Below are 57671 nucleotides of genomic sequence, written 5' to 3'. Positions count from 1 at the left end.
GCTCGAAATCTGATTTGATAAGAACACCTTTGTCTGTGGCTTCAAAAGTCACGCTAACAGTTCTGCCGTCATCCAGTGTATATTCGATTAATTCATTGGTGTTTACAGTATCATACACTCCTCCAAACTCGAAACTAAAGCTTCCGTCTTTGGCTGCCATGGTGGAAGAAAACTTTCCTCCAACCTGAAGATCATTGGTGGCAGATGGACAATGCCAGTCTGGTGATGCCTGATTCCATTTGGTAATATGTTCTGGGGTTGTCCATATTTCCCAGGCTTTTTCTACTGGTACGGCTATTTCTGCTTCGATGTGGAGTGTCGTTTTGTTGCTCATTGTCGTTTGATTAATTATCTATAACAAAGCTAAAAACTCTTAACTGAAACTCTCAAGTGTAAAAACGACATGATTGTAGGTGGTTTGCGACATAGTTTGATTTGGTTGAAATGAGTCGCACATTTATTGAAAGCTGTTAGCCCTTAATTACTCTAAATGGAAGAGTTATTATCCCCCAGACGATCTGAAAAACGGCTTTTAAAGTAAAGCCGACTATTCTAAATGGGAGTAGGATCAACCAGAAAATTGCCAGTATAAAAAATAGACCGATAGCTATAGGTGCCGACAGAGTAAATAATATGCACCAAAGTAGTATGACAATAAGAGTACGCATGTTTTAGTGCGTGCAAATAACTGACCATTTTTTGTAATTAATTGTTATTCAGTGTCTTAAGTGAATGTTGGGCTGCATGATTGATCGCAAGCGTACACATAGTGTTCATTTTTTTATAGTGCCACTTGAAAGCCGAGGGCGATGATGATCCCTCCAGGTCGAATAAATTCCAGAAAACCTTCCTCTTCAGCGGTTAAGGAATTATTGTTGTTTACTCTGTAGATGTTCGAATTTGAGCTTTTTATGGCGTATCCAGTTTCCAGGTAAAATACATTTTGATCACTCAGAACCCAGTGATAATTTGCTGACAAATTCAGCGAGCCACATGGTAGTAAGGCTAGATCGACGAATCTAGTATCTCCGGAATCATCGGTCAAGGTTAGGTTTAGTTCATCTATGCCTGGACAATAAGAATATCCCAATCCAAAGCCCCAGCCATTTCTACTTAAATCAGATAGTCTCAAGCCAGCATTGTATTTTAGACCCCATGCACCAATTCCTATACCAGCTCTTATTCCCAGTAAATCATATATTGGCACGGAAAAGCCAATCCCCAAAAGACCGGCATGATTGTCAAATCCTCCACTAAAATTTAAATATATCGGTACAGGTTCATTATTGGCCTGATCTATTGGTTTCTTGCTATAGTTGGCGTCAAATTGTGAAAATGCTAATTCTGAGAGGCATAAAAAGCCAAAAAGGAAGATTAGTAGAGATTTCATTATGGTCTAGATTGATTAATTCAACTACTAAAATGCATCAATTTCATCATTCGTAGAAATTCCGAAGGTAGATCTGCTTCTATTTTTATTTCTTCTTTAGAGACTGGGTGGGTGAATTCCAGTGACTTGGCATGAAGCATCATTTGCGTCATATTCCATTTCTCCATGAACAAACGATTTTGTTTGTTACAGCCATGTGGTCTATCAGCAATGATCGGATGAAAAATATGTGCCATATGTTTACGAATCTGATGCATTCGCCCTGTTTCCGGAGTTACCTCAACGAGTGAGTATCTGGAAGTGGCATGTTTCCCAAAAGGTACTGGGAGTTCACAGCGTTGCACGCATTGATAATGACTTACTGCATCCTGTAGTTTGCCATCATCCCGATGAAGTGGGTAATCTATCGTTCCCTGATCATCTATATAGCCTCTTACGATCGCCAGGTATTTTTTAGTGATTACTTTTTCAGCAAATAATGGTTGGGTGATTTTATGAGTTTGTTCGTCCAGGCTAAACAGCAGTACGCCAGAAGTTTTTCTGTCCAATCGATGAGCAGGAAATACGTGTTGATCTATTTGATTTCGAAGCTCTTGCACCGCAAATTGCTCAGCGTCCATGGCAATTGGTGAGCGATGAACCAGAAGCCCGGCGGGTTTGTTAATAGCAATAAGATATTCGTCTCGATAGACTATCTCCAACATAACGTAATCGCAATATTTTAATATGACATTAATCAAAACTCGTCGATTAATGCCGCAAAGATGGCTCAAATATTCAAGGTCTGCTTAAATTTGAATTTCAATAACACAGGTGACTCAAGCAAAAACGATAGCATTATACCAACCCATGCTGCAGGCTATAGCCTACAAGATGGTGGGTTGCATGCATGACGCAGAAGATATGGTTCAGGATGCTTTCTTGAAGTATCTTACTGTAGATCAGGAGAAAATAGTCAATGCTAAGGCTTATCTGATCAAGTCAGTAACCAATAATTGCCTCAATCATCTAAACAGTCTTAAAGAAAAGAAGAAGGACTATTTAGATAGTGTGAAGCTTCCCGACCTATTTGAGAAAATAGATTTCAGTCATTTGGACTTGAAACAAGAGCTTAATTCTGCATTGAATGTACTTCATAAGAAATTAGGGCCACTAGAGCGAGGGTTATTCGTTCTAAGGGAGGGCTTTGATTTTGACTATGACGAATTGCAGCAGATTTTCAATAAAAAGAAAGATCACTGTCGTCAACTCGTATGCAGAGCGAAAGAAAAGCTTTCAAAAGAGAGCGAAAAATTTACCTATTCCTTCGATTCAGACAAATATTTTGCGGCTATCAAAAAAGCCTGTTCTAGTGGAGAATTCGATGATTTATTAGATCAAATTCTCGATTCGGACGAGAAGTAAGAAAAAAAGTTTCAACTTTTTTCAGATTCTTGTCACAAACCATCTCACAACTTGTCTTAGTGTGTAAAGGGGCTATTCCCTTAACTAAAAGTTGAAATAATCATTTTAAATAATTGTAGATGGAAGTAATCATCCCATTCTTTATAGCGCACTGGTACTTGTCGCTATTTTTTCAGACTTTTTTCCTTCATAGATATGCTGCACACAAAGCATTTACTATGAGCAAATTTTGGGAGAAGGTCTTTTTTGTTTTAACCTGGTTTTTCCAAGGTTCAAACTACCTTAGTGCATATGGCTATGGTGTAATGCACAGAATGCACCATGCTTTTGCTGATACCCCTAATGATCCACACTCTCCTAAATACGATGAGAGTTTGTTTAAGATGATGTGGAAAACGAAAACGATCTACTCGGATATTACCAATAAGAAAGTAGAAGTAGACAAACGATTTACAGATGGAGTTCCTGAATGGCAGGCGTTTGACAAGTTTGCAAGATCTTGGGTCTCTAGATTGCTATGGGGTGCAGCTTATTTCTCCGTTTACTGGTTCTATGCTGACACATGGTGGTTATGGTTGTTATTGCCAGTTCAGTTTATTCTTTCTCCTGTTCATGGAGCGATTATCAACTGGTTTGCACACTTGTATGGTTATAGAAACTTCGAGGTAGGAGATACTTCTAAAAACTTCTTACCATTCGATTTCTTGATGATGGGCGAGAGCTATCACAACAATCACCACAAGCATGGCTCAAGAGCTAACTTCGGTGGAGTGAGATGGCATGAAATTGATCCTACCTATCAGGTGATCAAAGTCTTGAACCTGGTCGGAATTATTAAAATGGCCAAGCAGAAAGAAGTGAAAATGGAGCGAATGAATAAGAAAAAGGTCGCTGCTTAAGATATTTAGTTTAAATTCATGAAGCCACTTCAATTAACTTTGGAGTGGCTTTTTTCGTAAATAGGTTCTATGATTTTGAATGCTTTTTTACTCTTCGTCAGTTTAGTGTCACCAAATACTCTGCAGATTACGGTAGAAGGAATCGAGAAAGAACAAGGATTCATTCGTGTTGCATTTTATAATTCTGAAGAGATTCATTTGGATGAAAAAACAGTCAGCTATTATCATGAGGAACCTGTTAATAGTGTAGGTAGTATGTCGTTTGATGTGCCTATTCCTGAAGGTGATTATTCTGTGGCTATTTATCATGATGTTAACTCTGACAAAGAGCTCAATAAAAGCATGATTGGTATTCCCAAAGAGCCTTATGGTTTCTCTAACAATGTAATGGGCATGTTTGGTCCTCCATCATTTGATGAAGCGAAGATCTCCTTCCCAGAAGTGAAAAAGATTACCATCAGTTTGCGCTAATTAAACAAAGTTGACCAAGTATTAGAAGAAAGTGCTCAAACGCGCTGTAACGGATATCTATGACCATTTACATGTCATTAGCTGCCCTTGGTCAAATAAAAACACACCTCCATACTTTCTGTCGTTGGTATAGGATAACAATCTAAACCAACTAAACGCATGTTACTCAACTACTTAAAAATTGCGTATCGCAATTTTGTCAAGCAGAAGGTATATTCTATCGTTAATATCGGTGGCTTGGCAATTGGTCTCACTTGTTTCATTCTCATCTTTTTATACATACAAGATGAGTTGAGTTATGATCGTTTTCATTCCAAATCGGATCGGACGTATCGATTGGTGGAACATTTTGAAAGTGAGGGAGTAGGTGAGCATAGTGCTTCGCAACCATTCCCAACAGGACCAACAATGGCTGCCGATTTTGGAGATCAGATTGTGGCTATGACACGCATGTTCAATTTTCAATCACCGTCATTAGCTCTGGCCAATCGCGAACGAGAAAAAGCATTCAATGAATCTCGCATCTTCTTCGTGGATTCAACATTCTTTGAGGTTTTTGATTTCGAATTAAAAGTGGGAGATAAGGAATCTGCACTGGATGAACCCAACAGCATCTTACTGACAGAAACGATGGCGACCAAGTATTTCGGTGATGAAAATCCTATGGGTAAACTACTGGAGTTTCAAGGGAATCAGAATCTAAAGGTAACGGGAATACTTGCTGATGCTCCATTGAACGCTCACTTTCAATATGACTTTCTCTCATCTTTTTCTAGTTTGAAACAATCCTTTGGAGGAGGTTATCCGAGAACATGGTATTGGAATCCATGCTGGACGTATGTAGTGCTAGAAGACGGTGTAAACCCTGAATTAGTAGAAGCCCAATTTCCAGATTTTGTCTCGAAGTATTTCCCTCCTTTTATAGTGGAGGATGTTACATTGGAACTACAACCCTTAGAGGCTATCCATTTGACCTCTAGATTAGACTATGAGATTCGAGCGAACAGTAGCAAGGCTAATCTTCAAATTTTTGGGATTGTGGCGATATTCGTTTTGCTTATCGCTACCATCAATTTTATCAATCTATCTACTGCCAGAGCCAATAAGAGGGCTAAGGAAGTTGGTGTGCGTAAGTCATTAGGTAGTGAGAAAAGTCAATTGATTACCCAGTTTGTTGTAGAGTCTATCGTTTTAACATGTTGTGCAGTAGTTCTTTCATTAGTTCTGGTGTTATTGTCATTGCCTTCTTTCAATACTTTGACTGAAAAGGCGATTAGTTTTAGTTCCTTGATGGTTCCAGAAATGCTGGTCGGACTAAGCTTATTGACTTTAATTGTTGGTTTGTTGTCAGGTTTTTACCCCGCTTTCGTGATGTCTTCTTTCAAAACAGTCGAGGTAATCAAAAGTGCAAGTGTCAAGGTAAGTGGATTCAATTTCAGAAGGGTATTGGTGACTTTTCAATTCACGATTTCTATTGTGCTTATCATCGGGACGATAGTGGCAGTACGTCAGTTAAATCTGCTACAAAACGATGAAGTTGGTTTTGATAAAGAAGCTGTGGTGATGGTGCCCGTAATTAGAAGCCCCATGGGACAGCATTATGAAAACTTTAAAAACATTGCTTTAGCTAGTCCAAGGGTATTGAGTGTTACTGGTGTTGAGGAGATTGTTGGAAGTAAACACCAGGTCAATAACTATCAGTTTGAAGGAATGGAACAATCTAAGCCATTTCCACACTTCAATGTGCGACATGATTTTGCACAGACTATGGGGCTGGAAGTGGTAGCAGGGCGAGATTATTCCTATGAGTTTCAAACAGACGACTCCCTGGCACTGGTAGTGAATGAGACTTTTGTAAAAAGTATGAATTGGGAATCTCCTGAGGCGGCTATCAATAAGCGTTTTTATTATCGTGGTGAGTTGAAGGGAAAAGTAGTAGGAGTGGTAAAGGATTACAACTTTGTTTCTAAACATCATGAGATAGCGCCGTTCGTAATTACTTTGAATACCCATCCGTTTGCTTTCAATTTGTTCATCAAATATGTAGCAGTAAAAGTGGATGCTGCACAAGTGCAGGAAGCCGTAGCTGATATAGAATCCGCCTGGATGCAGGTGATGCCACAGCGACCATTCGATTACTTTTATTTGGATCAAAGGCTGAGCGATTCTTACAAAGCAGAAAAGAAACTCAGTACGGTGACAATCATATTTTCAGGTCTTGCCATTTTTGTAGCGTGTCTAGGTTTATTTGGATTGACCACTTATGCTATGGAGCAACGAAAAAAAGAAATTGGCATCAGAAAAGTACTTGGAATCACTACATCTCAAATAGTAATGTTACTTTCCAGTGAGTTTATGTCTCTCATCGCGATCGCATTTTTGATTGCTATTCCGTTGGCATATTTCGCTCTGGATGAGTGGCTTAGTAGTTTTGCTTTTAGGGTAGATATGGTGGTTTGGCCATTCATTATGGCAGGTGTCATTACCACTATGATTGCCGTTTTGACCATGGCGTTTCATAGCTTAAAGGCATCACTTATAAATCCTGCGGAAACCTTAAAATATGAGTAAGTGAAAAACTATCTCGCAGAATATTTGGCTAGGCAAACGAAATATCTCAATTTAGAGTATGTTGATCCATAGGGTCTACCACCTCCATAGTTGATTTTAGGTTTTAAGGATATTAAGTGCTGGTTTATCCGGTATGTTTTTGTGTTCGTCTAACAATACTCTTTTTAGTAGTGAAGGTGATTCAAAAACGGTATTTTGTCTTTAAGTAATCCCTAAATAATTGAAGTATGATCACTGTTCTAAGAAGACTCGTTTACTTTGGAGCCCTTTTTATTGCCTTGATGGGTGTGTTCTTTATGCTCGTTAAAAACGACATGGGATATGTTCCTCAATCAATGAAGGTATTTCTTTTAAGTTTTGTCTTTTTTATCGGTGGGCTGCTGGCAATTGTCATTGCAAAAAGAGGTTTAGGTGGTTAAAAGGTTGCTAAATGTCAGATGTTGTAAAGATCTTGTACGTCGATGACGAACGAGGTAATATCGATTACTTCCGATCGGTTTTCAGACGTGAATATGAGATTGTAACGGCCAACTCGGGAGAGGAAGGCTTAGAAATATTACTTAAAAATCAAGATATACCTGTGATTCTCACAGACCAGCGCATGCCTCGTATGACTGGTGTGGAGTTTCTTAGGAAGTCAATAGATATCGCTAGAGATAGTATCCGTATTTTGGTGACGGGGTATGCGGATATGGAGACGGTAATCAATGCCGTTAACCTGGGGCATATCTATTACTATATCTCTAAGCCATGGACGTATGATGAAATGCAAATCATCATCAAGCGAGCTATTGAAACATATCGTTTGCGTTCTATCAATAAAGAGCTGTTGATTAGGTCGGAAAGGATGGAGAAGGAGCGTGTGGTGGCGCAGTTGGAAAATTTGAGAAATCAAGTGAATCCTCACTTTTTGTTCAACTGTCTCAATACGTTGCACGCTTTGGTTCATGACAATGATACAGCTCGTCAGTTTGTGAAGAATTTGGCCAGTACCTATCGTTACTTGCTGGAACATAGCGAAAACCTTGTTCCGTTGGTTTCTGAGATCTCTTTTGTTGAGAACTATATTCACTTGCAGCGAGTACGGTTTAAAGATGCCTTTGATTTCGAAATGAATATTGATGATCTTGATAAGGATTTTATGATTCCTAGTGCTTCTTTGCAGTTGTTAGTGGAGAATACGCTGAAGCATAATAAAATCACCAAAGAGAATCCTTTAACTGTTTCTGTATTTGTGGAAGACGGTTGGTTGATTGTAAAAAATAAGTATCAGCCAAAAGAGTCTAAAAGAGATTCAACAGGTATTGGACAGAAAAATTTATTGGCAAGGATGTCATATTTGTCATTGCCAGCTCCGGAATTTTACCTGGAAGGTGAATTTTACATTTCGAAAATTCCATTATTAAAAGATAAATCCTAACTTAAAAATAAAGGTTGCTCAAGATATGTTAAAGGTTGCTATAATCGAAGATGAACCACTTGCTGCGGAAGACCTGGAAAAGACCCTTGGTCAGGTAGATCCGGATGCTCAGGTAGTAGTAAAGCTGGCAAGTGTAAAGTCTGCAATAGAATGGTTGGAACAAAACGAAGTGGATCTCATACTCTCAGATATTGAGCTGGGAGATGGGTTAAGTTTCGATATTTTCAATGAAGTAGAAAATACTGCTCCAATTATCATTACCACAGCATATGATCAATATGCTATTCGTGCGTTCAAAGAAAATAGTGTGGACTATTTGCTTAAACCTATCGATAAAGGTGAACTGGAACGTGCTATTGGAAAATATAAAAATTGGGGGCAGAATGGTCAGGAATTTGATATGGGTAACCTTTTGGAGGTGCTTAAGCCCTATTCTGATCAGAAATTTCAAGAGAGATTTTTAGTAACACTAGGAGAAAAAATTCATTCCATTCCAGAAGAGGAAGTGGCTTACTTCTTTAGTGAAGATCGATATACATTTCTGGTGACAAAAAAGGGAACCCAACATATCATCAATACAAATCTTGGCGATCTGGAAGGAAGTCTTAACCCTAAGAAATTTTACCGCATCAACAGGAAGTTTATTATTTCCTATGCCAGTATTCAAAATATGGTGTCTTACTCTAAGAGTAGAGTAAAGATCGATTTGGTTCCACCACCACCTAATGCGATGGAAGTGGTGGTGAGTGTGGAGCGCTCAGGACCATTCAAGAGATGGCTCAACGACTAACGGTAATCGGAACTATTACCACCTTGATCACTGTTTAATTAATAAGCAGTAAGGTTTAAGTTTTTGAGTTTTTGATTATTAAGAAAGCTCTGGTCAATTTGATCAGAGCTTTTTTTATTAACTTCTTTTCTAAACCAGAACGTGCTTTTGGAGTTGAAGAATATAGAGCTCTCATTAATGCAACACTCACAAACTACATCACCCAATCTTACTGAAGAATTCATCTCTAGATTCAGAACAGTCAGAGATAGATTTGAAAAACTTGTTGACCCTTTAGAAATAGAAGATTTTGTCGTTCAGCCGGTACAAGATGTCAGTCCACCAAAATGGCATCTAGCTCACACTACATGGTTTTTTGAAGTCTTTGTGCTGGTTCCAAATGTGCCTGATTACAAGTTGTTTCATCCAGATTATTCCATGCTTTTCAATAGCTACTATGTTTCAGCGGGAGATCGCTGGACAAGAGCAGAGCGCGGTTTCTTGACGCGACCAACGGTAAAAGAAATTATGGCATATCGTGCTCATGTGGAAGAGCATATGTTGGCTTTTCTGGAGTCTACTGAAATCACTGTAGAACTGGCATATGTGTTGGAGATCGGTTTGCAGCACGAACAGCAGCATCAAGAGTTGTTCTTATATGATATCAAATACATATTGGGTCATAATCCATTATTCCCAGAATATGCAAAGTCCGTCCAGCGACATAATGAATTTAAAGAATTGGGATGGTTGAAGGTAGAAAAGAATAATTACCATATTGGTCACGTGGGAGAAGACTTTTGCTTTGACAATGAATTAGGAAATCATGAGGTCCATCTGGAAGCATTTGAGATCGCAGACCGGCTAATTACCAATGCAGAATATTTAGAGTTTATGAACGATGGTGGATACCAAAATCATGAGTTCTGGCTGTCTGAAGGTCTTGATTGGGCCAATAAGCAAGTAATTAAGGCGCCGATGTATTGGATCAAGGAAAATAACCAATGGATGCAGTATACTTTGGAAGGCCTGAGACCAATTGATCCAAATGAGCCTGTGAGTCACTTGTCCTATTACGAAGCGGACGCTTATGCAAGATGGTCGGGTTATCGGCTTCCAACAGAATTTGAGTGGGAAGTAGCTTGCACAATGTATGAAAACTCCATTCCGTCTGAGGCATTGCTCCTGGATAACGAGGAATATCATCCAAAAACAATGAATGGATATGGTTTTTATGGAAACCTTTGGGAATGGACATCCAGTGCTTATTTGCCATATCCCTTTTATAAAGTGCCGGATGGCGCCTTGGGTGAATACAATGGTAAATTCATGGTCAATCAAAAAGTACTTCGTGGAGGGTCTTTCGCGACACCAAAAGAACAGATTCGATCTACGTATAGAAACTTCTTTCACCCACATTTACAATGGCTTTTTAGCGGAATCAGATTAGCCAAACATATCTAATACGAACCCTATAATTAACTCAATTTTGTCGTTAACACAATTCGCAAGAGACATAGAAGAAGGTCTCTCATCTAACCCAAAGCGATTATCATCTAAGTACTTTTATGATGCTGTTGGGGATAAACTCTTTCAGCAAATTATGAATCTGGAGGAGTATTACCTTACCAGAGCTGAACTGAACATATTTCAAACACAAAAAGAAAGATTTCTGGAGCTGTTTGATTCAGGAGGGGCATTTAGAATCGTAGAGCTTGGAGCAGGAGATGGAATGAAAACAAAAGTGCTGTTGAAGTACTTTCAAGGGGAAGGCGCAGACTTTTCTTATTGTCCAGTGGATATTTCAGCTAATGTGCTCAATGATTTAGAGCGAAACGTAAAGGCCGAAATTCCAGAATTGAAAATAGAGCCTCTTGCAGGGGATTACTTCAAGGTGCTGGCGGATTTAAAATTCAAAAATCATAAGCGGAATATCGCTTTTTTCCTGGGGTCTAATATTGGCAATTTCCGACATGACCTGGCTGTTGACTTTCTTTCTAGTATTCAGTCCAACTTACACAAAGGGGATTATTTGTTGATAGGGTTTGATTTGAAAAAGGATCCTAAGAGAATTTTGGCTGCCTACAATGATTCGCAAGGAGTGACCAAAGCTTTCAATATGAATCTGCTTACCCGAATCAATAATGAACTGGATGGTGATTTTAAGCTAGAGAATTTTGATCATAACCCAATTTATGATCCGCTCACGGGAGAATGCCGGAGTTATTTGATTGCTAAAAAAGAGCAGGATGTGTGTTTGAATGCTATCCAAAAGAAAATTCACTTCCGACAGTGGGAACCAATATTCATGGAAGTGTCCAAAAAATATGATTTGTCAGAGATAGAAGCATTAGCCAATTCTACTGGATTCAAGGTGGTAGAAAATTTGTTTGACGATGAAAAACTCTTCGCAGATTCTATCTGGGAAGTAGTTTGATATTTTCACTGACAGTTCCTTTTCATTCTCAATTATCAAACTAAATTTGCCGACGCATATGCGCACGTGGCGGAATTGGTAGACGCGCTAGGTTGAGGGCCTAGTGGCCGTTTTAGGCCGTGGAAGTTCGAGTCTTCTCGTGCGCACCAAATAAAAAAGGGTCTGGTCAAATCATTGGTCAGACTTTTTTGTTTTACAGGTACGAAAAATCATTAATTTGACATCATGAAGGTAGACGTTCAATTATTAAAAGACATATGTGAAGCTCCAGGTGCTCCTGGATTTGAGAACCCAGTACGAAAACTGATCATTGAGCAAATCAAAGATCATGTAGATGAGTACAGTATTGATAATATGGGCAACTTGATCGCCATCAAGAAAGGAACTAAGAATCCTGACGGTAAGAAAGTAATGGTTGCTGCTCACATGGATGAAATTGGCTTCCTAGTTTCTCATATTGATGACAAAGGGTTTATTCGCTTCCAAACTTTAGGAGGCTTTGATCCTAAGACGTTGACGGCTCAGCGTGTGATCATTCACGGTAAAGAAGATGTGATCGGCGTAATGGGGAGTAAGCCTATTCACGTAATGAAGCCTGAAGAGCGCAACAAGCCATCTAAAATTGATGAGTATTTCATCGATTGTGGAATGAGCAAAGAAGAGCTTGAGAAGAAAATTGAAATAGGTGATCCAATCACACGCGAGCGTGAGCTGATCGAAATGGGTGAGTGTGTCAACTGTAAATCAATCGACAACAGAGTATCTGTTTATATCCTCATCGAAGCCTTGAAAAATATAAAGAGCCCTGCATTTGATTTTTATGGGGTGTTTACGGTGCAGGAGGAAGTAGGTATTCGTGGAGCGAATGTTTCTGCGCATAGTATCAATCCTGATTTTGGTATTGCATTGGATACAACAATCGCTTATGATTTGCCAGGTGCTCAAGCACACGAGCAGGTAACGGCTCTTGGTGCCGGGACAGCAGTGAAAATCATGGATGCGATGACAATCTGTGATAGCAGAATGGTGAAGTTCTTGAAAAAGACCGCAGATTCACACCAAATCAAATGGCAACCAGAAATCCTGGCTGCTGGTGGTACTGATACTTCAGGTGTGCAAAGAATGGGTAAAAATGGGTCAATTGCTGGTGCTATTTCCATCCCAACCCGTCATCTGCATCAGGTAATAGAGATGGCGCATAAAGACGATATCGTTGGCTCTATTGAATTACTCATTGCTGCGTTGGAAGAAATCGATACGGCTAGCTGGGAATATTGATTCGAATAAGTCTGCTATTTTTATGGCATCTTGTATGTGATAATCAACTAGCATGACAGTAAAACAAAGATTTCTATCCCTGGATGTCTTCCGGGGAGCAACAGTTTTTTTAATGATCGTAGTGAACAACCCCTGTCAATGGGGTGTTCAGTACGGTCCTTTACAGCATGCCGCCTGGCATGGGTTTACACTTACCGACTTAGTTTTTCCTTCTTTTTTGTTTGCAGTAGGCAATTCCATGGCATTTGTTATGAGCAGGTATGAAGAGCAGGGAGATGGCTTTTTCTGGAAGAAAGTTCTCAAGCGGTCATTGTTAATTTTTTTAATTGGCCTGGGTCTTAACTGGTTTCCATTATATGATTTCGGCTCTGGAGAATTTATCTCATTTTCTTCTTTACGAATATTTGGAGTGTTGCAACGGATAGCATTCTGTTATCTGTTAGCAGCTATCATTATCCATTATGCCAAAACCAACCGTGCGATTATTAATACTTCAGTTGCCGTCCTCTTTGGGTATTGGTTGGTGGTGTGGTCTCTGGGAAATGGAGACCCATACAGTCTGGCGGGATTTGTAGGTAATCAATGGGATTTAGCAGTTGTAGGACCTAATCATGTCTATCAGGGAGAAGGAATGCCGTTTGATCCAGAAGGATTGTTAAGTACGCTTCCAGCAGTTGTTAATGTCCTAATTGGCTATTTAGTAGGGCTATTTGTAACCCGCAATGGAGTGTCCTATGAAGTGATTGCCAAGCTATTGATCGCTGGTATATTATTGATTTTGGCTGGATTGACCTGGGATTTATTCTTTCCATTGAATAAGAAAATCTGGACTAGTTCGTTTGTATTATTGACATCTGGAATTTGTATGAGTGCATTAGCGTTGCTTTCATACTTTATCGAGTTAAGAAAAAGTGAGCGTTGGACTCATTTCTTTGTAGTATTTGGTAAGAATCCGTTGTTTATTTATGCATTTTCATGGGTGCTTGCAGTGCTCTTTTGGATGGTGAATGTTGGAGGGCAACCTATACAGACATGGATATATGAAACCTATTTGTTAGCTTTGCCTGCATCATTAGCCTCGCTTTTCTACGCTATTACCTTCACCTTGTTAAATTGGATTATTGGATTTTTTCTTGATCGGAAAGGAATCTATGTGAGAGTATAATGTTTAAATGCCTCGTATTCTTTCAGTTATAAGAGAAAAAATCATGTTTTTAAGAATGTTGCTATATTTGATAGCATCACATTCTTGCATATGTATGTGATTTAATGGCCCTAGAAGAAAAATATGTCAAAAATGAATTATAGTATTCTGATAGCTGAGGATGATTTTGATGATCGATTGCTGATTCAGGATGCATTTGAAGCCAATGGTATAGAAGCTGGAGTTACCGAATATGCAGAAAACGGTGATGAGCTGATGACTATTCTTAGTAATAGAGAGGAGCCACCAACTTTGATTTTTATGGATCTTAATATGCCGAAAATGGATGGTCGTGAAGCGATTAAGGCAATTAAAAGTGATCCACAATTCAAACAGATACCAGTTATTGTATTTACAACTTCTGCTTCAGAGGATGATATTCAGTCCTCATATCTACAAGGTGTAAACACCTACTTTACGAAACCTACTATGTTTAAAGATTTGGTGGAAATGGTTTCTGTAATTAAGACTTACTGGCTTGAAAAAGCTGCATTGACTCCTCTAAATTTTTACATTCGTTGATAGCAGAAGAAATTAAAAAGTTTACAGCTACACTTCATACGCAAGTAGAGCAGGAACTAATTTCTAAACTTTTTAACCCTGAATTATCCCCAGCTGAGTACGCACGCATACTATCACATTTTCATTATGCTTATGATCAAATGGAGAATGTCTTGGAATCTATGTCGGAGGGTAATGAGTTATTGCATGATCGATCTAAGCTCTCCTGGATTAAGCATGATTTGGAAAACCTGGATAGCGGGAGTGAAAGTGTCCTGTTAAATCAAACTTTTGACTTAGAAGTAAACTATGCATCTTGTTTAGGTGTATCTTATGTAATGGAAGGGGCTACTTTGGGAGGTAAGTTTATTGCTAAGAAGCTTCAGGAGTTGGAGTGGATTGAAAAAGATAAACACTTGAATTTCTTTCTGAGTTATGGAGATAGCCGAGGGGAAAAATGGAAAGAATTTTTGAATTTGCTGAACGCTTATGGTGATGCAAATCCGACACGCCAATCGGAAGTACTTGTAGCATCTGAAAAAGCATTTCAATTTATGCACGCCGTAATAAAATTAATTTGAGTTGAAGCAGCCATCATTTATCGCAACACTGGATAATTGCCACGAAGAGCCAATACATATTCCCGGTACTATTCAGCCGCATGGTTTTTTAGTGGTACTAGATCCAATTGAGTTAACTATTCGATTCCTCAGTCAAAATGTGGAAGAATATACTGATTTCAAACTGGATCAGCTGCTTGGACAGTCAGTGGGTGTACTGGTTGGTTCAGATGTGCTGAAGCAACTTGATCAGGTAAAAGATGATGCAGATTTTGAACCGATCAATCCGTTTGTGCTGAGCTTGGAAAATGCGAAAGGGGAAGCAGTTAAAATGGATGCGAGTTTAACTCGCAACGAAAAATATTTACTGTTAGACGTAGAACCATCTAGCATTCAGGATCAAACGGCTTTTCTAAGCTTTTATCATCAGATTAGAAACGTAGTAAGAGATCTGATTTCTGCTGAATATTTACAAGATATATTTGATTATGCTGTTTCTGAAACGCGTCAATTAACGGGTTTTGATCGTGTAATGCTATATCGATTTGATGAAGAATATAATGGGGAAGTTGTTGCGGAATCTAAGGTAGATCATCTCAATTCTTTTCTAAAGCAGCATTTTCCCGAATCTGACATTCCCGCACAGGCAAGACAGCTGTATTTGCGAAATAGAGTTCGGACAATTGCTGATGTCAATGCTGTTGCTAGTCCAATAGTCCCTGTGGCATCGCCAATTGACATTGGAACAAGCTCACTGAGAAGTGTGTCACCAATCCATTTGCAATACTTGAGAAATATGGGGGTGCAGGCATCTATGTCTATCAGTATCATCGTAGAAGGAAAGCTTTGGGGATTGATAGCATGTCATCATTATGCTCCACATGTGGTGCCTGTAAATGTGAAAGAAGCTGCCTCTTATTTAGGAATGATCGTTTCCTATCTGATCAATACGAAAGAACAGTCTCAGCAAAGAATTAGAACAGCCGAACTTCAGTCTCTCTTAGCAAAGTTAACGGGACAAATAGCCAATGAAGAAGACTTTCTTGATGGGTTACGAAAAGAGGCTTCTTCATTGATGTCCATGATGAATGCGCAGGGAGTTGTTTTGAGTGTTAATTCAAAATCTGAAGTTTATGGAAGTACACCTTCCGGTGAATGGATTGATCAGATAGCAGAGTGGGCGCAGAAGAATGCTACTATTACTTCTGATTACCAAACCAATCAGTTGGCATTGGAAAATGAAGTCTTTAAACCAATTAGTAAGGTTGTCTCTGGTGTTTATTTCTTGTCTTTATCGCAGGATTTCGATGAATACATCATGTGGTTACGTCCTGAGGTGATCGAGACAAAAAATTGGGGAGGTAAACCAGAGAAAATTATAGAGTTTCAGGATGATGGAAGTCATCGGTTAATGCCAAGAAAGTCTTTTGAGTTGTGGCAAGAGAATGTTCAATACAAGTCGCTTTTATGGGATAAAGTTGAGCTGGATATTGCGGTTAACTTTAAGGGTATACTCATGAATTATATCGTTCGAAAAAGCGAACGACTTAAGCGGACTAATGAGCGGTTGGAAGCCAATGTGAAATTGCGTACTCATGATCTTGAGAAAGAAATTCAGGACAGGCAGCAAATTCAGAATGAGCTGAAAATTGCGCTTAAAGACGCGCAACAGTCCAATGCTGAATTGGAGCAATTTGCATATGTGGCATCGCATGATTTGCAGGAGCCTTTACGGAAAATTCAAGCGTTTGGTGATCGATTGAAAGAATTGCAGGAAGGTAAACTAGATCCAAAATCCAGTGATTATCTCAGCCGGATGATAGGGGCTTCAGCAAGAATGCAAACGCTAATTAAAGATTTACTAAGTTTCTCAAGAATTAACCGTTCTTCTGATCCTTTTGAACAAATAGACGCTAACTCAATCATCGATCAAGTGTTGGGTGATTTACAGGTTCTTGTTCAGCAAAAAGAAGCTGTGATTGAGGTGGAAAAGCTAGGTTTCGTATATGGTGATAAGCTTCAGATATACCGCATATTTCAAAACCTCATCCAGAATGCGCTGAAATTTGCCAAAGCTGACGAAACAACACCAAAAGTGATAATAGGTAAGCAGAAGGATGAGTCCAATGGAGTTACCTTCTATGTGAAAGACAATGGTATCGGCTTTGATATGGCTTTCGTTGATAAAATATTCGGATTGTTCGAGCGCTTGCATGGCAAGTCGGCTTACGAGGGTACAGGGTTAGGTTTAGCTATTTGTCGTAAAATTGTTGAAAGACATCAAGGTCGTATTTGGGCTGAAAGCGCATTAGGCGAAGGGACTACTTTCTACGTGCAGTTCCCTCATAGTCTACAGAAGTGATAAAAAAGAAAGGCCACCCAAAACGGGTGACCTATCACTCTCTGCGCTATGATAATCAACAACTAAACCTCAGTTAACATGAACTGATTAAGTATATTTTCTAATTCAGCGGCTTGTCTAACGCCTGATTGTCTCCATTTTATCTGTCCCTTCTGGTAGATCACCAATGTTGGGACGCTTTGTATTCTCAAGCTTCTAGCCAACTTTTGGTTTTTATCTACATCCACCTTCACAATGGTTGCTTTGTTTTTGACTCTCTTCTTCAGGTCATTAAGTATTGGACCCAGCATCTGACAAGGTCCGCACCATTCTGCTGAGAAGTCTACCAAAACAGGCTTATCTGACTTGATGATTTCGCTGAATGTTTGTGCCATTTTTTATGCGTTTTGAGGAACCAAAGCGTTCACATCGTACCAAGAACCACCATTGTACACTTCGATGCCTTGAGCACCTAAGAATGCACATGCCTGCCCACTTCTGTTTCCACTCATGCAGCAAAGTACAAGCGGTCCTTCCATTGCCTTAAACTCATCTACTCTTGCCGGTACTTCATTCAAAGGAATGTTGATTGCGCCTGGTACGCTTCCGCCTGCAAATTCCATTGGAGATCTAACGTCGATGATTTTTGCTCCCTCGTTGATTAATTTTTGTAAACTCATATTTTTAAAATTTTCTGTTTCTTTTTTCTAAACTCTTATGCAAAGAAACGATGAAGATTAAATGGAGTTTGTAACATCGGTTACACTGGAAACTGCGAAAAGTCATTTTTTAAAAAGTTCAATATCAGTATGTTGCAGATGAGTTAATGCTAATATTGTTCTCTCAAACTCCTTGAATTATGGAAACTAAAATCATCGTAGACAATTTGAAGTGCGGAGGTTGTGCCAACACCATTAAAAACAATCTGCAAAAAGTAGAAGGTGTTAATGCCGTTGCTGTGGAAGTAGAAACCTCTGAAGTGACATTGCTTCATGAGTTTGCTGTAAGTAAACAAACGTTGCTGGATAAACTGAGTAGCCTGGGCTATCCACAGCAAGGTACTTCTACAGGAATGCAAAAAGTGAAATCGTACGTCAGTTGTGCGGTGGGAAGAATGTCTTAGTTGACAATCACGGAGAAAGAAACCTGATCCCTATTGCCTTCCGGATCTGTAACGGTTAATAGATGTTGTCCTGATCTTAGTTTTAATGGGAGAGAAGCTTGCTCTATAGTGCTTCCCAGATATTCATTGTCTAAATACCAGAACAATTCTCTATTGGTATAGCGAGTAGCTACTCTGCTGACTACAGGTTGGTAAGTGCCATCGAAATCACGCGTAACAATGATGTTTGCTTCATCCAGAGGGTAGATTATTTCCAGGATATCTGATTCATTTCTTGTTGGGCAAGATGGATTGTGTGTCGGTATGCTTTCTATTAAACCACCATTCTGTCTGAGATAATAGCTTACATCAGGAGGGTAGCTAAGAAATACTTTGGTTACTTGATTGCCTTTCCAGCAATGGGAGCAGACGATATGGTTGTTTTCAATTAGGTGAGCCTTGTGAAACTCACACACCTTCATCGGTTTCATGTTTTTTGGAGCTAGCTCCTCTTCTGATTCTGGACAATGCTCTGAGGCATAGAAGCCAGTTTGCTTACATATTTTGATGGTTGAATACTCTTTGGGGTTTGGCTCAAACCAATCGTCTGAAGGAAGTATGTTTAAGATGTTAAACAGAAGAGGTCCTGCACTTCGCATTCCAGAGAGGCTTTTATTGGATTGTCCATCAAAGTTACCAACCCAAATAACTATGGTGTGTGAAGGTGTGGTTCCAACTGCCCAGGCATCTTTGTGTCCATAACTGGTGCCTGTTTTCCATGCGATGGGTTTCTGATTGCCATACTTCTTCCAGTAAAACTCCAGACCAGGGCGAATCAGTTCCTTCATTTCTTCCAGAATGAGTGTGCTGGCGCCCTCACTTATGAGTTGGGTTTGCGTACTGGTTTCATCGGGTAGGTAATGGATATCTTCGAATTGACCACCATTGGCCATACCGCGGAAAAGCTTAGCTACATCCCATGGTGTAACTTCTGAGCCACCTAATATGATAGGAAGTCCGTATTCATCAGAACTTCGGAAAAGTGTGGTGATGCCTGCGGCTTTCAGATTGTTGTAAAACTTATTGACACCATAGGCATTTAGTAGTCTTACTGCCGGAATATTTAATGAATAGATCAATGCTTTGTTAGCTGGAATAATTCCTGAGAACTCTTCAGAGGCATTGTTGGGAGAGAAACTGCTAAAGTAAGTAGGTACGTCCTTGATTAGGGTGTTTGGAAGAATGAGACCTTCATCAATGGATAGCGCATAGAGGAACGGTTTTAAGATTGATCCACTAGATCTAGCCGCTTGGACTCCATCCACTCGTCCGAGGTTATCTAAATCATCAAAGTCATGACTGCCTACATAGCTCAGTACATTTCCGGTTTTATTATCAACGACCAAAGCGCATGCATTATTAATTCCCATTTGGTGCATTCTTGCGGTATGTTGCTTGATGAAGAAGTCTGTCTCGTATTGAATGTCGGAATCGATGGTGGTTTTAACGATATCCAGTTGATTCTTTTGATGAATTAGTTCTGTAAGATGAGGTGCTGCTAATGGAAATGGAATGATTTCGTCCGGGACATGCTCTAATAATGATAGTTCATAGGTCTCTTCATCGATAACTTCATTTGTAAACAGCTTCTTAAGTAACTGGTCGCGTTTAGTCTTAAGGGCTTCGTCATTCTTTGTTGGAAATATCATGCCCGGTGCATTGGGAAGCACAGCAAGTGTAGCCGCTTCCGCCCAGGATAGCTGAGTCGGTTTCTTGTCAAAGAATCGGTAACTAGCCGCTTGATAACCTCTTATGTTGCTGCCATAAGGAGCGTAAGTAAGGTATTGAGACAGAATCTCCTCTTTAGAAAAACGTGTTTCTATTTTGATTGCTAGAGCAATTTCAAGAAACTTTTGGAAGATGGTTCGATCCTGATCCCGGATCATTCGAGCTACTTGCATGGTGATAGTGGAGCCACCACTCACCACTTCACCTCTTGTAATATTCCAATATAGTGCTCTTAGAATAGCTACAGGATTGAATCCTGGATGATATTCAAAGTATTGATCTTCGTAGTTAAGAACTGATAGTTTGAGGTTCTCTGGTATTTCTGTTTGCAATTGTGGTGGGAGACACCACTGTTCGTCGCTATTGAGAAATACACGGAGAAAGGTACTGTCCTTGGCCAGTACTACCTGGCTGTAGTCAGCTGGAATTCGTTGCTTTAGCGGTATTATCAGATAAATAATAAACGCCAATATGGGAACTCCAACTCCTGCAACTACCTTTCTCCGCATACTAATTATTTGGTCACATTCACGGTCTTGGCAGGTTTGGTAGCAATGTAGTCATTGTTGTACATCGCTTCACATCTAGCACCTGGCATAATATAAGAGCCTGAAGTAATCGCATTGATTTTCACTACAAAATCAAGTGGTTGTTTCTGTAAGTCAAAGAACCACATGACTCTGTCATCTCTGATGTCCAGATATTCTTCTTTTCCAGTGATCCAACCTGCCATCCAGCTCGATTCCACCTCACCATTCAGGCGAGTGTTCTCGATTTCCCAACCGGAAGGAAGTATTTGCATCAACGCCACTTCTTCAACAGTTGAAGTCACACTCTTGTTGAATACTCGGAAACGTCCATAGAACGTGCTTCCTTGTTTTACATTGTTAATGTCAATGTTTTCGCCATCTTCATTGAACCAGCTTACATCAAGGGTGATGTTCTTATTTTGCTCAGGAGTATTGTCTTTCAACGGAACACCATTGCTGGAAACTGTAGCATACAATTGAGGAATCTTTACATCCGAATTAAGCGATACTTTCATTTGCTGACCATATCCTTCATTGATATATAGATTGTAAGTGTCTACCGATTTTATGGATTCTGTATTGCCGTTTGGAAGCTCTACACGACCTTCAATGATCAAATCATTGGCTGCAGCTATACCCATTTTATCAAAGTAACTGCCGATACCCAGCAACATCTGACCAACCGTTTGAGTAGAATACCAATAATGACTGGAGAGTGTCTTAGCCAATGTTTTAGCTAATAACTCTGCATCATTTTTACGATCAAGAATGGTAAGACATCTCAGGATAATACCAAGATCACGGTTGTGCGAACCATACGTCCAGCTAAACTCCTGATATTCCTCTACAGTCATGCTGATATTGTCTGCCAGCCCCTGAACTTTGTCCTCTGCACCAGCAAGTTTGTAAGCAGTTACCAGCATCCATTTCTGCACACTGGTCATTTCATTATAGTTATTCTGTTTCAAGATGTTCATTTCACCAGTTGGCGCTTTGTTGGCCAATGCAAGTACAAAACATCTATTAACACGTGTCATTAGATATTTTTTGTCTTTTGATCCATTTTTGGTTTGTCTTTCCAGATATCTTATGATGCCATCATACATTAGATCTGGAACTACATATCCTGCTTTTCTTGCTTCGATCAGGAACTGCCCAGCATAGTTACTACCCCAGTCGCTGACATAGTTGCTGCCTGGCCAGTAGCTAAATCCTCCGTCAGGTAGTTGGAACATTCTCAAACGGTCAATTCCTGCATTGATGTTTTTATCGATTTCTTTTAGTTTCTCTTTATCGTTTTTGAATAAGGTCTTCAATGCCAATTGAGGATAAACCGAAGAAGTCGTTTGTTCAATACATCCATATGGATATCTGATAAGGTAATCCAAACGATGCATGAAGTCCATATTTGGGAATACGGCCAGTTTCAATCGCGCATTGTTGGTGCCATCCAGTCCTACTTTTGGAAGATCAAAAGTGAGGGTTTCACCAGGTTTGATCACCTTTTCTTCAGATTGGTATACTCTTGGAGAGCTTGGGCTTACAGGAATATCTGCTTCGAAAGTGCTCTTAGTGTCTTTTCCTTTTCCGATAATGGTGATTTTACCTTGTCCTACTGCTTCTTTAACTTTGATTTTGAATTCAAATAGTTGATCATCCACTGATTCGAAATTATGGCTAACAGATTTGCTGCCCACTACCTCTAAAGGTCCTTGAGTGCTTATCGCAATATCTACAGGTCCGAGCTTCTCTTTCGTGGCAAAGACATTTACAGGAACTATAAACTCATCACCAGGCTTCAATGCTCTTGGAATGGTAGGTTGGATAATAAGGTCACTACGTACAGGCACCGTCTTTTCTGCAGATCCAAATGAGTTTCCTTTAGCAGAAACTACCATGACTCTTACTGAACCTACGTAGTTTGGCATTTTGAATTTCACAGTGGCTTTTCCTCGACTGTCGGTTACTATTGGTCCCTCAAACATACAGACTGGTTTGAAGCGTTTTTTCTTGTCGAATGGATCTAGTTGCGATTCTCTGTAATCCATGTCTCCACCAATAGAGAAGGTTTTAAACACATCTCCAGCATTAGCTCCAATCACATGGCCAAACATGTCGTAGGTTTCCACATCCAATCGAATTTTTCTAAAGAATTCCTTCCATGGATTTGGAGTGCGGAATCCCGTTAAGTCTAGAAGGCCTTCATCTACAACTGCAATGGTAAATTGTGTAGGCATTCCAGAAATGGTACTCACATTCACTTCAAACTCTTGCTCTGGAAGTAATTCATCGGCCATGTCAATGGCCAACTCTTGTTTGGTGTCAGGGTCGACAACAGTAAGTGGTAAAATGCCAAACATACGGATTGGGCGATCATTGGTAGTTTGTGCATGATCTTGAAGTACCGTAATGGTTACGTAGACATTTGGAGCCATGCTTTTAGAAAGCTTTACTTTCACTTTCATGTCCTCAGTGTCTTTTGGCTCTACCCAGCTGCTGGCTAGTATGTCGTCACCTTGCTCCACAGTTAGAAGGATGTTACCTTTCTTAGGAGAAGGGAATGAAATGACAGCTTCTTCTCCGACATTGTAAGACTCTTTATCACTTCTTAGGCTAAGTGTTCCTGCATTTTCATCTCCTGAAGGAACACCTCCATACGGATAAGCGCTCATGAAAATACTCGATGTATGTCCCATTGGAACTGATGCATCCTGCACCTCTATCAAATACTGACCACTTTGAGTAGGTCTGAATGGAATGTTTGCGAATGGAGTAGAAGATGTGATGGTGCCTTCCTCAACTAAATAAGAATGCTTATCAGTTTTGTATCGAAGCTTAAAGTCACGGTAACTATCGTACTGATACCACCAATATTTACTGTTTCTATAAATTCGGTATACCAATTCCTTTCCGCTTTGTGCTTCGCCTTCCGTATTGACGAGCACCACTGGTATCTTTTGTTCTACATTAAGTTTTGCATACGAATAGCCATCATCTTGAATACCTACATAGTGCGAGAATGGATGTAGATCAAGGTAACTCCATGATTCATTAGGTCTGCCACCTTCTTCCTGCACAGTTGCAGTGATTTTTACTTTCAGAGGAGAAGGGGCCTGACTCATGTTTGGTACATTCCAGGTGATTTTAGCCTTACCTTGCTCATCCAGAGATCCTGATTTAACAGCAGTTTTTATGTCCTGGAAGTCTACATTCTGATTGAAGAAACTGTAATCCTTAAACTTTGGAAATGCAGTTGGCTGATCGAAAATCTCAACTTCTGTATCGTAAGGCAAGCCTGAAGCAGTAGCGCCAAATAAATACTTACTTTCTACTTCAAACTTGAGCTGTTTATTCTCAGGTTTTAACACCTTCAAGTCAGGAGTAACCTTAACTTTTAGTTTGTTCGCTACAACTGTTTCTACTTTGAGGTTATGATAGAAGTATTTGTTTCCAACATTGATTTGTACGTTCCAGTTACCAGTTGGATCGTTTTGCCCTGTACCAAAGTTGAAATTGTAGAATCCATCACGAGCTCCTTTTTGAGTCAATTCTTGCACTAATGTGCCTTCTGGATTATAGAGTTTTAAGTATGCTGGTATGTTGTCCGCATTAGCTGTGCTTTGGTATCTGACAATGCAGGAGACGTTTACTGAGTCGCCTGGGCGATAAACTCCACGCTCAGTATAGATATATGCTCTGGTTTGAAGTTCGTATTGACTAAGTCCTTCCACATCAAATCCAGAATTATTCCACTGCATTTCATATGGCTTGATGACAGTAACCTGACCATTCTTCTCTGCCTTGATTAGCTGGATGTATGATGAAGCATGGATTTTTGCCTGACCCTGTTCATCCGTAGTTCTTGTATAGTCGTTATCGTAACGTTGTACCGTTACTTTGACATTAGAAAGAGGTTTTCCAGTTTTTAAGTCCGTAGTGTAAACTCGATAATCTTCATTGCCCTCTCTCTTTACCATTAGGCCGATATCAGAAATCGTCACAGGCTTGTAGATCTGTCCTTTGTTCTGGATATACTCAAGCTGTTCTCCTTCAATTGGAACAAGTACATCTTGTGGATTGAAGTTGATTCTAATTAAGTATAGACCATTGTTGTATTCTTTTAGGACATTGTCCAATGACAAATTGTGGAGTAACCATTTGTTCTTTTCATCACCAATTTCGAAAGTCTGGTTATAAATAATTGCTCCAACAGACGATACATACGTGTTGTTGAATTCATCATTTCTACTCTTTCCAGTTTTAATGTTTTCACGATCGAAAAATTCTTCCAATTCAGAAGTGAATACTTTTTTCACTTCCACGTGTACTCTCTTAATATTGGTTGTTAAGAATTGAAGGTTTTTGTTGTTGCTCGTTGGCATGAACATGCCTGAAGAAGCAAACTCCACCTGTGGGGCGATATCTGCAAATTTGATTGACTTTTCGAAATCAATTTCGCTAGTTGTTGCCCAGCGACTTTTGATTCCTTTAGTTATTGAGATTTTATAGGTATTGCCAAATCGGAAATCGCCATCCAGAATGACGTATTTACCTAACTTTTGAACAGTGAAATCTACCGATGGAGAAACTTTCACAAATCCACTGATGTCTTGTTTGGTGTCAAGTTGATCCGAGAACTTGATCATTAGTTTTGGAGATTTGCCCTGCTCGTCTTTTTCTATCTCACTTACTTCGAGTTTGCTTAAAGGCACCACCTCAACAATTTTCTCAAGCGCCTCAGTAAGATTCATTTTCTCACGATCAAGAGAGAATAAGTAGCGCGTAGTGCTGGACTTTCTTTCCAGAGGATCTGTAGCGAACGAGAATGACTTTGAACTTTCTTGGTTCCAGGTAAGCTTAGAGTTTTCAAATGATCCTGCTTCCTGAATGGTGGCCAATTCTACAGGTTGAGAAAAGGTAATCTTACCTCGATACACCAGTTTGTTAGGGTCAGACGGGTTAAGCAATTCAAGATCTCCGCTGAATGTTTTTATTTCCTGACCTTCTACGTAGAACTTCAAATCAATTGATTTGACTTCAAGATTTGGGTCAATCTTAGTTAAATCCAGTTTACCTGTATAGTTGATCCTGCTTTGTAAAGGTTCACTTGGTGTGAAAACCAATCGATTCGTCTGAGTCCAGGTGGCTTCTCCTTCGATGCTTGGAGAAAATGAGAAAGGATTCTCAATTTTTGTATTGCGTAACTCCATATTGATCATGTCCTGATTGAAACCGACGATGATTTCATCATAAGGAGATATGATTCCAGAAGTCACGGTGTTTAGCAGTGCAGCAACTTCTTCCGAGTATTCAATTTCACTGGTGTCTGGTTGCTCAGATTTGTTGCCTCCACATGAAAGGAGCAGTGCTGTACTAATGAAAAATAGAGCGGATCTAAAATAATTGGCCATCAAAAAGGTAGGTTATAAAAACTAGGTAAACTGGTTAGTAAATTCAACTTTGAAATTACGAAAAATCAAAGAGAGTGAGGTGTCAATTTCTCTTAATTATTCCTTGCTTGATAAGAAAATCAAGGGATCGTAAAAATGAGAAGTCAATTCCTCCATGTCATGACAATTCAGTGTGTTTGAGATGAAATATCTCTCAGGTGTTTTGCTATTTGGAGGAATAGGAGATGGGGCTGATTTGAGTATTTCAAAATGAAAATGATCAAACTGCCAGCCATACAGGTCAAGCTCTTCCTTGTTAAAATACCGCGCGATTTCTGTATTGGGTTCAACAGTTTGACCTACTTCCACCAGGATTTCTGCTATGTGTTCATATAATGTCCAGAACGAGTCTCTTTCGAGTTTGTGCTCCAGTATCAGCTGAGCATAGGGGCCATCTTTTCGTTTGCTGATTATGGTTCCGGTTGCAATTGGAAAGATTGGTTCATGTATGTAGTTATTCCCAGGTCTTTTGATGTCAATTCCAGTATGAAGGTGAGCTGGAATACCTGGTCTGGCTTTTCGTTCTATTCCAAAATCGCCAATTTCGGTTAGTTGGATTTGGGAGGGAGTTCTGTTTTGAGTGGCTATTGGTGAGAGAAGCGAAGTTTCGGAGTTATTACATGAGGTCGTCAACCATAAAAGGATTATGGAAAGAAGGGTAATTCTTTTGTAATCTTTCATATGCAGATTTAACCCACCATCTCATTTGAAGTTGAAATGGTGGGTTTTGAATTTATCCGATTTCTCGTTGTTCCTTTCCGGTCCAGATTTTTTTGATAAAGGCAATTAATGCACCTCCTGCGATTAGAATGATCTTCCAGAATTTAGCGAAAAATATCCCTATGACTTTAATGAGTCCTGCTTTAGCTGCTAGTTTTCCAGCAACAAGAGCTCCAATTCCATAGGCAGCTACTTCATCAACATCAGGATTGAAATCAAAATAAGTGTTGCCTTGATTGAACTCTACTTTGCCAAGTAAATCTTGCATAGAAGGTTTGACCATTTCCAGTTGATCGACAGAAGCGATAGCATTTAATCTTAAATAACCCTTTCTGCCCAAAACACGAATGTCATAGTTTAAGGTGTTGATATCACTTTCGTCAAATGCCAGTTCTTTTGCCCAATATAGTTTTTTAGACTCCTGATCATAATAAGGTGATTCTGCCCATCCAACAAGTGAGTAACCTCCATATCCAAGCTCACGACGTTCTTTACTGGATTCAATTGCTTCCTCTTTCAGTTCTTCCAATAGATCCTCATAATCTATGTCAGCAGCATCATCGTCATCTATGTGACCATCTTCTACATAAGATAATACTACTCCCCATCCCTCTGGTAGATATGGATTAACCGAATCAGGAAAAATCATTCCTAGTGTCTCTTGAGGAGGGTTGCCCCATGCTTCTACAAGTATTTTTTGAGTTTCAACATCATTGAGATATCTAAATCCTTCATTAAGGTTAAGAGTAGCCAGCTCATCACCTAGCACAATAGTGCCCTTCTGATAATCTAAAGAAGCATTCATTTCTTCAGCTTCTTCATAATAAGCCATTATTTCAGCAAATGTAGCACTGTCTAAACCTAAGCTGTCTTCTTGAGAAAATGAGGGAAGGACAAAGCATAATAGCCCAATGAAAATTGTTGGTCGGAGTTTGTTAATCATTAGTATAAATTAAAAGTACTTGACCAAAATACTTTTTTCACCGGGATATATACAAGAGAATTAGCATAAAAACTGAAATTACATAAAATTATGAAGTCAGTCTACTCATTGACTTTTTAAGGTTTTCAACCAGATTTGGACTGAAAATTCCTAACCCAATCACATCACAAAGCATATCGATATAATCAAATGTTCTCGTTTCAAATGCTAGCTGAGTAAACTCTTCCGCGATGGCGAAAATCAAAACAATCACAGATCCAAGTGGAAGTTTGGTGTTGTGAATCATGCGATTTTTAAGTGCAATGTTTAGAAACATTCCTAGTAATCCGTAGAGCACCAGGTGTCCAATTTTATCTCCGTATTTTATTTTTTCGGCTACTTTCATCAGCCAGAAACCATTATTGGTATCGGCAGCATAGATGATGTAACAGATGAAGGTGAAGAAGAGGAAAAAAACGGCCTTTGGTAGATGTTTTTTAATGTTCATAGCTGATTGATGGTTTAGAAATGAGCGAATTTGATACATGTTCTATTGGTTGTGTTTTGTCTTTAACTTTAGATAGAATGGCTTCAAGAAGCGGAAGCATTTGATTGAGACCCTTTGTTTTGATGATGAAATTCCAAAGTGGTTCAAATTTTTTCCATCCCCCAGCATAGAGGAAGTGCTTTAGCTGATGTTTCGGTACTTCATGATTTAAACTGCCTTTCAGAATGTTGGTCCATGAGTAAAATTCTTTGTACGACCAATCATATCCTGCTTTCAGTTCTTCTGGAGTCAGTTTAGTAGTTTTGTAAACCACATGTCTTGTGTCGTATAAATCCCAGTTATTTGTCGTTAGCCGGTTTTGCTTTTCCATGCTTTTGTAAAGTGCAGTTCCAGGATAGGGAGTAAGTATGTGATAGGTGGATGTGGTGATTGCATTTGCGACTCCCCAGTCCACCGTTCTTTTAAAAACGTCTTGGTCATCATCATCCAGTCCAAAGACGAAGCTACCATTGATCATAATTCCAAGACTGTGTAATCTTTTTACAGCCTCTTCATAATTTTTCTTTAGGTTTTGCTTCTTGTTGCTTTGTTTTAGGTTTTGAGGTGAAAAAGTCTCAAAACCCACAAAAAGACTTCTCAGTCCAGTCTCTGCGGCTTTTTCGATAAGGTTTCCTCTTAGAATTGAATCGATGGTAGCTGCTCCCTGACAGACTCTGTTCATGCCTTTCATTCCTTCAAAGAGAGAAGTTGCAAAACGAGTATGACCAAGCAAATGATCGTCCAAAAAGTAAAGATGTCTACCAGGAAGACGATCAATTTCGCTCAGTGCATCGTCAACCTCCTGGGTGTAAAAACTTTTTCCACCTTCGAAAAAAGCATCCTTGTAACAGAAGTCGCAGTGATGCGGGCATCCACGTGTTACGACAATTGAGTTCGGAACTAAATACCTTTCTCTCTTGATGAGATCCCTCCTGATTGGAGGGATCCCTGTGAGAGTTCTTACATTGGAGGAATACGTTTTTTTCGGTTTTCCAATTCTGAATTCTTTTAGAAATTGAGGGAAAGCTTCCTCTCCGGGCCCTATAAAGATGCTGTCAGCATGCTGCGAGGCTTCATCGGGTAAAGATGTGACGTGTAGTCCTCCCATGATGACATATGTTCCTTGTTGCCTATAATGATCTGCTATTTGATAAGAGCGGTAGGCATTTGTGATGTAGACTTGAATAACTACTAAATCAGGAGAATCATCTAGTTTGATTTTTTCGACATGCTGATCTACCAACTCTACTTCATCATCTGAACTCAAATACGAAGCTAGAGTTGCTAGACCAAGTGGAGGAAATAAGGAATATTTGATTGGGCGCCAGAAAGGACTTTCTGCTTCTGCCAATGCAGGTAAAATCATTTTGACTTTCATAATCATGATTTTGACTTTTAGAATATCGTCGATTGACTGAAATCAGGAAGAGAGTCTTGTTTTGCCAATAGCGTACCAGTTGATGTTTCTGGTGAAGTACATGGTGGCTCCAAGAATTAGTGCTAAACCTACTGATCCGAGTAGTAATGCGAAATCGGCCAATTGGAGAGTGACGAATAAGAAGCCATAAACACCACATAGCACTGCTGATAAGAGCAATGTGATTTTTCTGGTTTTAAAAACACTGATAGAGTATAAGGAGATCATTCCAATTACAGCAATTGCTGAGATGATGTATGCTAGATTAAAATTGGAGTGTTCTGAAATTGATATTAATAGAACATAAAATAGGCAAAGTGATAACCCCACGAGTGTATATTGAAATGCGTGAATTTTTTCTCCATTTAGCACTTCTACGAGGAAGAAAATTAAGAAGGTAAGGGCAATGGTCATTATGGCATACTTGGCGGATCGCATTGATTTTTGATAATCGTCCAGAGGAAGCATTAAATCAACTCCGAAAGCGGATTGATCTAAGGAATTACTGTATTTGTCATTGATCCAACTTTGTGGGAAGTTTCTATTGAGTTGGAGTATTTTCCAATCTGCACTAAATCCATTTTTATCAATCAATCGATCATTTGGTAGGAAATTTCCATTGAAACTAGGGTCAGTCCATGAAGAAGTGAGTTTAATCTCAGTAGTGTTCCCAATTGGAATGAAAGAAAGGTTTTCGCTGCCCTGCAGGTTTAAACCAAAATTGAAGTTGATGTTTTGTTGTTTGTCTTGATCAATTTTAGGAAGATCAATAGTTACACCTGAACTTATTAGGTCCATTATTTTTGAACCTGGTTCTGCGTGAAGCTTTTTGTCCCCCCAGGTTAGATTGATGTTGTCTTTTATGCCTCTCAAATCAGTGATTCCTAAAGTAAGGAATGCTTGATCCCAATGGATTTGCTTTAAGTTGGTTTTGTCAAACTTTGGGTTGAAGCTGAAACTGCCATTTACATTCATTTTTGATTTGTAAACGACAATTTCATATATCCCGCGTTTGAGAGATTCGGGATCAATTTGACCGTTGACTTGAAGGTCATCGGGTAGAATATTTAGGTTTCTGGATATTTCAGTGAATGATCCATCTTCATTTTTAATGGTTGAATAATAAGTGATCGGAATGGTTAGAATCGGTCCTTTAATTGTTTGATTATTCGCCCATTTAGAACTCACTTCTTGAATAGCGTCCTGGCTCAATGTTTCTCGTTCATAAATGATTTCCTTCACCATGCTTGTGGGAATGAGGAGGATTAATATAAGAACTGCAATGCTGATTAATTTCAACGTTACTGAATGCTTCATCCAATTGTTGAGTCGATCTGGAAGTGTGGAGTCTGTGTTCATAATATTTATTTTGAAAGAACTTTGAAATACAAAGTAAAAAGATAAAAATTTTTATTTAAGTAGTTGCTCGATTGCTTGAATGTGCTTTTTGAAAGCAATCTGGCCTTCTTTGGTTGCCTGGTATTTAGTATTGGGTTTGCGCTCTATGAATTCCTTGGTCACTGAGATGTAATCTACTTTCTCTAGGGCCTTCAAGTGAGAGGCCAGATTGCCATCAGTGACATCCAATAGATCCTTCAGGTTTTTGAAATCCATATAGTCATTCACCATCAGGGCAGACATGATGCCCAGACGGGTTTTATTCTCAAATGCTTTATTTAAATCTTTAAGGATTTCTTTCACTTCTCATACTTTACGTACATCACTATTCCGTAAACGATGTGCAAGATACCAAATCCTATCACCCAAAGTATCAATCCAAAGCCAACATACTGACAGCCGATCAATCCAAGTACGATTTCTAATATTCCCAGGCTTCTGATATCTGAAAGTGTATACTTACTTGCATTGACTAGAGCCAATCCATAGAAGACTAATGTCAATGGTGCAATCAAGCCTATGAACCCGTTGTTTAGAAGAATTAAACAAACCAGTCCTCCTGCTACTAATGGAATTAACATGTTAATCACCACTCGCTTCGATTGACTATCCCATAGTTTTTGACCTTGCTTTTTTGCTTTGCGCTGAGTGAAAATGATTCCCACACCTATAGATAATACCAATACGCCAATAGCTATGCCTAACAATTGGATAATGTTATCTGCGGTCATGTCAGCACGACGATAACTTAAATAATCTTGCTGCTGATAGACTGTCTGATAAGCCAGGTATGCGCCGACCAACGCAAATAGTCCAGCCATTACACCAGATAATCCACTCAATGAAATGAAGCGAGACGATCGCTCCATGATGGACTTGATATCCTTAAGATCTTCTAAGTATTTTTCTTTAGTCATGCGAAGCACTTTGAAATACAAAGTAAATGTACGGAAATAAATTTTAAAAGGTTGTGCCTAATTTTTTCTTCGCTTATTTAGAAACTCCTTTTTTGATTTCCTCTACAGTTTTTTCCAGTATGAGAACGCGTTCTTCCAGCAAAGTAGGAGGATTTAGGTATGTTGAGTATGCAGCCTCGATATGCCAAATTTCCAATATGTCCTCTTTGGGTATAGACATAGCAGGGTAATTCGGGTCATCTGTGATTAGCGTAATTTGAGAAATATCGAATGATCTTAATCTTCGAGTGGTGATGCTTTCTTTGTGTACGATGGATACTGTTTTACCTACTAGGTTTTCCAGATTTTCCAATGAGTGTGATCTGCCCACTAATAAATCTCCGTGGTGTAAACCTTGTTGGTGGTATTCCATTTCACTGCCGTTCATTTCGAAGGCTCTGAGATTGTTAGGGTTATCAATCGGTAATTGAATTACTGGAAGTTTGTTGAGAAAGTCTGCTGTTTGGTAATTGACAATGTAGTCTAGATAATGATTATTTTTAACCAGCGGAATTCCGGTTTTGCTGGCTATTGCTTCAGGATATTTGCTCGTAGGTTCCAGATTGTGGGCTTTGTCAAGCTTCTCATTTAACCGATCCAGGCTATAGATCTCACTTACCGTAAGCTTTCTGGTAAGCAGTACATCAATCGATATTCTAAAGTGATGAGCTATTTGGATGATTGTATCAATTTTAGGCTCAGATCTCCCTTCTTCATACGCACCAATACTTGGTCTCGCCAGATTGAAAAGAGATGAAAATTCAGCTTGACTGATTCTTTTGACTTGTCTTATCTTTTTGATGTTCTCACCAATAAAAGATAATTTTTTGCTAATATTTTGAGCCATGCTATAACTTTTGTCATTATCTTTCGTAAAATTACTTATGATTTCGATATCAAAGCTATCTAATTGAGAAAACTTCGAAGTAATCATACTCAATCAGTGGCGTAATTAGTATTTTCGATCATCACCTAAATGACAACTTACATGAACTCACATTTTGAAAAAATTAGAGAGTACTTATTGGAACTTGACTATCACATAGTCCAGCAGGATGAAGCAGAAGGAGTGTTCGTCATTGAAAATGAGCATCACGGGATTAAGAATGTTGTCTTGATCATCGCTGATCCGATTTTGATTGTAGAGCAGTATCTTTTTGAAATTAAGAGCGAGACTACTGAAGTTTTCAAAGAACTCTTGAAGAAAAACAGGGACATTATTCATGGCGCATTTGCCCTGGATGATACCGGTAAGAAGGTGTTGTTCAGAAATACGCATGAATGCGAAAATCTTGATCCAAATGAATTGGAGGCTACTTTAAACTCTCTGAGTTTACTGTTGAGCGAATATGCCGATGAATTAATCAGATTTAGCAAAAACTAAGAATTGAGTCATTACTAAAATTTAATATCATGAATGTTTTTAAGAGACTATTTAAGGTAGGAGAAGCCGAGACACATTCAGCCATTGATAAATTGGAAAATCCAATCAAGATGACTGAGCAAGGTATCCGCGATTTAAAGAAAGATTTGGATGAGAGTCTTAGATCTTTAGCTGAAGTAAAGGCAATGGCCATTCGCGCTAAGAATGACGTGGAAAACAATCAGTCAAAGGCTGAAGAATACGAAAGCAAAGCTTTTGCCTTGTTGAAGAAAGCACAGTCTGGTGAAATCAGCGAAGCTGAAGCAGACCGATTGGCTACTGAAGCATTGAAGAAAAAAGAAGAATTCGCTAACGCTGTTCTTACGAGCAAATCGGAGAAAGAGCGTTTTGATAAGAACGTGAGCCAACTGGAAGCCAATGTGAAAAAGCTGAAATCTGATATCAGTGGATATGAGAACGAGCTGAAAACGTTGAAAGCAAGAGTGAAAGTAAGCGAAGCTGCTACTAAAGTAAATAAGCAAATGGCACAAATCGACTCTTCTAGTACCATGGCCATGTTAGAACGCATGAAGGACAAGGTTGCTCAGCAGGAGGCACTTGCCGAAGCATATGGTGATATCTCTCATGAAAGAAAAACGCTGGATGATGAGATTGATAAAGCATTGGATGGCTCTTCTTTGAAAGCCTCTGATGAGTTGGCTGCTATGAAAGCCAAGCTTGGCATGAACAAGGATAAATAAATATCCTTCCTTTTGGTTGAACCTATCAACTTCATGATGATATTTGAAAGTGTTCGGTTTGATGCCTAACCAAGCCGGCACTTAGATCATTTTTTACCCGATACATAACTGTTTAACTATGAAAGAGCTCCTCGAATTTGCATTTAGTGGAGTAAACATAATCCCCACTTGTTTATTCATCTTTGTACTCGTCTATTGGCTCATAGTAATACTGGGAGTGCTAGATATCGACTCTGTGGATGTAGATGTTGATCTTGATGTAAACGGATTTGCTTCGGTACTGGCGTTTTTTAACCTGGATCAATTACCACTTATGATCTTCTTAACCTTTTATGTAATCCCGCTTTGGGTAGTTACTTTAATTGGGAATGACCTGCTTGGGTTTAACTCCTTTTTGACAGGCCTGATTGTATTTACGCCATCAATGATTGTTTGTCTCTTTGTTGCCAAATTTCTCACTATTCCATTCGCTCTTTTTTTCAAAAAAATTAAGAGTGAAACTGAAGCTGTGGAAAATATAGTCGGTAGTATCTGTGTGGCCAAACTCCCTATCACAGCGGATCGAAAAAGCCAAGCGGAAATCAATGTTGGTGGAACCTCCATCCTGATTAATGTTAAAACAAAAGAAGGCCTGGTTATCGAAAAAGGACAAACTGCCCTTGTTATTGACCATGTCCAATCAGGTAATTTTTATTACGTAGAACCTTATTAATCTTAATATACTTAACCTTATGACTTCATCTGTTATGACCACAGGTGTGATCGCGATCAGTATATTTCTTATTGGAATTATTGTCGCTTTTGCACGAATGTATAAAAAAGCCCATCAGGGCCAGGCTCTAGTCCGTACTGGAGTAGGAGGAACCAAAGTGTTTTTCAACGGAGCAATGATTTTCCCTATTATCCATAAGCTGGAAATAATGGATATCACGCTCAAAACAATTGTAATTGCAAGAACAGGTCGTGAAGGACTTGTCTGTAAAGACAATATGCGAGCTGATATCAAAGTTACCTTCTTCCTTAGGGTCAATCAGACCATTGAAGATGTGAAGCAAGTGGCCCAATCCATTGGTAGTCAACGAGCTTCTAATCATGAGCAACTGGAGCTTCTTTTTGACGCAAAGTTCTCAGAAGCATTGAAAACGGTTGGTAAAAACTTTGAGTTCGTTGAGTTATATACAGGTAGAGATAATTTCAAACAGGATATTTTGAACATTATTGGTACTGACTTGAATGGTTATGTATTGGATGACTGTGCGATTGACTATCTGGAACAAACATCCATGAACGAGCTGGATGAAAACAACATCTTGGATGCAGAAGGTATCAAAAAGATCATTGACTTAACATCTGCTCAGAAAATTCTCTCTAACCAAATTGAAAGAGAAAAGGAAAAGACCCTTACCAAGCAAAATGTTGAAGCTAAAGAGACTATTCTAGAACTAGAAAGACAGCAGGCTGAGGCTGAGGCTCGACAAAAGAAAGAGATTGAATCAGTCCAAGCAAGGGAAGAAGCTGAAACAGCTAAAGTCAAAGAAGAAGAGCGCTTAAAGTCAGAAAGAGCTCGAATCAAAACAGAAGAAGAGCTACATGTTGCAGAAGAAAACAAGCTTCGTGAAGTCTTAGTGGCTGCCAAAAACAAAGAGCGAACTGAAGCTGTAGAAAATGAGAAGGTAGACAGAGCTCGTCTATTGGAACTTACCGAGAAAGAACGTTTGGTAGAGATCGCTCGCATTGAGAAAGAAAAAGCGGTAGAAGAGGAAAGAAAGAATATTCAGGATGTTATCCGTGAGCGTGTATCCATCGAGAAAACGGTGGTGGAAGAGAAGGAGCGCATGAAAGATATCGAGGCGATTGCTCAGGCAGATCGTACGAAGAAAGTGGCCATTACTCTTGCAGAGAAAGACGCAGAAGAGGCATTGGTGAAAATGATCAAAGATGCGGAAGCGAAGAAACAAGCTTCTGAGCATTTAGCTAAGCAAAAGTTAATAGATGCTCAGGCTTCTGAAAACGCTGCGATCCACGAAGCTCAAGCGAAGAAAACATTGGCAGAAGCACAAGCTGCTGAAGCTGCTGCAATCGGTATGTCAGAAGCGCAAGTGATGGAAGCGAAAGCTGCCGCTAGTGAAAAAGAAGGGGATGCTGCTGCCGCTATCATCGAGATGGAGGCAATGGCGCAAGCGAAGGGAATCCGCGAAAAAGGATTTGCACAAGCTGAAGCAGATGAGAAACTTGGAAACGTTGCTGCTAAAATTGCTCTTCAGAAAGGTGAGTCTGATTCTAAGGTAGTAGAATTGATGGCACAGGCAGAAGAGAAGAGAGGTCTTGCAGAGGCTAAGGTGATGAGAGAGAAATTCACTGCAGATGCTGAAGGAATTAAAGAGAAAGCCGAAGCGATGAAGTCTTTGGACGAGAAAGGTAAATCACACGAAGAATTCAAGTTGAAGCTTGCTACTGATAAGGAAGTTGAGTTGTCAAGAATCGCAGTTCAGGAGCAAATAGCCCTTTCTCAGGCGCAAGTAATCTCTGAGGCGTTGAAAGCTGCGAATATCGAAATTGTAGGGGGTGAGACGATGTTCTTTGAGCAAATAGTAGGATCCATTACGAAAGGAAAATCAGTGGATAGACTAATGCATAATAGTGAGGTATTGACTCAGGTGAAAGATACTTTCTTTAGTACTGAAAGCGGATCTAACTTCACTGAGAGACTTGGAGACTTCATCAAACAGTTTGGGCTGAATTCTGAAGATATCAAAAACTTAAGTGTATCCGCGGTATTGCTTCAAATGGCGTCCAGAGCGACTACAGATGACGAGAAATCAATGGTTCAGCGACTTGGAGAAGTAGCTAAATCATTAGGCATCACCAACGAGCCAGTTTCTAAACTAGGCTTGTGATAACCTACCCGCCCTCAATCAGGTTGAGGGCTAGATTTTTCTTTGTCCACTTATTCTGAAAAAATCATGGCTGAAAAAGAGGCTAACCAATCTCAAAACCTTGAAGCGGGTACCTATGAGCTGCTGAGAGGTAGAATAAATAATCACTCTGGTGTTTTAAAAGAGCGCCTGACAGCATTGAATGAGGAGCGCAAGACCGTATTTGGTACAATCGAGACCAAAGTTCTGGCCACTGAGCGTATCTCCACGTCCAACAACTGTATTCCGTGGGACATGTATTCCTTTGAAAACAAGCTGTTGTTTGGTTACAATGTGCATGTTGGGTTACGAAGTGAAGTACAAATTGGTGATGTATTCAGTTTCTATGAGTACCAGTCAGATCGTAGTTTTGGAGAATCTAAAGTAGAATCACTTCTCAGCGATAAGACATTCTTAGATGATTTTCACAAGCTTTATAAATACTACAAACACGCCAAGTTTTTAAGATTTGCTACAGTAGGTCCGTATCTGTACATGGTTTTTCGGATAGGAAGAGATGTTGCAGATGTGAAGACTTTCAAGTGGCAGGTGAATGGTGATAAGCTTACTTACATTGACAATCGTAGCGATCACGAATACAAGTTTCCGCCTCAACATGAATTTGAATGGACAAAAACGACTAGAGATGATTTTCGTGAAGGCGTTCATCCACACGTATCCATCAAGGATCGGGTTTTTGTAGAATGTGTCGGCGGAGATCTAACCATTAAAATAGAAGACAACACCGCGGATGGTCAAGGAATCTATCGTGAGGATGTGGTGAACAAAGACCAGACATTGGTTGATGCGGACTTTGCTTATTCCGAAATAGGAAATTTAATCCTCATCAAAGCAAAGCCTTACCAGGAAAAGGAGCGTTATCTCATTTTCAATGAGAAGCTGCATGAGGTCAAACGATTGGATATCATTGCTGAATCGTGCGTATTGCTTCCAGATGATCAAGGACTGATGTTTAGCAAAGGTTATTACCTGCAGTCTGGAGAGTTCAAGATTTTTGATATTGGGTTAGAGAACATGTTGTTCGAGCGTAGAATCACTTCCATCAATGGAGAAGATTTTATCTATGTGTTTTACAATCGAGAAGAGGGGATTTACCTGTTACTCAACTACAACATTATCTCGCAATCTGTAGACAGTCCGATTATTTGTCACGGATTTACCATTTTCGAGAATGGTGAGATGTGTCTGTTCAAAGCAGATGCAGAGCCTAAGAAACATCATGCCATTCAGATTTGGCAAACACCTTTTACCAGTCCGGATTTCCAAATCAAGAAACCTTCGGATTCCTTTTTACAAAAAATTGGAAATAAGGAAGTGGTAAGTGCCATGGCAGAGTGCCAGGATGTGATCAACCTGTTGTCCAGAGACGATATCTATGCAGATTTGTACCTGGATGTGATTAAGAAAGCGACCGATGTAATAGATACCTACCATTGGTTAAGCACAACTGGAGAATATGATTTGGGATCTCCTTTAAAAGAAATTCGGCAGGTAGCAGAATCTGCTGTTCGTGAGTACGAGAAAGTTCGTAAAATTCAGGAGAGCTCTAGTCAGCGTTTGGAAGAGCTCCATGAACAACGTAAGCAAATACTCAAAAAGGCAAAAGCTTCATTTGGCTCTATCAACGCCTATGTTGATTTATTGAGTACTATACGAGAGGTGCGTGGTGCGGTGATTACCGCCAAGGAGATGCGATACATTGATCAGGGGAAACTTGATCAATTCAACGAAGACCTTTCTAATGCAAGTGATACGGTTTCTGAGTCTTGTGTGAGATTCTTAATGCAAGAGCACGCACTAAAACCATTCGAAGAAAAAGTCACAGAATTTAAGGCTCAAATTGAAGCAGTTGAGAAGGTGGTGTTGGCGGATGAATTGTTGACCAAAGGAGACAAAATCGCCAATGAATTGGATTTGCTGATAGAGACAGTAAGTAATCTGAAAATTACCGATGCGACTCAAACAACGGATATTATTGAGAAAATCTCGGATATCTATGGTCGATACAATCAATCTAAGGGAGCACTTGCCAACCGACGAAAAAAACTACTCTTTGAAGAAGGAAAAGCAGAATTTGCCGCGACCATTAAGCTTTTGGAGCAATCGGTAACCAACTATCTGGATATCTCCGATTCACCAGAACAATGTGATGAGTACCTGACCAAATTGGTTGTTCAGATTGAAGAACTGGAAGGCCGTTTTGCCGAGTTTCCAGATTTTCTGGACCTGATCACACAGAAGCGTGAAGAGGTATACAATGCTTTTGAGAGTAAGAAAGTCTATCTGACTGAGCAGCGAAATAAGAAAGCCAATCAGTTATTCCAATCAGCTGAAAGAATCTTAAAGGCGGTTCGAAATAAAGCAGATACGATAAAGTCTAAACAGGAGATCAACGGATACTTTGCTTCTGATTTGATGGTGGAGAAAGTGAGAAATGTTGTTTCTCAACTGGTGAAAATGGGTGAAACTGTGAAGGGAGATGACCTTTCCAGTCAATTGAAAACCATTCAGGAAGATGTTATCCGTCAGCTCAAGGATCGTCAGGAGCTATTTGTAGATGGAGAAAACGTACTCCAAATGGGTGGTCATAAGTTTTATACCAATGAACTGGCTCTAGACCTGACCATTGTGGTGAAAAATAAGGTGCCATGTTTTCATTTAGCTGGAACGGATTTCTTCGAGCCTATCGAAAATGAAGAACTGAAGGCTTTGGGACATCTTTGGGATCAATCGCTAGTATCTGAAAATGAGAATGTCTATCGATCAGAATACCTGGCTTTTCAGCTATACAATCAGCTGATCTCCATCGGTTCTAAAGACTCCTTAACTGTAGAGAAGTATCTCGCAAAATCTGAAGAAGAACAGCTCAGCTATATTCAGAAAGAAATGAATTCCAGATATCAGGAAGGCTATGTGAAAGGAATTCATGAGTTTGATACGCTTTTAATACTGAATAAGTTGATTGAACTAAGCCAAGCTGCAGGAGTCATTCGATTTACGCCGGCATGTCGAGCACTAGCTAGTTTCTTTTGGACCAAATGTCTAGATGATGCTAAGCGAGATTTATTCTTAAGACAGATACGAGCGGCAGCTGTTGTCCTTTCTGTATTCCCTGGCAACAAGGATTTCGAAGACATCATAGATGATTTGGAGCATGAGTTGTCTCAATGTGAGCCAACCTATTATTCCCATCAAATCAAGTATAGCGAGGCAGCCAAGTACTTGTTTGAAGAATTGCTGAGTGGAGATGAGTTCACGATAAGTACAGGTGCAGCAGAGCTTTATCAGGCATTCAATAAACACCTGAAGTCAAAGAAAGCGGATCTGGAGTTCCAGCGATCATTGGATGCGATTGAAGTGCCCAACCTTACGGTTCGAATGATTAGACAATGGCTCAAATCGTATATGCCTGAGTCAGATGTAGATCTGTCCGCTTACATCGATGAAGTAGCGGTTTTGATTTTGAATAAGTCATTCATCGAATCGCGTGTCAAGAAAATATCTGTCGTTGCAGATTTGGAGCATTTGAAAGGCTCTCACGAAGTGATTCAGGATGGAAACTACCATTTTCATCTGTCAGACTTCCTGCAGAAACAGGCCACATATGTTGAGGAGGTTGTTCCTGGATACTTGCGCTTACAACAACTGAAAAAACAGCTTTCGGAGGATTATAAGAAAGAACTACGATTGGAGTCGTTTCGTCCGAGAGTGTTGTCATCCTTTGTGCGAAACAAACTGATTGATAAGGTTTATTTCCCGTTGATCGGAGCCAACCTAGCAAAGCAAATTGGTACAGCTGGTGAAGCTAAGCGTACCGACTTAATGGGGTTATTGCTCTTGATTTCTCCTCCAGGATATGGTAAGACTACTTTGATGGAGTACATCGCCAGCCGATTGGGAGTGGTTTTCATGAAAATCAATGGTCCGGCTATTGGGCATGAGGTGACGTCCTTGGATCCTGCTGATGCGCCAAATGCTGCTTCTGCTGAGGAATTGGAGAAACTCAACCTTTCTTTCGAAATGGGGAATAATGTGATGATCTATCTTGATGATATTCAGCACTGTAATCCGGAGTTTTTACAGAAGTTTATCTCCATGTGTGATGCTCAGCGTAAGATAGAAGGAGTTTACAAGGGCAAGACCAAAACCTATGATTTCCGAGGAAAGAAAGTGTGTGTGGTCATGGCTGGAAACCCTTATACGGAATCAGGAGACAAGTTTCAGATACCTGATATGCTTTCAAATAGGGCGGATATCTACAATCTCGGTGATGTGATTGGAGATTCGGAGGAAGTGTTCAAATTGAGCTACATAGAAAACTCTCTGACATCCAATTCGATTTTGAGTCGATTGGCTTCTCGTAGCATTGATGACATCCACGGAGTGATCAAAATGGCTGACACAGGCTCTTCTGAAGGAATTGATTTTCAAGGAAATCACACTGTGGAAGAGTTGGAGGAATATGTGGCCATTGTCAAGCACTTGTCAGTCGTTCGTGATGTGATATTGGCAGTGAATATGCTGTATATCAAGTCAGCGGCTATGTCGGATGAATATCGAGTGGAGCCTGCATTTAAGCTACAAGGTTCTTACAGGGATATGAATAAGATTACCGAGAAGGTATTGCCAATGATGACGCATCAGGAAGTAGTAGGAGTGGTTCAGTCACACTATGAAAATGAAGCACAAACGTTGACATCCAATGCAGAAGCAAATATTTTGAAGTTTAAACAGCTCACTAATGAAATGGATGAGGTAGCTAAAGAAAGATGGCAACACATCCTGGAAAACTTCATGAAGCAGCAAAAATTGAAAGGTTATGGTCAAAACGCTCAGTTAGTTGAGGGAATTGAATCCATTGCTGATAAACTTCATGATATTTCTGGAAAAATTGGTGGAGCATCCACAACCAAGAAGAAATAAGAAAGAGGCTGTCTCAAAATCAATTATTAAGTCATCCTGAACTTGTTTCAGGATCTTTAATTTTCCGATTACCCACTATTAGATTCTGAAATGAATTCAGAATGACCATAGGTGAAGACTTTTGAGACAGTCTCTTTTCTTTTTAACTCAAGTGATGACGAAGCGAAGCTTGTCACATCCTGACTTCACGTAATTGGGTACCGCTGCGGCGGACCGTCCTGACATTCGCCGGCTGGCGAATCGTCAGCCCTTCGGGCAAATTATGCTTTAATGCTTAATTTGGGTTTAATACAACCCTAACTCAACCCAAATCCTTTCCCTGATTTCGATGATCTCGAGACTATCTGGATAGTGCATGATGGTTATTTCAGTTAGTGTGATAGCGTCAACGTTCATTCCACTTTGGTACAGAGAATCGATAGCTGAGAGATATTCATCAATTGGGTACTTGATGTTTAAATCAAACAGTTTGTTAAATGCTGATACATTGGTGTTTAGATGTTTGATGCCAATCTCACTTGATGCTTCATCTCTCGCATGGATTTTTATTAAATAATAACCCATAGGAGCGTTAAATGCTTCATAATTGATCCAATAGTATTCTTCAAATACTTCTTCACGCACCAATTCATTATTGTAAATGTCCTCAATAACTACTGTATACATATTGCTCGGGGTGCCGTTATTTTGCCATCTAAGAAGGCTTATGGGTCCACTTACTTCTGACTGTACAGGTAGGAATGCCTGGATTTCAGAGGATCCGCTTGCTCTGCTGACAGCACCTGTTGCATTCATTCTACCTCGATAGCTGTTTTGATTGTATCCAGGATTGTCTGGTAGGGCTAAAGGTTGTTTTAAAGAGGCCATCATTGGTGAAATGTTAGCCACCTCATTATCCATTGCTACGAAGGAAGTGTATGGAGTCAATAAATGATACTTCAATCCGATATTGGTGACTTCATATTTTAGTTCGTTTCGATTCTCATAAAAGTCGTCCAGATCCTGAAGTTTGTTTCGTGCCCATAGGTAGCGAAGTGCAGGATTTGTTAAACTGGAGTCATTGGGAGTATTGACTGTTTCATGATAGGGATCTGATCCTGTATTGCCGAATATGATAATGTCATCAGTCATGGAGCCTTCGAATTTGCCATAGATCGTCAGTGGACGATCACTCAATACATCAGGAATACTGATTGGGGAGAAATCATAGACTTTGTTGTCTTTGAAATCAATTTTGATGTTCGTTAATGCAGGTCGCTTGATATAATTAGCGAGTTGATTCACTTTCTCGCTAGCCAGTGCGGCATGCGTTACAATGAATTCTTCACCCATTCCTGCTCTAGCCACGCCTTCAATTAAGAAATGATTGACCGACGATCCTATCCCAAATGCGAATACATTGGCTTTATTTAGATTTTCCCTGATTTCTCTGAAGACCTTTTGTTCCGCTTCTATATGCCCATCCGTTATAAGGATAATGGATCGAGAATAAGGAGTTTCGGGCATAGATCGATAAACGTCTCTAAATGCGGATGCCATGTTGGTGCCACCACCAGATATCCTGGAGCGCATGTATCGCTGGGCTTTTTTAATGTTGTCTGTGGTGGCTAATTGACTTTCCCGAAAGAGTTTATCGCTTGCGCCTGCAAATGGCAAAACATTGAATAGGTCATTAGGTCGGAGATCGTCTAAAAGATTGAACATTAGTTCTTTGGCGGTTTCCATGGGAAACCCGTGCATGGAGCCTGATACATCCACAACGAAAAGGTATTCTCGTGGAGGAACAGCTTCTTTTGCTACATATTTTGGTGGTTGTATTTGAAGCATGAAGAAGTTTTCCGTTTCACCTTCATGAAGAAGTAATCCACTGGCTAGTGCCTCACCTCTCAGCCGATATTCCAGTATGAAATCACGATTTCCAGCAAACTGCTCGGTTTGGCTTAACTGAGTTGTCCAGTGATGCTGATCGGAGACATTCAAATCGATTCTGTGGGTGTTGGATTTAGCTTCAGCTATTGGAACAGGAGATGCGATAGCTACCTGAATAGCTACTGAATAAGGACTTTCATTAGATAACACATAGCTCGGTGTGACGTGGCTTTGTTCTCCATGGTTTTCACCACCGTACCGTTCACCGATGGTAGTCGGAATCATAAGCTGGTATTGCCCATCGATGCTCTCAACGTATTCAGTGTATTGCAGTGTTACCTCAATGGTGTCGTTTGGCATAATGTTGCCAACAGTCATTTGAAATACGTTAGGTCTAACCTGCTCCAGTAAAGAAGCCCTTTTTCCTTCTTGTACTGCTTCAGTGTACGTCTCTCTTGCTTTATACTTTTCTTGAATTTTAGCAACAACTATTCGCTCACCAATTTTCATCGTCAATCCATATACTGCGGATTTAGAGGAGCCAGGAAACACATAAGTTACCTCCAAAGGCGTGTTGAATGAATTGATGAATGTTTGGGTGAGATTGACATCTGCAATGGTGCCGGCAATCCGAGAATCAACGGAGTAGCTCTGTAATGGTAGCCGAGAAACTCCAGTATGTTCTGGAACATGGCATTCAAAATAGGGAATGCTTCTTTTGATAGATTTAGTTTGTTGTGCCGATAAGGCATTAGGTAGTAGTGCTACTAGTAGCACAATTAGTCTTGTCATGGCGAATGAATTTAGACAGTGAAAAAAGGTGATTAGAGCAATATTTGTGCCTAAATATGAAAATGTAAAGAATAAATTGTGTTTAAGTAATTTAAATAGCGTTAAATTCTAACCAATTTAAGCTATGTGCTAATTCGATATTGCTGAGTTTCGGTCAATCCTGTGCTTCCTAATAAGCTTTCAAAAAGTTTTGAAACTTTAGAAAATAACTCTACGTTTGTATCACTATGCAGTATCAAGACGCAAAACAGAAATTCATTCAAGCCTGGGGTACCCTTGGTTCTAACTGGGGAATCAATAAGGCGATGGCTCAGATTCATGCGTTGTTGATCATTAGTCCAGATCCATTGACGGCAGATGAAATCATGGAAGAGCTGCAGATGTCACGTGGAAATGTGAACATGAACGTACGTGCGTTGATGGATTGGGGAATAGTAACCAAAGAAAATAAAGTTGGAGATCGCAAGGATTATTTTGTAGCCGACAAGGATGTATGGGAACTGGCAAGACAAGTGTCTCGAGAGCGTCGTAAAAGAGAGATTGAGCCGATCATCAAGGTATTGAATCAAGTGCAGGCTGTGGAGGGCTCTGGAAAGCAGGTAGAGGAGTTCAAAGAGGTTACTCATGAGCTGAAAGACTTCTCTGAGAAGGTGGATGGTGTGCTGGATAAGTTTGTGAAATCAGATCAAAACTGGTTTATCAAGCTGCTGATGAAACTGTAATATTTTTTTGAAAATAACTTTCAATTATTTCTGAAAATACAATAATTAATAAAACTAAAATCTATAATCATGAACTATTCTATTTTAACCTACGGCGTGTATTTACCGATCACAGTGATTTTAACCGTTTGGGTTGCTAAAACCTTATTCAACAATGGTCGCATCTTTCTGGTGGACATCTTTCATGGCAATGAAGAGCTGGCCGATAGCGTCAATAAGCTATTGATTGTTGGATTCTATTTAATCAATGTCGGGTATGCGGTATTCACACTGCAGATCATCGGAGACATTGATTCTGTACAAGCAGTGATTGAAAAGTTGAGTCTGAAAGTGGGGGCAATCATTTTGATCCTTGGTGCCATGCATTTCTTCAACCTGTTTGTGTTCTTCCGATTAAGAAATAGAGCCAAGGCAGAAGTAGCAGTCCATTAATTTCAATATCATGAAAGAGCTTCATTTCTACTTTCAAAGTGTGATGATCATTCTGGCCCTTGCTCTTGCCGCGCAAGAGCCCAACTTGAGTGATGTGTATGGGTTTGCAGTGTTCTTACAGTTTATTCTAGGTTGCTATCAATATGGAATGAGTTGGTTTCTGATGCTCAAGTTGAAAAAGAAGTCTAGACTGTTGATTATCTATTTCATTCTGGTTCCAATTTATTTTATAATGCTTCTCATATTAGGACAGGAGTATTTCGAGTGGCAAGGTGATTCATTTTTGTATATGCTTTTTGGCGTTCCCTGGATTTTGGCCATCTTTTTTCTAGTGGTTATTGAAGAATTGTTACGACGAAAACCTGTAATGATATGAAGTCTAATGTGATTAAATACCTTATTAATTCCAGTTGGTTTTTAACAGGAATGGTTCTGACTTTGGGGTTTATCCTGCTTCATTTAGAGTTGATCAGTTATGGAATTTCGTTCTTTATTTTTTTTCCGTTCTTTTTAGGGTTTGCTGTTGGTACACTCGATAAGAACGGTAGAATCTGGAGTTCTCTTATTGTTGGTGTAATTGCCTTTTTAGGGACATTATTGACTTTGGGATTAGAAGGTCTGTTTTGTGTATTGATGGCTTTTCCGCTATTTGGTGTTTCGGTATTAGTGGGACATTTTGTAAGAAGTAAATTGATCAAAAAGTCAAAACCTGATCAACAGATTAAAATCTCATTTATTCCATTACTTGGTTTGATCTTGATGGATAATGTAGAACAGCATTTAGCTCCGAAACCTCAATTGGAAGAAATTGAGAGTTCGGTAGTTCTTCCTTATGATGCAGTGGAGGTTTTTCATATGGTGAAGCAAATGGATACTCTCAATGCTGATAAACCAATTGCACTGAAAATTGGATTGCCAACTCCTTACAAATGCGTTTTGTATGGTGATACTGTTGGATCCTTAAGAGTTTGTAAGTTTCAGAATGGTGAAATAATAGCTAAAATCAAGGCTTATAAACCAGGAGAATCATTAGAGATGGAGGTAATTGATTACACACTAACTGGGCGAGAATGGTTTCATTTTGAAGAAGCCTCTTATGATTTTGAAAGGAATGGTGACTCTACAAAAATTACCAGGAAGAGTTCCTATTCGTCTGTTTTGAGACCAAGATTTTATTGGAAGCCGTTAGAGATTTGGGGAATAGAACAGGAACATCGATTTGTCTTGATGAGTTTGTATAAAAATTTAAAGGAAGCAAATGAATAAGATCATCATAGCCGGAGGAACAGGGTTTCTGGGTCAGTTGCTAAGTGAAAACTTCGTGAAGCAAGGCTTTGAAGTAGTTGTTCTGACCAGAAAACAAGTAGAGGATCAAAATGGTATCCGATATGTAAAATGGGATGGAAGATTGTTTGGAAGTTGGACGAGAGAACTTGAGAATGCAGATGTCCTCATCAATCTTAATGGCAAGTCTGTGGACTGTCGGTATACAGAAGTCAACAAACAAGCCATTTACGATACACGGATCCAGGCAACGTATATCCTTGGTGAGGCGATCAAAAAGTGTCAGGCCCCACCAAAACTTTGGATTAACGCCTCTTCAGCTACCATCTATCGCCATGCAGAAGATCGAGAAATGGATGAAGCAACGGGAGAGATTGGAGATGGTTTTTCAGTTGATGTTTGCAAGAAATGGGAACGAACGTTTTTCGAATTTGAAATGCCTAACGTCAGACAAGTTGCTTTGCGAATATCCATTGTTTTGGGAGCTAGTGGAGGAGCTTTGATTCCATTGAAAAGACTGACACAATTTGGATTGGGTGGACGTCAAGGAAGTGGAAAACAATACTTCAGTTGGGTGCATGAGCAGGATTTTGTTGCAGTAGTCAATTGGGTCATACAGAATGAAAGAGCTACAGGAATATACAATGTCGCGTCTTCAAATCCTGTTCCGAATGCAGTAATTATGAAGCAGTTGAGTAAAGCATTGAAAGTGCCTTTTGGTTTACCTTCACCTAAGTGGTTGCTCACTATTGGTGCCTGGTTAATAGGTACAGAAACAGAGTTGATTTTGAAAAGTAGAAGAGTGGTGCCTACTCGATTGAGAGAAGAAGGGTTTCAATTTATTTTCTCTACCATTGCTGAAACACTGGAAAACGTCACTTCCCGAATCGTTTAAAGTAAATAAATATCTTGTCGTTTATTTTGACACGATTACAGGGGAGTCTCATTTAGTAGTTGATAAATCTCGATTTGACATCAAAACACAATAGGTTTGACTATGTCTTTTCTAAAAGCAGAGTGGCGCAAACTAGCCATGTTCAATTATGTAATTGACCCGAAGATTTTGGAGCCGTATGTTCCGCCAGGTACGGAACTGGATGCATTTGAAGGAAAATGCTACGTGAGTTTGGTCGGATTCATGTTTCAGAACACCAAACTGTTAGGAATTAAGGTGCCATTTCATATCAATTTTGAAGAAGTCAATCTCCGCTTTTATGTGAGGAGGAGAGAAGGTGCACATTGGAAACGTGGTGTGGTCTTTATTAAAGAGCTTGTGCCTAAACCTGCTATTACTTTTGTGGCTAACACAATTTACAAAGAGCATTACGAGACGGTGCGAATGGGTCATCAATGGGATAAGAATGTTTCAGTTCTTGATGTTAGCTATTTCTGGCGGAAAGGCGGCAAAAGACATTTCATGCAGGTAGTTTGTGAAAGCAATTCAATGCCAATGATCGCTGGGTCAGAAGAACAGTTTATCGCTGAGCATTATTGGGGATATTCCAAAGGGCCAAAAGGAACTACAGTGGAATATGAAGTGAAACATCCGAGTTGGGAGATATATCCCGTCCAATCCTTCAACGTAGATGTAGATTTCGAACAGAATTATGGCTCTCGATTTGCTCTTATGAATTCACTAGAGCCAACAAGCGTTTTGTTGGCCGAAGGCTCTGAAATCAGTGTGGAGAATAAGCGAGTGATAGAATGACTTCTTAAGTAATTTTGCTGCATGGAGTCAGAAAATCAGCTATCGAGGATCAATGAAGTCGAGCGAAACACTTTGCAAAAAGAGTTGGAGTCGCTCAAGGCTCAGTTGAGGGAAGTAGAGCAAGTTACAGAAGCTTTTGAAGCGACACTTAGGGCTGCTTTGATCGAAGAGTTGATTTTGGAGCAGGAGCTTACAGCATTATATAAGGAGCAGAAGAAGGCTAAAAAGGAAAAACGCCTGGAGCAGAAGAAGCGTGGTAAAAATTATAAAGAACCTAAGGGGTTAGTTCCGCAAACTAGACCTTCAAAGGTAACTTCAAGCTCAGAAGAAGCAAAGGCTCTGAAAAAGCTCTATCGCGAAGCGATGCTGAATGTGCATCCGGACAAATTTACCATGCAGGAAGATAAACAAGACCTTGCTCATGAAGCCACAACTCAGCTCATCCAGCTGTATCAGCAGGGAGATTTGGCTGCACTACAGGCTTATGTTAATCATATTCTTGCAGTAGGCTTGGTTCAGAAGGAAAGCGCTGCGAAGCTGGTAACGGCTGATGTGGATATGCTGGCGCATCTTAAGAATGAAATTGCTCGTTTACAATCGGAGTTGGAAGCAGCAAAAAATAGATACACCTACAAGGTTTGGACCACTTACGAGGATCCGAATACTTTTATCGATGAGCTGCGAGAGTATTACCTCGACCGAATTGCGAAAATGAAGAGAAGAACAAGAAGTAAGTAGGCTCTACTTACTTCTCGTCATAACATGATCTTATTGACTACAGTTTCCTTCTTTCAATTCAGTTTGAGTCGGATTGTATGTATTATCATGTACACTGTATTTTCCAGAGTAACCATTGTTAAATACTTCCTGAATCCCACAATAGTCAGCCAGTTGGTCGTTTTCCCAGATGGCTATGTAATGACCTACAGATTTTAAGCCTCTCAAGCCATCTAAATTGGACATCATAGGATTTTGGAAAATATTCATTACGGTGTCTATAGAAACTACGTTTTGTAATCCTTCCAAAGAGGCCAAGGATGCATTGTCTCCGATATCTACTATTCTATTTAGAATGGTGATTTTTTCTAAACCTTTTAAGTCTTGGAGTTTGTGATTTTCAGTCAGATATAGGTCTCTTCCAATTTCTTCTAAATTGGCCAATGCTGCCAGACTTTCCAGGTTGTCGTTATCCCAAATAAAAGCACCTCCTTCGATGACTTTAAGATTGTTCAATCCATCGAGGTTCGTCAGATTCGAATTAGAGACAATTGATAAATCGCTCGGTACTATCTCAATGTTTTCAAGTCCTTCCAGACTAGTAAGGGCATCATTAGAAAAGATTTCTAGATCATTGTTGACCTGAATAATATTACTTAATCCCTTTAAATTAGTAATGTCATCATTACTGCGGAGTAAATTTCCGATTGTGAGATGTCCATTGATGATTGTGATTGGCGAGGAGGCCATGGCATCAATTTCTTCTTGAGTTGTCAGTTTTAAGTTGCCTTCGTGTACATTACTCGGTGCAGAATCTTCTTCTTTGCATCCTTGAAAAATGAAGATAATAAGTACTAAAAATGCTATGTAGCGCATAGGTGTAATATATAGTTAACAAAAATTTAAGTGTTCACTTATTAACTACATATCTGGGGGTACTAACTTGCTGAAGGTTAGTAATTCATATCTGGCATCAAATATAACGTATTAGTAATGTGATTATCAAAATAAACGGCAAGATGTTTACTCACATTTTTGATAATGAAGGATTATTGCTCCGGATTTAAATGTTTTTGTTTTGGTTAATTGAAAAACAGTACGATCAATGTTTTCATCAAAAAGTGGTAAACCTTTTCCTATAACTACCGGGTGAATACACAATTGGTATTCGTCAATTAGTTTTAGCTTCATCAGCTGATTGATCATGCTTCTGCTGCCGACCAAAATGTCTTTTCCAGATTGATTCTTGAGGTCTTCTACAATTTCCTGAATTGGTTTTTGTGCCAGGGTTGCAGTATCCCAATGAGGGTTACTTAGAGTATGAGAAAAGATTACTTTAGGTATTCGATCAATAGCTTTAGCAAAATCATCCAAGGATGAATCTCCTGACGGTTTATCCAGGAATGGTTTCCAATAGGACATCAATTCAAACGTAACCCTCCCATAGAGTACTACTCCTGAGTTGTTGAGCAAACCGGTATAATGATCATGGAGTTCCTGATCAGCTATGCCTGCTGTATGATCGCAGAACCCATCTATAGTGGTATTGATCGCAGCAATTACTTTTCTCATGTTATGAAAGTTAGGCGTTTGGATTGCAGTCAAGCATCCATTGCACACCAAACTTGTCAGTGAACATGCCGAAATAAGATCCCCAGGGGCTATCAGCTAGAGGCATTTCGATCTTACCACCTTCGGAGAGTCCTTTAAACAATCGATCAGCCTCATCTCTGCTGTCTACATTGATGGCAATGCTGTTTCGATTGTCTTTTTCGTTTACCCTACCCATTACGGATAAGGTGTCACTTCCCATCAAGAGGTTATGATCACCGATAGGCAAGGCGATGTGCATTATTCTTTTTTTGTCTTCCTCGGCTTTAGGGTGGTCAGGGCTAGCGAAATCTCCATAGCGATTTATCGCAGCAAACTCGCCACCGAATGACGCTTTGTAAAAAGTAAATGCTTCTTCAGCATTACCATTAAAGTGAATATAAGGATTGATTCGAGTCATATTTTCTGATTTGTTTTGCGTTATTTGACAAATCAAATGTCTGTAAAATATGCTGAATGCTCTTGCCGTAAATGCGACTAACTGACAGGTGAATTGCGACTTATTGTTTCACCGTGATGCTGTCATTCATCTGAACTTTTTGAGAGTGTCCAATCATGCTGCATGTCATAATTGGCGGTAATAGTTATTTCCTTTTTGGTAGCAATTTGGTAAAGATGCAATTCAAGTTTTCCACTCAGTGATTGACTTCCTTCTACGTAATACTTACTGTCTTCTTCACTTCCTAATTTGTCTGCAGAATCAATTGTGACGAAATTATTTTCTTCTGACAGGAAAACATATTCCTCTGCAATCTCTTCAGTAGCGTTTGCTTCTAAATAGCTCTTGTACAAGCTCTGATCAAGAAAATCTCCTATCAATTCGAAACTTTTTGTCGTAAACTTGGTGGTATCAAAGTATCCTTTTACTGGATAGCTTCCAGTGCTTAATTCCGCTGATGTATAATCGGAAATCATCGCCAAACTAAGATCAAATGGGAATTCTTCGTATAACTCATCATTCCAGTAAATATTCAATGTCGTTGCAAGTTTTTCGTTGCCTATTGCATTAGAGCTTCTGAGTTCGTAGTTGGCATTACCAGTTTGATCATTTATTGAGATTTCAAATGATGGTTCTTCGTCAGTGGTATATTCTTCTATTTCCGCTTCATCGTACTCTGTGTATTCATCTTCTTCATAATCGGATTCTGAATTGGTTTTGCTTCCGCCAGAGCAAGCAGATAGTATGATCAATATAGTTAGGAATGAGTATAATTTGATTCCTGGTAGTTTCATATAAGGAGTGATTTAAGTGTTAAAAGAGATCAAGCTCTTTGATTAGTTCAAAACATTATTTGTTATATGCAATTTAAGCTATTTTATTAAATGACGAATAATGTACTGTGTGTTGATGTAAAGAATGTGTTAATTCTACGGCCAGGTTTGTGCGCCGAGTTAGAGTCCTAATGAACCTGTTGCTGCGGTTCGTGTCCTCACGAACCGTTAGAGTTGCTCGCCTATATGTTTAAGAAAATCAAATTGTTGATTATTTTCCTCATAATAACACGCTGATGAGTATTTGTATTGACTGGGTTCACTCGCTAGGTTCCAATTCTTTGCTATTGGATTTCTGTGGATGTAATCTAGTTTTTGATAGACAACTTCTGGAGTGTAAACCTCAATTGCTAAAGGGTCTCTTTGCCAAAATTCATACTTTTTGTTAACTGCGTTTACTCGGAATTTTGAGAGCTCAGCTGGAGTTAACATCGATTTAAATTGATGTGCAGTAAACTTGAGTAGAGAGGCTTTTGGAGTTTCTTTACCGTTCATTTCATTCATGCGCCAAAGTAAATGGATATGATTGGGCATGATTACAAATCCGTAAACATCAATTAGGTTTTTCTTTGATAGATAATTTAGAGAATCAATAATGACATCCTTAAAAGAGTCAGGAAGTAATAGTTTTTGCCAATTATTGATTGTTGCTGTCCAGAAGTAGATTTTGTCAAACTCCATGTATGAGTTTCGAGGAGTTGTGAATTTGTCCATTTTAATGAAGTTAATAATTAATACGATACTTCACGGAGAGTGCATTAGTGTATACCAACTTTTTGAAGGAAATATGATGCAAAAAAAGGCTCGTGGAGACACGAGCCTAGGCTTCAATATTGGAAGATAACCATCTAGCCAAAAAAGGTTCGTATCCTCACGAATCACTCTTGAATAAAAAAGCCGCTCCCAAAACTGAGAACGGCTTAATTCAACCTGCTTTAAACTCCAAAATATTATAATAGCTTTTCTGACTGTAGTGCAATCTCCAATTCTTCATTAGTCGGGATAATCCAGACTTCCACCTTGCTATTATCCGTGCTGATGCGTCTGTTGCCTGAGCCTGATGCAGCGTTTTTGCTTTTATCCAATTCAATACCTAGAACTCCAAGACCTTCGCAAACAAGTTCACGAAGCTTAACACTGTTTTCTCCAATTCCTGCTGTGAAAGCAATAGCATCAAGAGCGCCTAACTCAGCCATGTATGCACCGATGTATTTCTTAATACGCTGCACATACATGTCAATTGCAAGGATAGCGTTTGCATTTCCAGTTTCTCTTTGCTCCAGTACGTCGCGCATGTCATTGCTGCCGGCAATTCCTTTCAGTCCACTTTCCTTATTGAGCATTTTGTCAATATCTTCCAATTTCATTCCGAGCGTGGTACCCAGGTAAAATGGAACTGCTGGATCCAAATCTCCTGATCGCGTTCCCATCATCAAGCCAGCCAGCGGGCTTAATCCCATGGAAGTATCGATGCATTTACCTCCGTGTACTGCGGCCATACTGCAGCCATTTCCCAGATGAATGGAGATTACAGAAGTATTCTCTACTGGTTTGTTCAGCTGTGCAATGAGCTGCTTGCTCACGTAGGAGTGCGAGGTTCCGTGCATTCCATAAATTCGAATTTTTTCTTCAGTGTAAAGCCAGTTAGGTATCGGGTATCTGTAGGATTTTGGAGGCATGGTCTGGTGAAATGCAGTATCAAACACTGCCACTTGTTTGGCGTTCGGGAAGAATTTCTCCGCGACTTTGATGCCTTCCAGATTTGATGGGTTGTGAAGTGGTGCTAAAGTGATGAGTTGTTTAATCTTCGCTTTGATTTCCTCATCGATCACCACTGGAGCACTAAAACGCTCGCCACCATGTACTACCCGGTGTCCTACTGCACTGATTTCGTTGGTGTCTTTGATGATGCCTTTTTCAGGATCCATCAAAGTTTTGACAACCAACTCCAATCCGACAGCATGGTTAGGAATGGAAATCTCGATCTTTTGCTTATGTTCTTCCGGAGTGTAAAATGAATTGGTCAATGAGGAGGCGGGATCTCCAATTCGATCTACTAATCCCTTCGCTAAAACTTGATGACCCTCCATTTCATAGACGACATATTTGATGGAAGAGCTTCCCGTATTGATTACTAAGATTTTCATGGTTCTTTTAATTTAACCAGATCAATAATCTCTGATCTGGTGTATTGCTGGTAATTATTTTTCGTATTGTGCCTGAATAGCGGTGATTACCACGGTATTCACAATATCCGTGATGGTACAGCCTCTACTCAAGTCGTTCACCGGTTTGTTTAAGCCCTGCAATACTGGTCCGATGGCAATCGCACCCGTTTCACGCTGCACGGCTTTGTAAGTGTTGTTACCAGTGTTGAGATCAGGGAAGATCAAGACACTCGCCTGGCCAGCCACTTCAGATCCTGGCATTTTTTTCTGACCTACTTCTTTGTCTACTGCTGCGTCGTATTGGATAGGACCTTCCAGTTTGAGATTTGGATTTTTAGCTTTCGCCAACTCGGTAGCTGCGCGTACTTTTTCTACTTCTTCACCTTTTCCAGATGAACCGGAAGAGTAAGAGAGCATCGCAACTTTCGGGTCAATACCGAAGGCGGTGGAAGTCTCTGCAGAAGAAAGAGCAATCTCTGCCAGTTGTTCAGAAGTTGGGTTTGGATTAACAGCACAGTCACCATAGACCAATACCCGATCTTCCAGACACATAAAGAATACCGAAGAAACCGTGCTGTAGCCTGGCTTAGTTTTGATCAGTTGAAGCGCTGGGCGGATAGTGTGCTGGGTGGTGTTAATCGCACCGGAAACCATGCCATCAGCATCACCCATGTGTACCATCATGGTGCCGAAATAGGTAGCATCAGATAACAAGTCTTTGGCCATATCGGTGTTTACTCCTTTGTGTTTACGCTGTTCGTATAGCTCCACTACATAGTCGGAGAACTTTGGATGCTTTAATGGATTGATGATTTGAATGCTCTTAGAGTCAAACGTAAGTCCAAGACGAGTAATGTCTTTTTGGATTTGCTCCTCATTACCCAGGATGATCAAATCTACTAACCCACGAGAAGCCAGAATTTCGGCTGCTTTCAAGATGCGTTCATCTTCACCTTCTGGTAGTACAATTCGTTTTTTGTCAGATTTAGCTTTTTTGAATAAGCTGTATTCAAACATTTTAGGTGTCAATACACTGCTCGGAGCCATCACTTTCAGCTTTTCCATCAATTGGGTCATGCCCACATGATGGTCAAAGTGCTGTTTGGCTAATGAAATCTTGCGGTGACTTGTCGGCTTCAGATAAGATCTGATATTGGCTATCTTATTCGCTGTATCAAATGTGTTAGATGCTACAGACATGATCGGAACAATATCCTGAAGACCTTCTAGTAATTTATGATAGGCATCTTCTAACTCATAACCAGCTGATAGAACAATCCCAGCAAGAGAAGGATAGTTGCTGGATTGGTGTGCCTGTAAAGTAGTCATCACAATGTCCCCACGGTCCCCCGGAGTGATTACCAGTGAATTTTCCTTCATTCGCTGCAAGTAATTGTGAGGTTGCATAGCTGCGATGGTGTAGTAATATGCCAGGCGATTCAGCTGATCTTTGCCATACAATACTCGAGCGTCTAATGCATCCACAATTTCCGCGATACTCGGGCTGCTAAGTACGTGATCATCTGGCAAGAAGTCTACATTCAGCAGATCTTTTGGGAGATTGGCTTTCAGTTCTTTTTCCAGATCAGAATGAATTTCCTCAGGAACAAGATTCACAATCACCTTTACCACCTGACAGCCACTGTTGATGAAGTTGTCTACAGATTGGACGATGTTGTAGGACTGCTCTTCAATTGGTAAGTTCTTATCGGCTTTGCCAACCATGATTACCGGGCTGCCCAGGTTTTTGGCAATTTCCAGATTGAGGTTAAACTCATAGATAGAGTTTTTGCCTTCAAAGTCAGATCCTTCTATTACCACAAAGTCAAACTTCTCTTCCAGCGCTTTGTATTTGGCGATGATACCATCCAGGATTTCATCGTGCTTGCCCTTGGTTTCCAGGTTTTGGAGTTCGTCGGTGGTGTAACCGTACGTTTCCTTATAGTCCACATTGATGTTGAAGTGCGTAAGGAAAAGATTGATATCTCTATCTCTTTCCTCTCCCGGACGACTCTTAATGATTGGACGAAAAATGCCTACTTTTTGAGTGGAACGCAGTAAATGCTCAATGAGGCCTAAAGTAATCAATGACTTGCCGCAGTACGCTTCAGTCGGGTTGATGTATATCGACTTATTCATGACTTGATGAATTTACATTTTGTTGGTTTTTGAATGAATTCAATGGAGAGGTTCCCCGTTTGAATTCGGAGCAAAAGTAGAAGGTTCGCTGAATGGTGAAGTTAACTTTTGTCATATGTGTAGACAAGACTTATCATGTACCTACATAACTTTTCTTAAGCTCAAAACTAAAGTTAACAATCCTAATACTGACAGGGTGATGATGGCATCTTTTTTATTAAAGTCAACAGGTTGTTGGGCTTTTTTGTTGGAAGGAAACCTGTGGCTAATCGGTCTATGGTTATCTTGGAATAAGATTAATCATCAATTCCTAGCTAATGACGATATCAAGTGCTGAAATGCAGTCCGTGCTTTATGAACTATTCCTAAAGTATGGATTTAGCGAAACCAGAGCCAAAATCCTTGCGGACACGCATACCGAAAACACCTTGATGGGTGTCAATTCGCATGGGGTTAATCGTGTACCCGCATTTATCAATCTGGTGAGAAAAGGGATTATCAAAATCAATGAAGAAGCGGAGCCAGTGGATGCTTTCGGAAGCATAGAGCGATGGGATGGTCGATATGGTTCTGGTGTGATCAACGCTCGTAAGTGTACCGATAGGGCAATTGAATTAGCAAAAGCACATGGGATGGGGCTCGTGGCCCTGCGCAATACCAATCACTGGATGCGAGGAGGTGCGTATGGCTGGCAAGCTGCAGATGCCGGATGCATTGCAATTCTATTTACCAACACGCAGCCCAATATGCCTCCCTGGGGAGGACGTGACAGCCGAATTGGCAATAATCCGTTTATCGTGGCTATTCCCAGAGCTGAGGGTCATGTGGTGCTGGACATGGCGATCTCTCAGTTTTCTTTTGGTAAAATCCAGGAATATGCACTGAAGGATGAGAAACTT

At 39.8% G+C, this 57671-nt stretch carries 51 protein-coding genes and 1 tRNA gene (2 of these 52 running past the window's edge); 29 read left to right on the top strand and 23 right to left on the bottom strand.

Translation table 11 applies throughout. The annotated features are described in order from the left end of the window. From NXS00_RS20740 to NXS00_RS20730, 3 genes are all read right to left on the bottom strand, one after another. Nucleotides 1-334: the 5' portion of an SRPBCC domain-containing protein gene (locus NXS00_RS20740; RefSeq protein WP_258101188.1), read on the bottom strand. 89 nt of this gene lie to the left of the window's left edge; the window shows 334 of its 423 coding nt (coding positions 1-334); its start codon is at nucleotides 332-334; its stop codon lies beyond the left edge, outside the window. A 447-nt stretch (nucleotides 335-781) separates the two neighbouring features. Next, nucleotides 782-1390, bottom strand: coding sequence for a hypothetical protein (locus tag NXS00_RS20735; protein WP_258101187.1), 609 nt, complete (start codon nucleotides 1388-1390; stop codon nucleotides 782-784). Nucleotides 1391-1410: 20 nt separating this feature from the next. Beyond that, entirely contained in the window at nucleotides 1411-2094 is a 684-nt protein-coding gene (locus tag NXS00_RS20730) for a pseudouridine synthase (RefSeq protein WP_258101186.1), read from the bottom strand. 109 nt (nucleotides 2095-2203) lie between these two features. Between NXS00_RS20730 and NXS00_RS20725 the strand changes: the two genes are divergently transcribed. The 15 genes from NXS00_RS20725 (at nucleotide 2204) to NXS00_RS20655 (ending at nucleotide 17266) form a co-directional block, all read left to right on the top strand. Then, complete coding sequence (locus NXS00_RS20725) at nucleotides 2204-2794, top strand: sigma-70 family RNA polymerase sigma factor (RefSeq protein ID WP_258101185.1); 591 nt, start codon at nucleotides 2204-2206, stop codon at nucleotides 2792-2794. 119 nt (nucleotides 2795-2913) lie between these two features. After that, on the top strand, nucleotides 2914-3693 hold the full coding sequence (locus NXS00_RS20720) for an acyl-CoA desaturase (RefSeq protein ID WP_258101184.1): 780 nt from the start codon (nucleotides 2914-2916) through the stop codon (nucleotides 3691-3693). Nucleotides 3694-3762: 69 nt separating this feature from the next. Beyond that, nucleotides 3763-4164, top strand: coding sequence for a DUF2141 domain-containing protein (locus tag NXS00_RS20715; protein ID WP_258101183.1), 402 nt, complete (start codon nucleotides 3763-3765; stop codon nucleotides 4162-4164). 159 nt (nucleotides 4165-4323) lie between these two features. Further along, the gene (locus NXS00_RS20710) at nucleotides 4324-6735 is read left to right on the top strand and encodes an ABC transporter permease (RefSeq protein ID WP_258101182.1); all 2412 of its coding nucleotides are present in this window, start codon (nucleotides 4324-4326) and stop codon (nucleotides 6733-6735) included. A gap of 227 nt (nucleotides 6736-6962) precedes the next feature. After that, a complete protein-coding gene (locus tag NXS00_RS20705; protein ID WP_258101181.1) occupies nucleotides 6963-7154 on the top strand; it encodes a hypothetical protein in 192 nt (63 codons plus the stop codon). A gap of 11 nt (nucleotides 7155-7165) precedes the next feature. Then, nucleotides 7166-8155 (top strand): histidine kinase, encoded by a 990-nt coding sequence (locus tag NXS00_RS20700; RefSeq protein WP_258101180.1) that lies wholly within the window; start codon nucleotides 7166-7168, stop codon nucleotides 8153-8155. Between the two features lie 25 nt (nucleotides 8156-8180). After that, nucleotides 8181-8945: a LytR/AlgR family response regulator transcription factor gene (locus tag NXS00_RS20695; protein WP_258101179.1), complete on the top strand. Its 765-nt coding sequence runs from the start codon at nucleotides 8181-8183 to the stop codon at nucleotides 8943-8945. Between the two features lie 177 nt (nucleotides 8946-9122). After that, the gene (gene egtB, locus NXS00_RS20690; RefSeq protein ID WP_258101178.1) at nucleotides 9123-10388 is read left to right on the top strand and encodes an ergothioneine biosynthesis protein EgtB; all 1266 of its coding nucleotides are present in this window, start codon (nucleotides 9123-9125) and stop codon (nucleotides 10386-10388) included. 25 nt (nucleotides 10389-10413) lie between these two features. After that, a complete protein-coding gene (gene egtD / locus NXS00_RS20685; protein WP_258101177.1) occupies nucleotides 10414-11361 on the top strand; it encodes an L-histidine N(alpha)-methyltransferase in 948 nt (315 codons plus the stop codon). Between the two features lie 60 nt (nucleotides 11362-11421). Further along, nucleotides 11422-11510, top strand: a tRNA-Leu gene (locus tag NXS00_RS20680). A 76-nt stretch (nucleotides 11511-11586) separates the two neighbouring features. Further along, on the top strand, nucleotides 11587-12639 hold the full coding sequence (locus NXS00_RS20675) for a M42 family metallopeptidase (protein ID WP_258101176.1): 1053 nt from the start codon (nucleotides 11587-11589) through the stop codon (nucleotides 12637-12639). A 52-nt stretch (nucleotides 12640-12691) separates the two neighbouring features. Beyond that, nucleotides 12692-13804 carry an acyltransferase family protein gene (locus NXS00_RS20670; RefSeq protein ID WP_258101175.1) on the top strand — a complete coding sequence of 371 codons (1113 nt, stop codon included), beginning with the start codon at nucleotides 12692-12694 and terminating at the stop codon, nucleotides 13802-13804. Between the two features lie 132 nt (nucleotides 13805-13936). Continuing rightward, nucleotides 13937-14365: a response regulator gene (locus tag NXS00_RS20665; protein WP_258101174.1), complete on the top strand. Its 429-nt coding sequence runs from the start codon at nucleotides 13937-13939 to the stop codon at nucleotides 14363-14365. Next, nucleotides 14362-14925 (top strand): biliverdin-producing heme oxygenase, encoded by a 564-nt coding sequence (locus NXS00_RS20660; RefSeq protein WP_258101173.1) that lies wholly within the window; start codon nucleotides 14362-14364, stop codon nucleotides 14923-14925. The genes NXS00_RS20665 and NXS00_RS20660 overlap by 4 nt, the downstream gene beginning before the upstream one ends. 1 nt (nucleotide 14926) lies before the next feature. Continuing rightward, complete coding sequence (locus NXS00_RS20655; RefSeq protein ID WP_258101172.1) at nucleotides 14927-17266, top strand: ATP-binding protein; 2340 nt, start codon at nucleotides 14927-14929, stop codon at nucleotides 17264-17266. A gap of 62 nt (nucleotides 17267-17328) precedes the next feature. On the opposite strand, the gene trxA is transcribed toward NXS00_RS20655, so the two are convergent. Together trxA and NXS00_RS20645 are read right to left on the bottom strand one after the other, a co-directional pair. Further along, nucleotides 17329-17640 (bottom strand): thioredoxin, encoded by a 312-nt coding sequence (trxA, locus tag NXS00_RS20650; RefSeq protein WP_258101171.1) that lies wholly within the window; start codon nucleotides 17638-17640, stop codon nucleotides 17329-17331. 3 nt (nucleotides 17641-17643) lie between these two features. After that, on the bottom strand, nucleotides 17644-17925 hold the full coding sequence (locus NXS00_RS20645) for a rhodanese-like domain-containing protein (RefSeq protein WP_258101170.1): 282 nt from the start codon (nucleotides 17923-17925) through the stop codon (nucleotides 17644-17646). 179 nt (nucleotides 17926-18104) lie between these two features. On the opposite strand from NXS00_RS20645, the gene NXS00_RS20640 reads away from it, so the two are divergent. Continuing rightward, entirely contained in the window at nucleotides 18105-18368 is a 264-nt protein-coding gene (locus NXS00_RS20640) for a heavy-metal-associated domain-containing protein (protein WP_258101169.1), read from the top strand. Here NXS00_RS20640 and pbpC read toward each other — a convergent pair. From pbpC to NXS00_RS20590, 10 genes are all read right to left on the bottom strand, one after another. Next, entirely contained in the window at nucleotides 18365-20644 is a 2280-nt protein-coding gene (gene pbpC / locus NXS00_RS20635) for a penicillin-binding protein 1C (RefSeq protein ID WP_258101168.1), read from the bottom strand. The two genes, NXS00_RS20640 and pbpC, sit on opposite strands and share 4 nt — an antisense overlap. 5 nt (nucleotides 20645-20649) lie before the next feature. Then, the gene (locus NXS00_RS20630) at nucleotides 20650-26076 is read right to left on the bottom strand and encodes an alpha-2-macroglobulin family protein (RefSeq protein ID WP_258101167.1); all 5427 of its coding nucleotides are present in this window, start codon (nucleotides 26074-26076) and stop codon (nucleotides 20650-20652) included. A gap of 96 nt (nucleotides 26077-26172) precedes the next feature. After that, entirely contained in the window at nucleotides 26173-26796 is a 624-nt protein-coding gene (locus NXS00_RS20625) for a M23 family metallopeptidase (RefSeq protein ID WP_258101166.1), read from the bottom strand. A gap of 52 nt (nucleotides 26797-26848) precedes the next feature. Further along, on the bottom strand, nucleotides 26849-27778 hold the full coding sequence (locus NXS00_RS20620; protein ID WP_258101165.1) for a DUF2167 domain-containing protein: 930 nt from the start codon (nucleotides 27776-27778) through the stop codon (nucleotides 26849-26851). 88 nt (nucleotides 27779-27866) lie between these two features. Continuing rightward, nucleotides 27867-28265, bottom strand: coding sequence for a VanZ family protein (locus NXS00_RS20615; protein ID WP_258101164.1), 399 nt, complete (start codon nucleotides 28263-28265; stop codon nucleotides 27867-27869). Then, a complete protein-coding gene (locus tag NXS00_RS20610; protein WP_258101163.1) occupies nucleotides 28255-29682 on the bottom strand; it encodes a B12-binding domain-containing radical SAM protein in 1428 nt (475 codons plus the stop codon). The genes NXS00_RS20615 and NXS00_RS20610 overlap by 11 nt, the downstream gene beginning before the upstream one ends. 42 nt (nucleotides 29683-29724) lie before the next feature. Then, nucleotides 29725-31080 (bottom strand): cell envelope integrity protein CreD, encoded by a 1356-nt coding sequence (gene creD, locus NXS00_RS20605; protein WP_258101162.1) that lies wholly within the window; start codon nucleotides 31078-31080, stop codon nucleotides 29725-29727. A 51-nt stretch (nucleotides 31081-31131) separates the two neighbouring features. Beyond that, the gene (locus NXS00_RS20600) at nucleotides 31132-31422 is read right to left on the bottom strand and encodes a winged helix-turn-helix domain-containing protein (RefSeq protein ID WP_258101161.1); all 291 of its coding nucleotides are present in this window, start codon (nucleotides 31420-31422) and stop codon (nucleotides 31132-31134) included. After that, complete coding sequence (locus NXS00_RS20595; protein ID WP_258101160.1) at nucleotides 31419-32036, bottom strand: hypothetical protein; 618 nt, start codon at nucleotides 32034-32036, stop codon at nucleotides 31419-31421. Before NXS00_RS20595 ends, NXS00_RS20600 begins: the two co-directional genes overlap by 4 nt. A 73-nt stretch (nucleotides 32037-32109) precedes the next feature. After that, a complete protein-coding gene (locus tag NXS00_RS20590; RefSeq protein WP_258101159.1) occupies nucleotides 32110-32922 on the bottom strand; it encodes a helix-turn-helix domain-containing protein in 813 nt (270 codons plus the stop codon). A 141-nt stretch (nucleotides 32923-33063) separates the two neighbouring features. On the opposite strand from NXS00_RS20590, the gene NXS00_RS20585 reads away from it, so the two are divergent. From NXS00_RS20585 to NXS00_RS20565, 5 genes are all read left to right on the top strand, one after another. Then, nucleotides 33064-33459, top strand: coding sequence for a YbjN domain-containing protein (locus NXS00_RS20585; protein WP_258101158.1), 396 nt, complete (start codon nucleotides 33064-33066; stop codon nucleotides 33457-33459). A 29-nt stretch (nucleotides 33460-33488) separates the two neighbouring features. After that, nucleotides 33489-34199 carry a PspA/IM30 family protein gene (locus NXS00_RS20580; RefSeq protein ID WP_258101157.1) on the top strand — a complete coding sequence of 237 codons (711 nt, stop codon included), beginning with the start codon at nucleotides 33489-33491 and terminating at the stop codon, nucleotides 34197-34199. A gap of 118 nt (nucleotides 34200-34317) precedes the next feature. Next, nucleotides 34318-34911: an OB-fold-containig protein gene (locus tag NXS00_RS20575; RefSeq protein WP_258101156.1), complete on the top strand. Its 594-nt coding sequence runs from the start codon at nucleotides 34318-34320 to the stop codon at nucleotides 34909-34911. A gap of 19 nt (nucleotides 34912-34930) precedes the next feature. After that, complete coding sequence (locus NXS00_RS20570; protein WP_258101155.1) at nucleotides 34931-37096, top strand: flotillin family protein; 2166 nt, start codon at nucleotides 34931-34933, stop codon at nucleotides 37094-37096. A gap of 66 nt (nucleotides 37097-37162) precedes the next feature. After that, a complete protein-coding gene (locus NXS00_RS20565) occupies nucleotides 37163-42058 on the top strand; it encodes a DNA repair ATPase (RefSeq protein ID WP_258101154.1) in 4896 nt (1631 codons plus the stop codon). A gap of 285 nt (nucleotides 42059-42343) precedes the next feature. On the opposite strand, the gene NXS00_RS20560 is transcribed toward NXS00_RS20565, so the two are convergent. Next, nucleotides 42344-44719: a VIT and vWA domain-containing protein gene (locus NXS00_RS20560; RefSeq protein WP_258101153.1), complete on the bottom strand. Its 2376-nt coding sequence runs from the start codon at nucleotides 44717-44719 to the stop codon at nucleotides 42344-42346. Between the two features lie 227 nt (nucleotides 44720-44946). Here NXS00_RS20560 and NXS00_RS20555 point away from each other — a divergent pair, with 227 nt between their 5' ends. From NXS00_RS20555 to NXS00_RS20525, 7 genes are all read left to right on the top strand, one after another. Then, nucleotides 44947-45441, top strand: a complete 495-nt coding sequence (locus tag NXS00_RS20555; RefSeq protein WP_258101152.1) for a GbsR/MarR family transcriptional regulator — start codon at nucleotides 44947-44949, stop codon at nucleotides 45439-45441. A gap of 69 nt (nucleotides 45442-45510) precedes the next feature. Continuing rightward, nucleotides 45511-45873 (top strand): hypothetical protein, encoded by a 363-nt coding sequence (locus tag NXS00_RS20550; RefSeq protein WP_258101151.1) that lies wholly within the window; start codon nucleotides 45511-45513, stop codon nucleotides 45871-45873. A gap of 10 nt (nucleotides 45874-45883) precedes the next feature. Beyond that, nucleotides 45884-46249, top strand: coding sequence for a hypothetical protein (locus NXS00_RS20545; RefSeq protein ID WP_258101150.1), 366 nt, complete (start codon nucleotides 45884-45886; stop codon nucleotides 46247-46249). Continuing rightward, on the top strand, nucleotides 46246-47139 hold the full coding sequence (locus NXS00_RS20540) for a polyketide cyclase (protein WP_258101149.1): 894 nt from the start codon (nucleotides 46246-46248) through the stop codon (nucleotides 47137-47139). The genes NXS00_RS20545 and NXS00_RS20540 overlap by 4 nt, the downstream gene beginning before the upstream one ends. Continuing rightward, complete coding sequence (locus tag NXS00_RS20535) at nucleotides 47132-48052, top strand: TIGR01777 family oxidoreductase (RefSeq protein ID WP_258101148.1); 921 nt, start codon at nucleotides 47132-47134, stop codon at nucleotides 48050-48052. The genes NXS00_RS20540 and NXS00_RS20535 overlap by 8 nt, the downstream gene beginning before the upstream one ends. A gap of 102 nt (nucleotides 48053-48154) precedes the next feature. After that, nucleotides 48155-48865 (top strand): YqjF family protein, encoded by a 711-nt coding sequence (locus NXS00_RS20530; protein ID WP_258101147.1) that lies wholly within the window; start codon nucleotides 48155-48157, stop codon nucleotides 48863-48865. A gap of 21 nt (nucleotides 48866-48886) precedes the next feature. Beyond that, complete coding sequence (locus tag NXS00_RS20525) at nucleotides 48887-49603, top strand: hypothetical protein (protein ID WP_258101146.1); 717 nt, start codon at nucleotides 48887-48889, stop codon at nucleotides 49601-49603. Between the two features lie 30 nt (nucleotides 49604-49633). Here NXS00_RS20525 and NXS00_RS20520 read toward each other — a convergent pair whose 3' ends face one another. From NXS00_RS20520 to pta, 7 genes are all read right to left on the bottom strand, one after another. Further along, entirely contained in the window at nucleotides 49634-50458 is an 825-nt protein-coding gene (locus NXS00_RS20520; RefSeq protein WP_258101145.1) for a receptor L domain-containing protein, read from the bottom strand. Nucleotides 50459-50605: 147 nt separating this feature from the next. Then, nucleotides 50606-51154, bottom strand: a complete 549-nt coding sequence (locus NXS00_RS20515; protein WP_258101144.1) for a dihydrofolate reductase family protein — start codon at nucleotides 51152-51154, stop codon at nucleotides 50606-50608. A 10-nt stretch (nucleotides 51155-51164) separates the two neighbouring features. Further along, nucleotides 51165-51593 (bottom strand): VOC family protein, encoded by a 429-nt coding sequence (locus tag NXS00_RS20510; RefSeq protein ID WP_258101143.1) that lies wholly within the window; start codon nucleotides 51591-51593, stop codon nucleotides 51165-51167. A 122-nt stretch (nucleotides 51594-51715) separates the two neighbouring features. Continuing rightward, entirely contained in the window at nucleotides 51716-52426 is a 711-nt protein-coding gene (locus NXS00_RS20505) for a hypothetical protein (RefSeq protein WP_258101142.1), read from the bottom strand. A gap of 207 nt (nucleotides 52427-52633) precedes the next feature. Then, the gene (locus tag NXS00_RS20500; protein WP_258101141.1) at nucleotides 52634-53179 is read right to left on the bottom strand and encodes a transposase; all 546 of its coding nucleotides are present in this window, start codon (nucleotides 53177-53179) and stop codon (nucleotides 52634-52636) included. A 236-nt stretch (nucleotides 53180-53415) separates the two neighbouring features. Further along, nucleotides 53416-54612, bottom strand: coding sequence for an acetate/propionate family kinase (locus tag NXS00_RS20495; RefSeq protein WP_258101140.1), 1197 nt, complete (start codon nucleotides 54610-54612; stop codon nucleotides 53416-53418). 54 nt (nucleotides 54613-54666) lie between these two features. Further along, nucleotides 54667-56772: a phosphate acetyltransferase gene (gene pta / locus NXS00_RS20490; protein WP_258101139.1), complete on the bottom strand. Its 2106-nt coding sequence runs from the start codon at nucleotides 56770-56772 to the stop codon at nucleotides 54667-54669. A 317-nt stretch (nucleotides 56773-57089) separates the two neighbouring features. Here pta and yiaK point away from each other — a divergent pair, with 317 nt between their 5' ends. Beyond that, nucleotides 57090-57671, top strand: partial view of a 3-dehydro-L-gulonate 2-dehydrogenase gene (gene yiaK / locus NXS00_RS20485; protein WP_258101138.1) — the 5' portion only. Its footprint extends 426 nt past the window's final position; the window shows 582 of its 1008 coding nt (coding positions 1-582); its start codon is at nucleotides 57090-57092; its stop codon lies beyond the right edge, outside the window.

The organism is Marinoscillum pacificum (assembly GCF_024714495.1).
Classification (GTDB): Bacteria; Bacteroidota; Bacteroidia; order Cytophagales; family Cyclobacteriaceae; genus Marinoscillum; species Marinoscillum pacificum.
The sequence above is the reverse complement of the archived record's forward strand: the minus strand, read 5'-3'. Positions and strand labels throughout refer to the sequence as shown.

What these genes read in the sequence shown, in the direction of transcription:
- NXS00_RS20735 (WP_258101187.1), bottom strand. Translation starts at nt 1,390, where the DNA reads ATGAAATCTCTACTAATCTTCCTTTTTGGCTTTTTATGCCTCTCAGAA.
- NXS00_RS20730 (WP_258101186.1), bottom strand. Translation starts at nt 2,094, where the DNA reads ATGTTGGAGATAGTCTATCGAGACGAATATCTTATTGCTATTAACAAA.
- NXS00_RS20720 (WP_258101184.1), top strand. Translation starts at nt 2,914, where the DNA reads ATGGAAGTAATCATCCCATTCTTTATAGCGCACTGGTACTTGTCGCTA.
- NXS00_RS20715 (WP_258101183.1), top strand. Translation starts at nt 3,763, where the DNA reads ATGATTTTGAATGCTTTTTTACTCTTCGTCAGTTTAGTGTCACCAAAT.
- NXS00_RS20710 (WP_258101182.1), top strand. Translation starts at nt 4,324, where the DNA reads ATGTTACTCAACTACTTAAAAATTGCGTATCGCAATTTTGTCAAGCAG.
- NXS00_RS20705 (WP_258101181.1), top strand. Translation starts at nt 6,963, where the DNA reads ATGATCACTGTTCTAAGAAGACTCGTTTACTTTGGAGCCCTTTTTATT.
- NXS00_RS20700 (WP_258101180.1), top strand. Translation starts at nt 7,166, where the DNA reads ATGTCAGATGTTGTAAAGATCTTGTACGTCGATGACGAACGAGGTAAT.
- NXS00_RS20695 (WP_258101179.1), top strand. Translation starts at nt 8,181, where the DNA reads ATGTTAAAGGTTGCTATAATCGAAGATGAACCACTTGCTGCGGAAGAC.
- egtB (WP_258101178.1), top strand. Translation starts at nt 9,123, where the DNA reads ATGCAACACTCACAAACTACATCACCCAATCTTACTGAAGAATTCATC.
- NXS00_RS20675 (WP_258101176.1), top strand. Translation starts at nt 11,587, where the DNA reads ATGAAGGTAGACGTTCAATTATTAAAAGACATATGTGAAGCTCCAGGT.
- NXS00_RS20670 (WP_258101175.1), top strand. Translation starts at nt 12,692, where the DNA reads ATGACAGTAAAACAAAGATTTCTATCCCTGGATGTCTTCCGGGGAGCA.
- NXS00_RS20665 (WP_258101174.1), top strand. Translation starts at nt 13,937, where the DNA reads ATGAATTATAGTATTCTGATAGCTGAGGATGATTTTGATGATCGATTG.
- trxA (WP_258101171.1), bottom strand. Translation starts at nt 17,640, where the DNA reads ATGGCACAAACATTCAGCGAAATCATCAAGTCAGATAAGCCTGTTTTG.
- NXS00_RS20645 (WP_258101170.1), bottom strand. Translation starts at nt 17,925, where the DNA reads ATGAGTTTACAAAAATTAATCAACGAGGGAGCAAAAATCATCGACGTT.
- NXS00_RS20640 (WP_258101169.1), top strand. Translation starts at nt 18,105, where the DNA reads ATGGAAACTAAAATCATCGTAGACAATTTGAAGTGCGGAGGTTGTGCC.
- pbpC (WP_258101168.1), bottom strand. Translation starts at nt 20,644, where the DNA reads ATGCGGAGAAAGGTAGTTGCAGGAGTTGGAGTTCCCATATTGGCGTTT.
- NXS00_RS20630 (WP_258101167.1), bottom strand. Translation starts at nt 26,076, where the DNA reads ATGGCCAATTATTTTAGATCCGCTCTATTTTTCATTAGTACAGCACTG.
- NXS00_RS20625 (WP_258101166.1), bottom strand. Translation starts at nt 26,796, where the DNA reads ATGAAAGATTACAAAAGAATTACCCTTCTTTCCATAATCCTTTTATGG.
- NXS00_RS20620 (WP_258101165.1), bottom strand. Translation starts at nt 27,778, where the DNA reads ATGATTAACAAACTCCGACCAACAATTTTCATTGGGCTATTATGCTTT.
- NXS00_RS20615 (WP_258101164.1), bottom strand. Translation starts at nt 28,265, where the DNA reads ATGAACATTAAAAAACATCTACCAAAGGCCGTTTTTTTCCTCTTCTTC.
- NXS00_RS20610 (WP_258101163.1), bottom strand. Translation starts at nt 29,682, where the DNA reads ATGAAAGTCAAAATGATTTTACCTGCATTGGCAGAAGCAGAAAGTCCT.
- creD (WP_258101162.1), bottom strand. Translation starts at nt 31,080, where the DNA reads ATGAACACAGACTCCACACTTCCAGATCGACTCAACAATTGGATGAAG.
- NXS00_RS20595 (WP_258101160.1), bottom strand. Translation starts at nt 32,036, where the DNA reads ATGACTAAAGAAAAATACTTAGAAGATCTTAAGGATATCAAGTCCATC.
- NXS00_RS20590 (WP_258101159.1), bottom strand. Translation starts at nt 32,922, where the DNA reads ATGGCTCAAAATATTAGCAAAAAATTATCTTTTATTGGTGAGAACATC.
- NXS00_RS20585 (WP_258101158.1), top strand. Translation starts at nt 33,064, where the DNA reads ATGAACTCACATTTTGAAAAAATTAGAGAGTACTTATTGGAACTTGAC.
- NXS00_RS20580 (WP_258101157.1), top strand. Translation starts at nt 33,489, where the DNA reads ATGAATGTTTTTAAGAGACTATTTAAGGTAGGAGAAGCCGAGACACAT.
- NXS00_RS20575 (WP_258101156.1), top strand. Translation starts at nt 34,318, where the DNA reads ATGAAAGAGCTCCTCGAATTTGCATTTAGTGGAGTAAACATAATCCCC.
- NXS00_RS20570 (WP_258101155.1), top strand. Translation starts at nt 34,931, where the DNA reads ATGACTTCATCTGTTATGACCACAGGTGTGATCGCGATCAGTATATTT.
- NXS00_RS20565 (WP_258101154.1), top strand. Translation starts at nt 37,163, where the DNA reads ATGGCTGAAAAAGAGGCTAACCAATCTCAAAACCTTGAAGCGGGTACC.
- NXS00_RS20560 (WP_258101153.1), bottom strand. Translation starts at nt 44,719, where the DNA reads ATGACAAGACTAATTGTGCTACTAGTAGCACTACTACCTAATGCCTTA.
- NXS00_RS20555 (WP_258101152.1), top strand. Translation starts at nt 44,947, where the DNA reads ATGCAGTATCAAGACGCAAAACAGAAATTCATTCAAGCCTGGGGTACC.
- NXS00_RS20550 (WP_258101151.1), top strand. Translation starts at nt 45,511, where the DNA reads ATGAACTATTCTATTTTAACCTACGGCGTGTATTTACCGATCACAGTG.
- NXS00_RS20545 (WP_258101150.1), top strand. Translation starts at nt 45,884, where the DNA reads ATGAAAGAGCTTCATTTCTACTTTCAAAGTGTGATGATCATTCTGGCC.
- NXS00_RS20540 (WP_258101149.1), top strand. Translation starts at nt 46,246, where the DNA reads ATGAAGTCTAATGTGATTAAATACCTTATTAATTCCAGTTGGTTTTTA.
- NXS00_RS20535 (WP_258101148.1), top strand. Translation starts at nt 47,132, where the DNA reads ATGAATAAGATCATCATAGCCGGAGGAACAGGGTTTCTGGGTCAGTTG.
- NXS00_RS20530 (WP_258101147.1), top strand. Translation starts at nt 48,155, where the DNA reads ATGTCTTTTCTAAAAGCAGAGTGGCGCAAACTAGCCATGTTCAATTAT.
- NXS00_RS20525 (WP_258101146.1), top strand. Translation starts at nt 48,887, where the DNA reads ATGGAGTCAGAAAATCAGCTATCGAGGATCAATGAAGTCGAGCGAAAC.
- NXS00_RS20520 (WP_258101145.1), bottom strand. Translation starts at nt 50,458, where the DNA reads ATGCGCTACATAGCATTTTTAGTACTTATTATCTTCATTTTTCAAGGA.
- NXS00_RS20515 (WP_258101144.1), bottom strand. Translation starts at nt 51,154, where the DNA reads ATGAGAAAAGTAATTGCTGCGATCAATACCACTATAGATGGGTTCTGC.
- NXS00_RS20510 (WP_258101143.1), bottom strand. Translation starts at nt 51,593, where the DNA reads ATGACTCGAATCAATCCTTATATTCACTTTAATGGTAATGCTGAAGAA.
- NXS00_RS20505 (WP_258101142.1), bottom strand. Translation starts at nt 52,426, where the DNA reads ATGAAACTACCAGGAATCAAATTATACTCATTCCTAACTATATTGATC.
- NXS00_RS20500 (WP_258101141.1), bottom strand. Translation starts at nt 53,179, where the DNA reads ATGGACAAATTCACAACTCCTCGAAACTCATACATGGAGTTTGACAAA.
- NXS00_RS20495 (WP_258101140.1), bottom strand. Translation starts at nt 54,612, where the DNA reads ATGAAAATCTTAGTAATCAATACGGGAAGCTCTTCCATCAAATATGTC.
- pta (WP_258101139.1), bottom strand. Translation starts at nt 56,772, where the DNA reads ATGAATAAGTCGATATACATCAACCCGACTGAAGCGTACTGCGGCAAG.